The sequence below is a fragment of the Acinetobacter sp. AYS6 genome (assembly GCF_025630795.1).
Lineage (GTDB): Bacteria > Pseudomonadota > Gammaproteobacteria > Pseudomonadales > Moraxellaceae > Acinetobacter.
Genome location: NZ_JAOTNV010000004.1, coordinates 115,343 through 165,227 on the forward strand (window position 1 = coordinate 115,343; position 49,885 = coordinate 165,227).

General features: G+C 38.9%; 37 protein-coding genes and 2 pseudogenes. 17 read left to right on the forward strand and 22 right to left on the reverse strand.

The features are described 5' to 3' along the window. Positions 1-156: 156 nt before the first annotated feature. The 6 genes and pseudogenes from OD757_RS01430 to OD757_RS01455 form a co-directional block, all read right to left on the reverse strand. On the reverse strand, positions 157-2,430 hold the full coding sequence (locus OD757_RS01430) for a molybdopterin-dependent oxidoreductase (protein WP_263030615.1): 2,274 nt from the start codon (positions 2,428-2,430) through the stop codon (positions 157-159). A 149-nt stretch (positions 2,431-2,579) separates the two neighbouring features. After that, entirely contained in the window at positions 2,580-3,209 is a 630-nt protein-coding gene (locus OD757_RS01435; RefSeq protein ID WP_263030616.1) for a molybdenum cofactor guanylyltransferase, read from the reverse strand. Then, positions 3,206-5,986 (reverse strand): nitrate reductase, encoded by a 2,781-nt coding sequence (locus tag OD757_RS01440; RefSeq protein WP_263030617.1) that lies wholly within the window; start codon positions 5,984-5,986, stop codon positions 3,206-3,208. Before OD757_RS01440 ends, OD757_RS01435 begins: the two co-directional genes overlap by 4 nt. A gap of 18 nt (positions 5,987-6,004) precedes the next feature. Continuing rightward, positions 6,005-7,627 carry a nitrite reductase small subunit NirD gene (nirD, locus tag OD757_RS01445; protein ID WP_263030618.1) on the reverse strand — a complete coding sequence of 541 codons (1,623 nt, stop codon included), beginning with the start codon at positions 7,625-7,627 and terminating at the stop codon, positions 6,005-6,007. Positions 7,628-7,641: 14 nt separating this feature from the next. Continuing rightward, positions 7,642-10,188, reverse strand: a complete 2,547-nt coding sequence (gene nirB, locus OD757_RS01450) for a nitrite reductase large subunit NirB (protein WP_263030619.1) — start codon at positions 10,186-10,188, stop codon at positions 7,642-7,644. 11 nt (positions 10,189-10,199) lie between these two features. Continuing rightward, positions 10,200-10,542: pseudogene (locus tag OD757_RS01455) on the reverse strand (hypothetical protein). A 383-nt stretch (positions 10,543-10,925) separates the two neighbouring features. On the opposite strand from OD757_RS01455, the gene OD757_RS01460 reads away from it, so the two are divergent. After that, positions 10,926-11,516 carry an ANTAR domain-containing response regulator gene (locus OD757_RS01460; protein ID WP_009390226.1) on the forward strand — a complete coding sequence of 197 codons (591 nt, stop codon included), beginning with the start codon at positions 10,926-10,928 and terminating at the stop codon, positions 11,514-11,516. Further along, positions 11,517-12,539, forward strand: coding sequence for an ABC transporter substrate-binding protein (locus tag OD757_RS01465; RefSeq protein WP_263030620.1), 1,023 nt, complete (start codon positions 11,517-11,519; stop codon positions 12,537-12,539). A gap of 1 nt (position 12,540) precedes the next feature. Here OD757_RS01465 and OD757_RS01470 read toward each other — a convergent pair whose 3' ends face one another. Next, positions 12,541-12,660, reverse strand: a complete 120-nt coding sequence (locus tag OD757_RS01470; RefSeq protein ID WP_263030621.1) for a hypothetical protein — start codon at positions 12,658-12,660, stop codon at positions 12,541-12,543. 525 nt (positions 12,661-13,185) lie between these two features. On the opposite strand from OD757_RS01470, the gene sbnA reads away from it, so the two are divergent. The 11 genes from sbnA (at position 13,186) to accC (ending at position 28,930) form a co-directional block, all read left to right on the forward strand. Further along, positions 13,186-14,190 carry a 2,3-diaminopropionate biosynthesis protein SbnA gene (gene sbnA, locus OD757_RS01475; protein WP_263030622.1) on the forward strand — a complete coding sequence of 335 codons (1,005 nt, stop codon included), beginning with the start codon at positions 13,186-13,188 and terminating at the stop codon, positions 14,188-14,190. Between the two features lie 21 nt (positions 14,191-14,211). Then, the gene (gene sbnB / locus OD757_RS01480; RefSeq protein ID WP_263030623.1) at positions 14,212-15,225 is read left to right on the forward strand and encodes a 2,3-diaminopropionate biosynthesis protein SbnB; all 1,014 of its coding nucleotides are present in this window, start codon (positions 14,212-14,214) and stop codon (positions 15,223-15,225) included. A 71-nt stretch (positions 15,226-15,296) separates the two neighbouring features. Then, positions 15,297-16,937: an IucA/IucC family protein gene (locus tag OD757_RS01485; RefSeq protein ID WP_263031009.1), complete on the forward strand. Its 1,641-nt coding sequence runs from the start codon at positions 15,297-15,299 to the stop codon at positions 16,935-16,937. Positions 16,938-16,940: 3 nt separating this feature from the next. Further along, positions 16,941-18,146, forward strand: a complete 1,206-nt coding sequence (locus OD757_RS01490; protein WP_263030624.1) for an MFS transporter — start codon at positions 16,941-16,943, stop codon at positions 18,144-18,146. Next, on the forward strand, positions 18,143-21,670 hold the full coding sequence (locus tag OD757_RS01495) for an IucA/IucC family protein (protein ID WP_263030625.1): 3,528 nt from the start codon (positions 18,143-18,145) through the stop codon (positions 21,668-21,670). The genes OD757_RS01490 and OD757_RS01495 overlap by 4 nt, the downstream gene beginning before the upstream one ends. Next, a complete protein-coding gene (locus tag OD757_RS01500; protein WP_263030626.1) occupies positions 21,663-22,433 on the forward strand; it encodes an HpcH/HpaI aldolase family protein in 771 nt (256 codons plus the stop codon). The genes OD757_RS01495 and OD757_RS01500 overlap by 8 nt, the downstream gene beginning before the upstream one ends. 153 nt (positions 22,434-22,586) lie before the next feature. Beyond that, positions 22,587-24,821, forward strand: coding sequence for a TonB-dependent receptor (locus OD757_RS01505; RefSeq protein ID WP_263030627.1), 2,235 nt, complete (start codon positions 22,587-22,589; stop codon positions 24,819-24,821). Between the two features lie 267 nt (positions 24,822-25,088). After that, positions 25,089-26,414: a Y-family DNA polymerase gene (locus OD757_RS01510; protein WP_263030628.1), complete on the forward strand. Its 1,326-nt coding sequence runs from the start codon at positions 25,089-25,091 to the stop codon at positions 26,412-26,414. Between the two features lie 235 nt (positions 26,415-26,649). Continuing rightward, positions 26,650-27,105: a type II 3-dehydroquinate dehydratase gene (gene aroQ / locus OD757_RS01515; protein ID WP_252612711.1), complete on the forward strand. Its 456-nt coding sequence runs from the start codon at positions 26,650-26,652 to the stop codon at positions 27,103-27,105. A gap of 17 nt (positions 27,106-27,122) precedes the next feature. Further along, positions 27,123-27,542 carry an acetyl-CoA carboxylase biotin carboxyl carrier protein gene (locus OD757_RS01520; protein WP_009390171.1) on the forward strand — a complete coding sequence of 140 codons (420 nt, stop codon included), beginning with the start codon at positions 27,123-27,125 and terminating at the stop codon, positions 27,540-27,542. Between the two features lie 17 nt (positions 27,543-27,559). Then, on the forward strand, positions 27,560-28,930 hold the full coding sequence (gene accC, locus OD757_RS01525; protein WP_009390091.1) for an acetyl-CoA carboxylase biotin carboxylase subunit: 1,371 nt from the start codon (positions 27,560-27,562) through the stop codon (positions 28,928-28,930). A 46-nt stretch (positions 28,931-28,976) separates the two neighbouring features. Here accC and OD757_RS01530 read toward each other — a convergent pair whose 3' ends face one another. The 7 genes from OD757_RS01530 to OD757_RS01560 form a co-directional block, all read right to left on the reverse strand. After that, positions 28,977-29,480: a hypothetical protein gene (locus tag OD757_RS01530; protein WP_034678047.1), complete on the reverse strand. Its 504-nt coding sequence runs from the start codon at positions 29,478-29,480 to the stop codon at positions 28,977-28,979. A 154-nt stretch (positions 29,481-29,634) separates the two neighbouring features. After that, entirely contained in the window at positions 29,635-30,801 is a 1,167-nt protein-coding gene (locus tag OD757_RS01535) for an MFS transporter (RefSeq protein ID WP_263030629.1), read from the reverse strand. Positions 30,802-31,294: 493 nt separating this feature from the next. After that, positions 31,295-32,323: a spore coat U domain-containing protein gene (locus OD757_RS01540; RefSeq protein WP_263030630.1), complete on the reverse strand. Its 1,029-nt coding sequence runs from the start codon at positions 32,321-32,323 to the stop codon at positions 31,295-31,297. Then, positions 32,314-34,722 (reverse strand): fimbria/pilus outer membrane usher protein, encoded by a 2,409-nt coding sequence (locus OD757_RS01545; RefSeq protein ID WP_263031010.1) that lies wholly within the window; start codon positions 34,720-34,722, stop codon positions 32,314-32,316. The genes OD757_RS01540 and OD757_RS01545 overlap by 10 nt, the downstream gene beginning before the upstream one ends. 40 nt (positions 34,723-34,762) lie before the next feature. Next, positions 34,763-35,470, reverse strand: coding sequence for a molecular chaperone (locus OD757_RS01550; protein WP_263030631.1), 708 nt, complete (start codon positions 35,468-35,470; stop codon positions 34,763-34,765). A gap of 82 nt (positions 35,471-35,552) precedes the next feature. Continuing rightward, positions 35,553-36,083, reverse strand: a complete 531-nt coding sequence (locus OD757_RS01555) for a spore coat U domain-containing protein (protein ID WP_263030632.1) — start codon at positions 36,081-36,083, stop codon at positions 35,553-35,555. A 506-nt stretch (positions 36,084-36,589) separates the two neighbouring features. After that, positions 36,590-37,021 (reverse strand): hypothetical protein, encoded by a 432-nt coding sequence (locus tag OD757_RS01560; RefSeq protein WP_263030633.1) that lies wholly within the window; start codon positions 37,019-37,021, stop codon positions 36,590-36,592. 465 nt (positions 37,022-37,486) lie between these two features. Between OD757_RS01560 and OD757_RS01565 the strand changes: the two genes are divergently transcribed. Beyond that, positions 37,487-39,160: an FMN-binding glutamate synthase family protein gene (locus OD757_RS01565; protein WP_263030634.1), complete on the forward strand. Its 1,674-nt coding sequence runs from the start codon at positions 37,487-37,489 to the stop codon at positions 39,158-39,160. Positions 39,161-39,284: 124 nt separating this feature from the next. Here the strand turns inward: OD757_RS01565 and OD757_RS01570 are convergent, their stop codons facing one another. The 5 genes from OD757_RS01570 to OD757_RS01590 all read right to left on the reverse strand — a co-directional run bounded on the left by OD757_RS01570 (position 39,285) and on the right by OD757_RS01590 (position 43,592). Further along, complete coding sequence (locus OD757_RS01570; RefSeq protein ID WP_005306414.1) at positions 39,285-40,313, reverse strand: alpha/beta hydrolase; 1,029 nt, start codon at positions 40,311-40,313, stop codon at positions 39,285-39,287. Next, positions 40,313-41,434, reverse strand: coding sequence for a YdcF family protein (locus OD757_RS01575; RefSeq protein WP_263030635.1), 1,122 nt, complete (start codon positions 41,432-41,434; stop codon positions 40,313-40,315). Before OD757_RS01575 ends, OD757_RS01570 begins: the two co-directional genes overlap by 1 nt. Before the next feature lie 4 nt (positions 41,435-41,438). Then, positions 41,439-42,473, reverse strand: a complete 1,035-nt coding sequence (gene murB / locus OD757_RS01580; protein WP_263030636.1) for a UDP-N-acetylmuramate dehydrogenase — start codon at positions 42,471-42,473, stop codon at positions 41,439-41,441. A gap of 19 nt (positions 42,474-42,492) precedes the next feature. After that, positions 42,493-42,996 carry a low molecular weight protein-tyrosine-phosphatase gene (locus OD757_RS01585; protein ID WP_263030637.1) on the reverse strand — a complete coding sequence of 168 codons (504 nt, stop codon included), beginning with the start codon at positions 42,994-42,996 and terminating at the stop codon, positions 42,493-42,495. Between the two features lie 368 nt (positions 42,997-43,364). Then, positions 43,365-43,592, reverse strand: coding sequence for a tautomerase family protein (locus OD757_RS01590; RefSeq protein ID WP_263030638.1), 228 nt, complete (start codon positions 43,590-43,592; stop codon positions 43,365-43,367). A gap of 62 nt (positions 43,593-43,654) precedes the next feature. Here OD757_RS01590 and OD757_RS01595 point away from each other — a divergent pair, with 62 nt between their 5' ends. Continuing rightward, complete coding sequence (locus tag OD757_RS01595) at positions 43,655-44,128, forward strand: winged helix-turn-helix transcriptional regulator (RefSeq protein WP_263030639.1); 474 nt, start codon at positions 43,655-43,657, stop codon at positions 44,126-44,128. A gap of 66 nt (positions 44,129-44,194) precedes the next feature. On the opposite strand, the gene OD757_RS01600 is transcribed toward OD757_RS01595, so the two are convergent. Next, entirely contained in the window at positions 44,195-44,500 is a 306-nt protein-coding gene (locus OD757_RS01600; protein ID WP_009390235.1) for a YcgJ family protein, read from the reverse strand. Between the two features lie 350 nt (positions 44,501-44,850). Between OD757_RS01600 and OD757_RS01605 the strand changes: the two genes are divergently transcribed. Together OD757_RS01605 and OD757_RS01610 are read left to right on the forward strand one after the other, a co-directional pair. Then, positions 44,851-46,008: an iron-containing alcohol dehydrogenase gene (locus OD757_RS01605; protein ID WP_263030640.1), complete on the forward strand. Its 1,158-nt coding sequence runs from the start codon at positions 44,851-44,853 to the stop codon at positions 46,006-46,008. Next, complete coding sequence (locus tag OD757_RS01610) at positions 46,008-46,442, forward strand: acyl-CoA thioesterase (protein ID WP_263030641.1); 435 nt, start codon at positions 46,008-46,010, stop codon at positions 46,440-46,442. Before OD757_RS01605 ends, OD757_RS01610 begins: the two co-directional genes overlap by 1 nt. Positions 46,443-46,490: 48 nt before the next feature. Here OD757_RS01610 and OD757_RS01615 read toward each other — a convergent pair whose 3' ends face one another. Further along, entirely contained in the window at positions 46,491-48,719 is a 2,229-nt protein-coding gene (locus OD757_RS01615; RefSeq protein ID WP_263030642.1) for a phosphocholine-specific phospholipase C, read from the reverse strand. Positions 48,720-49,034: 315 nt separating this feature from the next. After that, positions 49,035-49,885, reverse strand: a pseudogene (locus OD757_RS01620) (DNA polymerase III subunit gamma/tau); the annotation flags it as partial.

A 49,885-nucleotide genomic window follows, 5' to 3' on the forward strand; every position in this document is an offset into this window, starting at 1 on the left:
ATAGTGCTCTGCTTATGCAAAATTTGTTCCAATTCTATTTATCATCCATAACTTCTCAGGTTTTTTTAATAGATTTTTACTGCACTACTTCAACTGTAATTTTAAAACTGTGTAAAGTTAGTGCAGTTTCCATCTCTCATTTGCCCTACATTATTTCTAGCACTTTTCTAAACGGATGGGTACATATTTATGGTACGGCGTTTTAGATAAAGGATCACAATGATCACCGGAAATCAGTTGATTTAATTGTGGCCCAATTGGCTCTCCACCTTGAAAGCGCATACCATAGCCGTGTGGAAGTGACACAACTCCTTTTCGCATGCCTTCATCTAAATCTATGCTGACCTGAATTTGCCCATGCTTCGAAATACAGTTGAGTCGATCACCGACACTTACACTTAAAGCTTGGGCATCCTCCGGATGAATTCGTAAAGCCCCTTCAGCATCTACTTTTCGCCAAGCAGGATCACGGTAAATTTGGTTTGCGTTATAGCTACGGCGCTCCCCCGACAAAAGTATGAAAGGAAACTCTTCAGCATTAACCTGATGATTTTTTAAACTTGCCAACTCACCTAACATTTCGGGAATAGCGAGACGTATTTTCTTGTCTTTATAAGCAACCAATTTCCAGATTTCATCATATTCGTGTTGTGATAACACTACGCCTGAACGCTGATTTAAAATTTGCTCAAATAACCGAACGCCCAATATTAAGGGATTACCTTTATAACCTGCACGGCGTACTGCTTTGGTGTGTAAAACAGCATATTGAATAGACAATGGTAATAAGAAAGCCGTTGAAGCAGCTGAGTTTTCTAAATATTTACCTAAAGTCCGATAGAGAATCGAAGCGGCAAAAGGGATATATTTTTTATGGCATGCAAAAGTAAGGCCTAATGCCGACAAGTAAGGTAAATAGGCTGTTTTTTTAGAGTCGACTGAAGCTATTTTTTCCAAAAGCGGAAAGCTTTTTGGAATTACCTGCATGGCTTCAAGTAAGCGCGTATAAATTTCTGCTTCCGGTAAAGTATTCGCTTGAGCATTTAATACCGGGTGTCTTAGGTGAAAACCGTTCTTAGGGAATTCCAAGTTAAAACCGGTAAATTCCCATTTTTCAAACTGGGTGTGAGCCGGTAAAATATAATCTGCTAGTCTCGCGGTTTCCGTCATGGCGACATCGACTACAACCAACAAATCTAATGCTTTAAATGCTTTTTCGTAGGCAGGTGTATCGGGATAAGTTAATAGCGGGTTACAACTATCCACAAAAACTGCGCGAATTCGTTTTTCCCCTGCTTTTAATATTTCATCGGGCAAAATATTAGGCGGGAAGAACCCAGAAATTGGGAACATTTTATGGTAAACACTACGTCGATATTTCGGTTTTCTTTCATCGGTGTCGCTTAAAATTGGAATAAACATGGTATGCAAATTATTGGTACCTTGCTTTCCAAAGTTTCCAGTTAGTAAGTACAGTAGTTTTTCTAAATATCCGTTTAATGTCGTATTTAAAGTATGCTGAATGCCTAAATCGATACGCACACAGCCTCTTTTAGCCTTGGCAAAATCTCGAACCACTTGGTAAACCAAATCGACCGGAATATCTGCTTTGGCAATATAGTCTTCAATCGGCACACGACCAAATGCTGTTTTTACGTCGTCAAATCCTTGCGTATGTTGCTCAATGAACGCTGCATCATAAAGCTTTTCCTTAATAATGATCGCAATCATAGCTGACATTAAAAAAGCATCTGTTCCGGGTTTTAATTGCACATGAATATCTGCTTGTTTAGCTGTTTCGGTAACACGCGGGTCAAACACCACCATGGTCCGATTCGGATCTTTCTTAATATGCTTTAGCGTATCTCGTGCATTGGGAATACCATGTGCCTGAAAAGGATTTGTCCCAATAAAAAGAACATAGTCGGCATATTCAACATCTTCTGTCGTATGGCAGGCCTGACTTCCAAACAAACGCCCATTGAGCCAGAAATCACCTGTTTTTTCTTGAGCAAGAGAGTTATAAGCATAATAACTTTTCATGGCCAGCAAAAGTTGTCGGCCATATGCTGCACCTAGATGATTTCCTTGACCACCGCCCCCAACAGAAGCAAAAGCAGTTCCCCCAAAATTATCTCTAATTTGAACCAATCGATCGGCAATTTCCTGTATGACAATATCCCAGCTCACTTCTTGAAAAGAGCCATCTGGTTGACGTTTCAAAGGTGTAGTCAAACGATCTGCATGCTGCTGATAATGCTGTAATCTTGCGGCTTTTTGACAAATGTAGCCTTGTGAAAATGGGTGTTTAGGATTGCCTTTAATTTTGACAAACTGATTATCTTTAATTTCAACACTTAAACCGCAATTTCTTGAACATAAAATACATGCGGTCACATCCGTTTCGTTTTGCTTCAGTGCTTCTACCATTCCGATTGACTCCCTTTATTTTTATGCATATAGATGGAACTAAAACATCAAGTTCCAAAATAGAACCTATATAATAAATAGTCAAGAATACATCATTTAAAATTTGTTTAGGTCATCAGTTGAATATCTAAATAGATAAAGTCTGTTTTTTAACTTGCTGTAAATATCTCTTTAAAGGCATTGATTTGTTTGTATTGCTGAAGCTCATCTAGAGAGTTGATGCTATGGAAAAATAAATTTTGTTTTTGAAATATGGCGACTTGTGCATGTAAAAGCTTAAAGCATTCTTTTAAACTTAATCGTTGTTTGTCAATTTGCTCTGTTATCGTGCTTAGGCTTTCACGCTTTAACAAGCAAAATGGATACAATGCATCTCCATTAATTGAAACATAAGCTGCTTGAGCCTGTTTATTTTTTCGAAGTGCACTGTGTAATTTCGCAACTACTTGCGTTGGCACATACGTCACATCACAAGGAATAAACAAAACATAATCTGCTTCTACATGAGACCATGCACTTTTCATCCCCATAAGCGGGCCGAAAAAACCAGAAGCATCATCTTGAAAACATTTAATATCTGGCACAATACTTTGATAGATCGAATAGTCGCGATGACTATTAACCCAAATTTTAGACACAGATGGTTTTAATTTTTGGTGAATTTTAAGAAGTTGGGGTTCACCATCAAATTGCTGCAATAACTTATTTAAACCGTTCATACGGCGGGCTTGTCCACCCGCCAGAATGACCAGATCAGTTACGGGATATCCCTTATTCACACTTCCACCTCTTGTTGGCAAGCTTTAATCAAGCCACGGATTTCAGGTAAACATGAACCACAATTTCCACCTGCTTTCAAACAAGCAGTGACTTGTTTTTCATGAGTAATATTTTGCGTTTTAATGGCTTCAATAATTTTATTCTTACCCACTTTAAAACAACTACACACTAAAGGCCCATCATTATTTGTAGCAGACATGGGCATGCCGGCCAGTAACGCTTTTCGGTGCAAGGCACTTAAACGTTCACGTTTAAACAGACTAGCAACCCAATCACGGTCTGGCAATAAATCTGGCGGCGCAATATATAGACTTGCAATTACAATGCCATCTTTCAAAATAACACTATGGCTCAGTTGTGACGAGATATCTTCGATACTTAACCATTCAAATGTTTCATCGGCAAATGGCAAAAAGTTTTTCAGATTCTTTTGAGTATCATGAAAAGTTTGGCGATCAGCAAGTTCATAACGGTTGGTTTTCACCATTTTGACCTTAGTCCACCATGCACAGTGGTGTAGTGATTCTTGGATATGGGAGTCATACCCTTCACGTACATAGAGCACACCTTGCCAAGTGGTATAGAACGGCTGAATGGTGACAGGTGTATGTTTAAACTCAGGCTCACCTGAAATAGCGTCGACCTCTGGGTTAACGACTTTACCAATACGAGCATCGGACGCAACTTGTTCAGTCCAGTGAATGGGTGCAAAAATTTGCCCACGGCGTACACCCGATGAGAATGTCACCCGTAATACACAGCTGCCCCATTTCGAACGGACTTCGACTAAGCCTTGATCACGTACACCAAATTTTAAGGCATCACTTGGGTGAATCTCACAGAATGGTTCGGCACGATGACTGGTCAAATTTGATGACAAACCCGTACGTGTCATGGTGTGCCATTGGTCACGAATACGCCCAGTGTTCAAAATGAGTGGATAGTCTTCTGAAACCGCATGGACCGGATCGATTGCGACAGTCGGAATCAATTTTGCCTTGGCATTTCTATGACTAAACTGCCCGTTGCCAAAGAGTTGTTGTACAGCTTTAGCATCTTGGTTTTTATTCCACACTGGCCATTGCACTGGTTGTAGAGCATCGTACTCAGCAATACTTAGATTCATTAACCCTTTTAGGTTGAAATAACGGAAATTATTACTTTCTTCACGCGAATCAATATCTACATTATCTTGTGCTGACAAAGCCGCATGCTCATTAAAAATGTCACTTGCACCCACAAAGTCAAAACCATTAAAGCCCAATTTTTTCGCAACTTGGCTAACAGACCACCAATCTGCTTTTGCTTCGCCTGGTGCAGGCAAGAAAGCACGTTGACGTGAAATACGGCGTTCAGAGTTAGTAACAGTTCCATCTTTTTCACCCCAACCTAAGGCTGGCAGTAATACATCGGCATAGGCTGTGGTATCGGTATCTGCACAGATATCTGATACCACCACCAGTTTGCACTTCTCTAACGCACGTTTGACTTGATCGGCATCTGGTAAACTTACCACCGGATTGGTTGCCATAATCCAGATGGCTTTAATTTTTCCAGCTTCAACGGCACGGAACAAATCAACAGCTTTTAAGCCAGCTTGGGTTGCAATAAATGGACTATCCCAAAAGGTTTGCACCACTTTTTGATGTAGTGGATTATCTAAATCCATATGCGCCGCTAGCATATTGGCTAAGCCACCCACTTCTCGGCCACCCATCGCATTGGGCTGACCTGTCATTGAAAATGGTGCAGCGCCGAGCTTTCCAATTTTGCCTGTCAGTAAATGACAGTTAATTATGCTGTTAGCTTTATTTACGCCTTGACTTGATTGATTCACACCCATTGAAAATAGAGTGATGACTTTTTCAGTTTGAGCGAATTTCTTAAAAAACTGCTGTAACTTCTCTAGTGTAATTCCTGTACGCTTTGCCACATATTCAATATCAGTTTCTTGCTGACTACTTGTTAAAACATCTTGTAAGCCTTCGGTATAGGCATCTACAAAGACCTGATCAGCATGGCCATTTCGATATAAATATTGAAATAAGCCATTAAATAAAGCCACGTCTTGGCCCGGTAAAATCGGCAAATGCAAATCCGCTTGTTCACAGGTACTGGTAAAACGTGGGTCAATTACAACCACAAACATATCGGGATTTTGGCTTTTAGCCTGCATGATCCGTTGATACAGCACAGGATGGCACCATGCGGTATTGGAACCGACCAATACCACCATGTCAGCATGCTCAAAATCTTCATAACTTGCTGGGACAATATCTTCACCGAAACTACGTTTGTGACCTGCCACCGCAGATGACATGCAAAGGCGTGAGTTGGTGTCGATATTGGCAGTGCCCAAATAGCCTTTTACAAACTTATTCACCACATAATAGTCTTCAGTCAAAAGCTGACCTGAAACATAAAATGCAATGCTGTCACGACCATATTGATCAATACAAGATTGGAATTTATCAGCGATCTTATTAATTGCCTCATCCCACGTTGTTACTGTCCGATTGGCCTTGCGCCCCATCATCGGCTGTAAAACACGTGTTTCTAACCCTAAAGTATCCGCAAGTCGGCTACCTTTAATACATAAGCGTCCAAAGTTGGAAGGATGCTCAGCATCCCCCTCAACTTGTACCAGAGGTCCTTGCGGTTTTTGTTGGACGTTTACGCTAACACCGCAACCTACCCCACAGTATGGACATGTTGTTTTAGTTGTTTTTGCAACATGATCGGAGCTATCGACTTCAACGCTTGGAATACTATTCATAACTGCTCCTTTCCCTATTTAGCCTGCATTTTTTAATGCAAAATCTCGACCAAATAGCAGTTTATTTCTGAATGAAGAAACAGGTGTTTGGTCTGCAATTAACTCTGCATACCACATACCATCTTCAGTATCACCGAACAGTACTGCGCCAATTACTCGATCGCTTTGAATGATAATGCGTTTATAAATCTGGCGTTTTTCATCATTCAAAATAATGTCTTCATAATCATCTTTCGGCTCAAAATTACCCGCTGAAAATACATCAACACCACTCACCTTTAACTGAGTCGGTACGGTGGGTGCTTTAAAAGTTAAGCTGCCGTGTTCTGCTAAATGGGTCGCGCAAATGAATGCTTGCCCCCATAATGGCTCAACCAAACCAAAGGTTTGTCCGCGGTGTTCAATACACTCACCTACGGCATAAATACTTGGGTCAAACGTTTGCATAGTGTCATTGACCAACACACCACGGTTACAACGCAAACCAGCACTTTGTGCCAAAGCAATATTTGGACGAATGCCCACTGCAAACACTACAAGATCGGCTTCTAAAACTGTGCCATCTTTCAAACGAATTTGCTTCACATGACCATTTTCGTCACCCACCAAAGCTTCTGTATTGGCTTCGGTAATGATGTGAATGCCTTTTTGCTCAATGCTATGACGCAGTAACTGGCTCGCACGACCGTCGAGTTGACGCTCCATAATACGGTCCATTAAGTGCAATACGGTCACGTTCATACCGCGTTGTTTTAAACCATACGCCGCTTCTAAACCGAGTAAACCGCCACCAATCACCACTGCATTGGTTTTTGAACCGCAGTACTCAATCATGGTGTTAACATCATAAATATCGCGGAAAGTTAACACGCCTTTTAAGTCAACACCTTGAACTGGTGGAATAAACGGTGCTGAACCTGTTGCCAAGATCAAACGATCATAATCAACTGTTTGCTCTTTTTCGGTGTAAACCACTTTACGCGGACGATCAATTTTTACTGCTTTATCACCTGCAATAAATTTGATGCCTTTGTCGCTATACCACTTTGGCGGGTGCAACATAATATCTTCAATGGTTTTTTCACCTGATAAAACCGGAGATAACATGATACGGTTATAGTTACCCCAAGGTTCCTCCCCAATCACTGTGACTTCATAACGATCTGGTGCCATATCAAGTAAATCTTCCAGGCAACGCATCCCCGCTAAACCGTTACCAATCAGTACCAATTTCAGTTTGTCTTGAGACACACCCGTATTGGTAATATAAGTTTTTTGTGGCACCTCATTGACCCAAACACGCCCATCTACAATTTTGCTTGGGTAAACTAAAAGCTTTTGGTCTTTATCTTCTAAACAACGGCCCGTTGCTAAGCTGAAATGTTGTTTATAGATTGGCGATGCTATGACACGTTCGCCTTGTAAATCACCGATAATTCCACGGCTCATGACGTTGGCTTGGCTAAACGGATCTTTATTGCTCAGCACATAAACACGTTTTTCATGTCCAACACGGAAGATTGCCACTGCTTGCCCGCCCACTAACGCACCCGCGCCAGTGTTTGGGGTTAAATCATCGAGTGCACACACATCAATCCATTGATCATCAGGAAGCATATTTTTGTCTTGTACGATATTCATAGAAATTCTCCTGCTTATGCCTCAACCATTGGAATACGGTCTTCTGAGCGCTCAACATCTGATAATGGGCGGATTTGACCACGTTCAGTTGTAAATTGAATGTGTGGATCGGCCTGTTCACTTGCGCCAGCATTGATATAAGTCTGGAAGCGTTTACGGACTTCAGGATTTTCCACCGCCGTACGCCATTCATCTTGGTATGTTCCAATAATGTGTTCCATACGGCGCTCAAGCTCGGCAGCCAAACCAAGAGAATCATCAACAACCACAGATTTCAGGTAATCTAGTCCACCTTCCATGTTGTCGCGCCATACACTGGTACGTTGTAAACGGTCTGCGGTTTGGATGTAGAACATATAGAAACGATCGATATAACGGATGAGCGTTGCTTTATCGAGGTCAGAGGCAAGTAACTCTGCATGACGTGGTTTCATACCGCCGTTCCCACATACATAAAGGTTCCAACCTTTTTCGGTCGCGATAATCCCTACGTCTTTGCCTTGCGCTTCTGCACACTCACGTGTACAGCCAGACACCGCCATTTTTAATTTATGTGGTGAACGCAAACCCTTGTAGCGGTTTTCCAGTTCAATGGCTAAGCCAACCGAGTTATCTACACCGTAACGGCACCATGTGCTACCCACACAAGATTTCACGGTACGTAAAGACTTACCGTAGGCATGCCCCGACTCGAATCCCGCAGCATTTAACTCTTCCCAAATGAATGGAAGCTCGTGGACTTGTGCGCCAAACATGTCAACGCGTTGACCGCCAGTAATTTTGGTATATAAGTTATATTTTTTCGCGATTTGACCAATGGCAATCAAACCATCCGGAGTCACTTCACCGCCAGCCATACGGGGTACAACTGAGTAAGAACCATCTTTTTGAATGTTCCCCAAGTAGTAGTCATTACTGTCTTGTAGACCTGCATGACTTGGCTCAAGTACGAAATCGTTCCAGCAAGAAGCCAAAATGTTTGCCGCAGTCGGTTTACAGATGTCACAACCCAAACCATGACCGTGTTGGTGAATCAAGTCATCAAAAGTTTTGATTTCATTGACACGAACCAAGTGATGCAACTCTTGACGCGAGTACGGGAAGTGTTCGCAAATGTGATTGTTTACAGTTACACCTTGACGCTGTAACTCTGACTTCAACACTTGAGTTACTAATGGTGCACAACCACCACATGCTGTTGCTGCTTTGGTGCATTTCTTTAATGCCCCTAAAGAAGTCGAACCATCGCTAATTGCTTGGCAGATGTCCGCTTTTGATACGTTGTTACATGAACAAATTGTTGCGCTGTCAGGCAGCAAATCTACACCGCTACCACCAGATTTGCCCGCCGACTGCTCAAAGCCCGGCATGATCAAGCTTTCCGGAACTTCCGGTAAAGCCAAACCATTGAGCATCATTTGTAAAAGGTCGTTGTATTCTTTGGCATCACCCACCAAAACCGCGCCAAGCAATTTAGTTTTGTCCGCATTTACAACAATCTTTTTATAAACCAACGCGTGCTCATCTGCATAGAAGTAGCTTAATGCACCCGGTGTCATAGCATGTGCATCACCAACAGAGGCAACATCTACACCCATCAATTTCAACTTGGTGCTCATGTCCGCGCCTGCGAAGCAGTTACATTCTTCATCTACAATGTGTTTTGCTGCAATACGCGCCATGTCATAACCGGGTGCAACTAAACCATAAATTTTGTTTTGCCAAAGTGCACATTCACCAATGGCATAAATGTTTGCGTCTGAAGTTTGGCAGTAATCATTAATTACGATACCGCCACGCTCACCAACCGCGAGACCACTGTTGCGCGCAAGCTCATCACGCGGACGAATCCCCGCAGAGAATAAAATCACATCTGCTTCAAGCTCACTACCATCAGCAAATTTCATTACATGCGTTGTGCTGTCACCACACTCAATAGATTGAGTCGCTTTTTGTGTATGAACTTTTACGCCAAGATCTTCAATTTTGCGACGTAAAACTTTACCACCCAAGTCATCAATTTGAACAGCCATTAAACGTGGTGCAAATTCAACAACATGTGTTTCCAAATCTAGATCACGTAAAGCTTTAGCAGCTTCAAGCCCAAGTAAACCACCACCAATCACCACACCTGTTTTTGCATTTAAACTCGCTGCACGAATGGCGTCTAGGTCTTCAATGGTCCGGTAAACAAAACAGTTCTCACGGTCATTACCCGGAATCGGTGGAACGAATGCATACGAACCTGTTGCCAACACCAATTTGTCATAGCTAATCACATCGCCATGGTTGGTTGTGACCGTTTGTGCCGCTATATCAATTGCCGTTGCTTTAGTGTTTAAACGTAAATCAATGCCATGAGCATCGGCAAAGTCAAAACGTGCTAAAGATAAATCTTTTGCTGTTTTCCCTGAGAAATATTCAGTCAAATGTACGCGGTCATACGCGATACGAGGCTCTTCCGCGAGAATCGTAATTTCTAGTTCATCATCTGCTTTTTCTAAAATGGCTTCGATGAATTTGTGGCCCACCATACCATGACCAATCATTACCAATTTCATAGTGTTTCTCCTCAAATCACGTTGCTTTTAAGCTGCGTTATTGCGTTCTCAAATAGACGTTGTTCTTTTGCCTTGTGCTCTACCGAGAAGCGAATCGAGCTCACAACGCATGTAGCTGTTTGAAACCAATTTTTTTTTACTCGTTGACGACACCCAATGCACAGCAAAGTCATAAAAAGAAATAAAAAAAGCGAGCCCCCTCATAGAGAAGGCTCGCATCGCTGGAACTGAAAATTCAAATAATTCAGATGTAACTTTTTTATGCAATAAAAATAAAGACATGACCTTCACTCCGACTGAACGTAACTTCTTTGTGTGTACGGTTGCACTCACAAACTCGATCAGAACGGACATCGTTGGCCGTCTTTAAAACTCATGGTCGTCTTCGACCTGTAATTAACTAAGCATTTTGCATGCCAATATTTAAAAAACTTAAAGCAATAATATTTTTTATTTTTAATTTCATATAGATAATAATTTTTAATAGTAAGCAAACAATCAGGCCTTATTTTGCTTGCTCTATCACTGCACACTTATAGGATTTAAATAAAAAGATGCCTTGCTACAAAATGAGACGTATTTTTGCACCAATATTGACCAGCCCTATGCTTTGGCTTACTAAAGTGCCACTAATTCTTGATTTTTTCTTTAATTTTCGATGGCACTAATCTTGCTTAAAAACTCATAACAAAAACGCGTCGTATTGGCGCATTTTCTTAGCCTGATTTTCTGAACTTATGCCAAAACTCAAAATAGCCCTTATTGATGATGATCATGCGCGAGCCGACTATATAAGAAAAAGTTTGCTTGAAAATGATTTTGAAGTGGTTGCTTGCCTTACTTTGGACCACTTGAATATCTTTCGTCTCGAACATTTACAAGCCGATGTGATCTTGCTTGATATGGATCATCCTCACCGTGACATTATTGAAAGCTGTGTCAGTAGCTATGATCTACCTACAGTCCTATTCACCAAAAATTCAGATAAAGACACCATCAAACAAGCCATAGATGCTGGAGTAACGGCTTATATTGTAGATGGCATTGATCCTGCTCGCTTACATACCATTTTAGAAATCTCAATTGAGCAATATAAAAAACACAAAAAACTCGAAGGTGACTTAAAAGAAGCTCAAACCAAACTCGCTGACCGCAAAGATGTTGAAAAAGCCAAAGTTTTACTGATGCAACTCCATGGCCTGCCTGAAGATACAGCGTTCCAGCTTCTCAGAAAAAATGCGATGAGCCACCGTATAACAATTGGAGAAATGGCACGGCGTTTACTTGACGCCCAAAAATTACTTGGCAATCACTTAAAGGATGAATAAATGAGCACACTAGAAAAGACTCAATTACAACTCGGCTATATTCCTTTGCTTGATTGTCTTGCTTTACTTTGGGCTAAACAAAGAGGATTTTTTGAAGAAGTAGGTCTAGAGGTTACTTTAGTTAAAGAAGCATCTTGGGCAAGTCTTCGCGATCGCCTGGCTTTTGGCTTACTAGATGCAGCGCACTGCTTATCTGCAATGTTACCTGCGGCCGCAGTAGGATCAGATCAAATTGGTACAGCCCTTCAAACATCACTGGTTTTAAGTGAAAACCGTGCTTTCATTAGCTTAAGTCAAAAACTTACGCATCAATTTGCAATTCAAGAAAATGATACGGCTCAAGTAACCGCTCAAAAAGTGGCGAGCTATCTTGAACAAGACCATTCTCTTTCTTTAGCACATGTGTTTAAACACTCCATTCACCATTATTGTTTAAGAGAATGGTTAGCTTTAGCAAATCCAGAACTTGCGCAGTCTATTCAGCTCAAAACCTTACCACCACCTTATATGGTCGAAGCACTCGATAAACATGTGATTGATGGTTTTTGTGTGGGTGAACCTTGGAATACCCAAGGTGAGCTACTAGGTTTAAGTAAAATGATTTGCTCAAGCCAGAACATTATTCCCACTGTGGCTGACAAAGTTTTAGCTGTAACCCAAGAATGGGCTGAGCAGCATCCACAAACGTTAGTTGCACTTACCGCTGCAATTATGAAAGCTCAGCAAGAACTTAGCGAACTAGAAGACTTTGCGCCAATTTTAAAATTATTGGTCGAATTTGGAATTGTTCGTTTTCATTGCTCAGAAGAAGTGCATGTCGACAAATACTATATGATTCAAGATATTGTCCGTCATTTGGTAAAAGAAAGCGCTCTTCCAAAAGTAGAAGACTTTTACTGGCTTCTTAAGCAAATGCAAAAGTGGGATGACCTTCAGCTAGACCAAGCACAAATCACCGCACTGGGCCATCAATGCATCAACCTTCAAGCTTATGAACAAGCCAAACAGCGATATTCTTCATAAGCTATCTACGGTTCAAATCAGCATAAAAAAAGCTGTCTTTTTTGACAAAGACAGCTTGAAAGACCCATAAGACAAAATGCGAAACACGCATTACTATATTTTTTGGACTCAACTGATCCATTGAAAATATAGCGCTTATGGTGTTGATCATATCAATCTAAACGTATCATTTTCAGACATTTTCATATCAATAACTGCCACTTGAGCAACTTCAGTCCATCACTCGTAGCAATTTAAGCAAACCTTCCCATATTTCTTTTTTTGTAAGCGTTAAATAAGGTCATAAAATCTACAAAATGATGCTGCATAAAATATGTTAATCAAAATACATTTCCTCAACTTAATTTTTAAAGAAATTTAAAACGGGCATTTTAATTTGCAAAACCGTTAGCTTATTAAATTATTTTTTATAGGTGAAAAGTAATTTCTTGCCTATCTAGTTATATTTAAAACATTTATTAATTTATCCCTCTCTAAAATATAAATATTACGATTCAAATAATTACGCAAAAAAATTTAGTGAAAATTCCTCTAAGTCATCCCTATTTTGCGTTACAAAGCGCAACAATCATGTCACAATTGGTAATAATAATTAAATTAATAATCATTATCATTCACATTACATAAAAACCTGAGAAGATCTACCATGATCCATGAAAATATTCTCGACTGCATAGGTAAAACGCCACTATTACAATTATCAAGGCTATTCACGCATCAATCGATCTCAGTGATTGCGAAAATGGAATTGTTAAACCCAGGAGGAAGTATTAAAGACCGTCCAGCATTATTCATGCTACAGGAAGGTCTGAAATCGGGAGTGATTAATAAAAATAGTCATATTGTTGAAAGCTCTTCAGGAAACTTAGCAATTGCACTTGCAATGGCTTGCAAAATATATGGATTAAAGTTTACTGCCGTTATTGACCCAAAGATTGCTTCAGCAAACTTACAAATGTTGAAGCTTTACAAAGCCAATATCGAGATGGTCTCTGAAAAAGACCAAAACGGCGGTTACTTAAAAACCAGAATTGACACTGTAAAACGACTCTGCCAACAACTGCCAAATGCTGTCTGGATTAATCAGTATGCAAATCCAAACAACTGGAAAAGCCACTATTTTGGTGAAGCAGAAGAAATTCTAAATCAAATTGACCGCAAGATTGATTACCTCGTGATCGGAGCAAGTACCTCCGGCACGATTATGGGCGTGTCCCGTCGTCTTAAAGAAAGATTTCCAGAATTAAAAGTCATCGCTGTCGATATTGTCGGCTCTGTGCTGTTCGGTGGCACATCTGGTCCACGCGAAATTCCCGGTATTGGTGCAAGCACTGTCCCAGCTCTACTCTCCCCCGATGAAATTGATGATGTCATTTATGTAGATGACTATGAATCGGCACTCGGTTGTAGAGAACTTCTTGAACATGAAGGCATCTTTGCAGGCGGTTCGAGCGGCTCATCTATTTCAGCCATAAAAAAACTGATTCCAACCATTCCTGAAGGTTCATGCGTCTTAACGCTACTGCCCGATCGCGGTGACCGTTATCTCGATCTGGTTTATGAAGATGAATGGTTCGAAATGATCAAGAAGCGTCACTTCAATCGAAATGTACGACGCCAAGAAAACCTTACTTTACAAAATGTTGTTTAACCTTCTCTTTAGGACATATTCATGAGCAATTTGGCTACCCTTCGCTATTTAAGTCAATCAGATTTATTAAATCTTGGTGCAAATCATAGTAATTCATTTATTGAAGCGATTACTGAAGGTTTAACCCTGCATGCAAATAAACAGTTTGTACAACCTTTAAAACCTTATCTTCGCTGGCAAGGTGCAGACCATATTGCTGACCGTATTATCGCAATGCCTTGTTATTTAGGCGGCAACAACCCGATTGCTGGAATCAAATGGATTGGATCAAGACAACATAACCCTAAAAAATTCAATATTCCGCGTGCGAGCGCACTGATTGTTTTAAATGACTCAGAAACAAACTATCCGGTTGCAGTAATGGAAGGCAGCCTAATCAGTGCAATGCGAACCGCGGCAATTACGGGTGTTTCAATTAAATATTTAGCGAAAAAAGACTTTTCTGACATTACCGTGATTGGCTGCGGTCCAATTGCACAAATGCAGATTAAGACTGTACTTGAACAATACGCTCAAGTGAAAAAAATACATTTATTTGATGTAAACCCTGAAGCGGCTGAAAAACTCAAAGCATTGTTCCTTTCCGAATATCCACATTTAGAAATTGAAATTCATGACAGTGCTAAGTCTGCAATTCAACAAGCTGATGTCCTTATTACCTGTACCGTTTCAGATAAACCTTACATTCCGTTTGAGTGGCTTAAAAAAGGCTGCTTTGTTTCAAATATTTCAATTATGGATATTGAGCCTGAAGTCTTCTTAAAAGTGGACAAAGTGATTGTAGATGACTGGGACCAATCAAACCGAGAGAAGAAAGTCATCAATGTGCTGGTTGAAGATGGCTTATTCAGCCGTGAAAAACTACATGCTGAACTTGGCGACATCATTATTGGTCATAAAAACGGCCGCGAACACGAAGATGAAATCATTTTGCTCAACCCAATGGGCATGGCGATTGACGACATTGTTTGCGCTAAGTGGTTCTTCAATGCCGCACAAGAACAAAACGTTGGCACGGTTCTACCACTTTTATAAGAATAGGAATAACTAAAATGTTAGATCGGATTTACACCGCACAACTACAAAAAACGATAGATGCACTCTACATGGAGAATTATGGAGATTTTAGAGATCATATTTCCTATAAAAAGCCTTATCTGGCAATTACTCTCAATGATGAGTTGGAGCTGTATTTCAACTGTTTAAAAGTTGATGGTGTAAATCCGTTCTATGTTACTCACCCCGAAGTTTCACTTCATAACCTCTTGAGCAATACGACTTCTAAAATTTCGATTTCTGAAGTTTTTAACTATTTAACAAAAGCGTCTTGGTGGCCTTCACCGCATCATCAAAAAGCGGTTGATTACTGGCTCGACAACTTAGTAACGGCTGAAAAAATTCCTCAAATTTTACAGTCAGCACTTTCATTTTCATCGCCTTTAGTTACTAGCGAATTGCTCTCACTGGTGGCTGATCGTCCATTTCATCCGTTCGCTCACTCAAAAGGTGAACTTGCCCCCCTTACGACTCAAAAAGAAATTGAGGTGTATTGGTGGGCCTTTAAGAAAGATGATGTGATCAATAATATGGAGTCGATTCCTCACAAAGAGCTTTTGTTATCAGAAGCTGAGGACAAGCATATTACTGAAAAAATGGCTCAGCTTTCAGATGACTACTTAGCCCTGCCTTTGTTAGAGACGCAACATCACTATTTAAAGTTTGATGAAAATAAGTACGGCGGTATTGATCTGAATCATGTTACGACAATTGGTTTACCGACTTCTTCTTTAAGAACCCTTATTCACAACGCAAACCCTACTCTGCATTTAAAACTCTCGACCAATGCTAAAACATTAGGCGCAATCCGCTCTATGCCAGGCCGTTATTTAATGAATGGGCATACGGCTTATGATTTTTTAAGTGACGTCATTAATGAAACTTCTTTATTAAAAAATCGCCTCTTTTTGAGTAATGAAACGCATTGGTGGGTACTCGGTAAACAAGAGCCGATTGTAAAAAATTTAGGTGTAATCGGTTGCCAAGTCAGACATTTACCAGACTTTTGCCAAGATAAAAACGTTACCCCAATCACCATGTCAGCTTTAAGTTGTACGTATGTTGACCCTTGGGAAACTTTAGGTGTTGAAGGTGACAAGTGGACATTATTAAAAGACTTAAGTGTTCATTTTATTCAAACATTCTTAACGCTTTGGGCAAAAGGAATCATGCCTGAATGTCACGGGCAAAACACCATAGTGTGTTATGAAAATAATAAGTTTAAATGCTTTATTTTGCGTGACCACGATACCTTAAGAATATGTACCACAGCCATTGAAGAAAGTGGTTATACACCTCCGACCTATACCATTGATACGAGCACACCGAACAATCTTATCTTTACTAAAAATGAAGACTTATTTAACTACTTCATTACCTTAGGGATTCAAATTAACCTTTATCCAATTGCTTTAGCGACTTTGAAATATACAGATCGTACAGAAAACGATTTTTGGGAAATGGTTCAAGACATTATTCAAGATTTTGTAGAAACCCAACCTATTTCAGAGCAAACAAAATCGCAAATTCGAACCTATCTTTTTGACAATAACACTTGGCCATTCAAACAGCTCCTTACGCCTTTACTTGCGCAAGAAAGCGACTCAACAGGCATGCCAAGTAAAATTGGAACTACGCCAAACCCCTATCACAGCTTATCTGTTTCTAGCTATGAGACCATGGATATCTAAATCATGCGCTCATCTCGCCTAGATCATTTCATTATTTTGCTCTGTCAGTTTTTTTCCACTTTTGGGCTTATGGTGCTGATTCCGATCATGCCGCTCTATATGGAAAAACTGACGGCGCATATGAGTGCTCCCACTATCTGGGCAGGTTTGGCACTCGCGGCTCCGGCTATTGGCAGTTTATTTACCGCACCGATTGTGGGTCATCTATCCGACACATTCGGCCATAAAAAAGCCTTGTTACTTTCCCTGGCTGGGTTCTGTATTTCAATACTGCTCATGGCGAGCGCCCAGCATTTATATCTGTTTATTTTCGCGCGAATTTTACTCGGTTTTTGCGGTCTTTCCGTGATTTTAAATGCCTATGTTTCCTATCTTTCTAATGAGCAACAACGAGGTGCCGCTTTTGGGCAACTACAAAGTAGTGTAGCGCTAGCTTGCCTATGTGGTCCCGTACTCGGCGGAATATTTATGGATCAATGGCGGGTTGAAGTATTACTCAACGCGACAGCATTCGTTGTGATGACACTCATTGTGATTGCGTCATTTGTATTAACCAATCCCGTTAAAGCCGAGGCTTCAAAAACTAAAGAGAAATCTAAGCTTCCAGCTTTTTTTGATAGAACGATTTTTTCATGGTTAAGCGCTGGTATTTTGGTTCAAGCGGGCGGCTTTGGTTTAGTGTCCTGCTTCGTTTTATACATTAGCGAAATAAGTCAAAGCACTCATTCATCGTTATCTGCTGCGAGTTTAACAGGAACCATACATGCGCTTTCATGGGGAGCAGCCTTTATTGCTGCAACTTATTGGGGAAAACGAAATGATGATAAAGGAGATTCTTTTAATAACTTCATTTACGCATCTTTAATTTGCGGTATCACGATTTTCGCATTGATCTGGGTTTCGAATATTTGGCTAGTTCTTATATTACGACTCATACAAGGCTTTTGCTTTGCAGCCCTTATTCCTTCGATCTTACACACTATTTCTCTAAAAGCTGGCGCTCAAAGCCAAGGAAAAGTGATTGGTATTTCTAACAGTGCCTTTGTCTTAGGACAGCTGATTGGCCCAATCACTATCACGCTCACCTACTCATTTTTCAATATTACCGCTGCATTAATCTGCACTTCACTATTTTTTATCGGTGCGGGTTTAGTGGTGATTTTGAACAGATTCTTAATGGATACAATTTTAAAAGAGGCACAAGAATGAACTCAATTATTACAACAGATGCATGGTCTTATAAACTTTTCGAACAGTACCTGAATACTTTCTTTCGTGAACTCAAAGTAAATCTTGAAGAACGCATTATCCCAGCTCAAGATTCTCCTTTATTCATCCTATATGCGGAGCAACCAAACACCCTGTATTTTGCTTATACATTTAATGCATCTAACACGATTATTTATGGCGCAGTTCAGCACCTTTCAACTACAGGTTATCACAGATATCAACGTGGTTTTGTTCTGCAAAACTTAAATGACAATACCTTTGACTCACTCACCGATCCTAAAAATTTAGTGAAGCTGATTACAGATGAGTTGAATAGTCTATTTAAAGACAAGAACCAAAATAAAAACCTGTATTCCGATATTGCCAATAGTATCGAGAACACAAAATTCTTTTTAGAAAATAAGCCATCTCAATCAGCAACTAAAGCGTTAAGCGGTTTTCAGTCAACCGAACAAGGCATGTTATATGGGCACCCTTTTCATGTGACCTCTAAAGCCAACTTAGGTTTTTCTAAAGAAGACATGAAAAAGTATAGCCCTGAGCTAGGCGCAAGTTTCCAACTCCACTATTTTGCAATTCATTCTTCTTTAATCCAAAAGCTTGTCAGTGAAGACCAGCCTTCTCACCATATTGAAATTGAAGTTTTAGAAGCAGCAAAAGATCGTTTGCAAGAAAACTTAGCAAATTATGAGCTCATGCCAACCCACCCTTGGCAAGCCAATTTCTTACTTCAACATCCTTCTTTAAAGAAATATTTAGACAGCCAAGACGTGATCTATCTGGGTGCATTAGGTCAAACCGTATGGCCAACTTCATCCGTTCGTACAGTGTGGTTACCTCAATCGAACCTATTTTTAAAGCTCTCCATTGATGTGCGAATTACCAGTTTCATTCGTAATAACCCAATGGATGAAATGGAACGTGCCATTGATGCAAGCAAAATTATTATCAATCACAAGATTAATGAGCAATATCCAGACCTTGTGATTCTGCCGGAGTTAGAGGCGAAAACAGTCAAAATTCCAGAGCTTGAAAGTTCATTTGGCATTATTTATCGAGCTGGACTTACACCTGAAGTATTAGAAAATACTCGAATGCTCGGTGGCTTGGTTGAAGAAAACGAAAAGCATGAAATTCCTCTCTTAAGTTTTATTCAACAAGCAGCACCGAATCAAAATCTACAATCAAAAGATGCGAAAGACTTCATTACTTTCTGGTGGAAACAGTACGTTAAAGTTTCGCTTATTCCATTAGTTGAGTTGTTTGCGAATAAAGGCATTAGCGTAGAAGCGCACATGCAAAACAGTTTAATGGAATTTAAAAACGGCTATCCACATCGCCTTATTCTTCGAGACATGGAAGGCATTAGCATAGTTCCAGAAATGATAGAAGACGACTCATCTATTTCTGAAGATAGTACCGTTTGGTTCTCTCAAAAAGATGCTTGGACCTTTTTAAAATATTACCTCGTGATCAATCACATTGCTCATCTCATCAGTGCAATTGCACGCGTTACGGCCATTGAAGAATCTGAACTTTGGCAAGCCACCCGTCTTACGCTCACACAAGAAAACTTTAGCGCCAAAGGTCAGCAGTACCGCGATTTATTAATTAATTCACTCACACTACCAATCAAGGCAAATATGTTAAATACGCTCTACCACAGTGGTGGCAATCCAATCTGGATTGAAGTTGAAAACCCTATTTATAAATATCGCGGCGCAGAAGCGCTTTGCCCTCTTCAACCAACACAACAAACCAATTATAAAACCCTCGCGGAAAATCGCGTGATGGGCCAATTATTAGAAGCACTTATTTTTGAAAATACCTTTAAATACGATTTTTCTAAAGGTCAGATCAAGTTTTATATTTCCGATACCGTTTTTTATACTTGCGCGGCTAAACGACATTTCAGTTTTAAACGAATTAAGTTAGATCCTTCAAGCTTAGTCCGTTCTGATATTACTTTAGGTGCTGAAACTCACCCTAGCTTAAAACTGCTACTTGCCGACCTAAAAAATATTATTGAAGCAGACCCGGTTAAATGGCAAAACTTTAATGATGAACTCAATTTAACTTACGTTAAACATGCGCAAACTTTAAGCCAAGCACCTGCTCAACCTTTAAGAACTTTGCCTTACCTAGAACAAGAAGCACGAATTACCAATGCGCATTTATATCATCCAAGTTTTAAATCTCGTATCGGCTTCGATTTAAAAGAAAATCAAAAATATGCACCAGAGCTTTCTGAAGGTTTTACGGTTCAATGGGGGGCGACTCATAACAGTTTATGCAAACTGGTTTTAAGTGAAACCATTAACTTAGAACAGCTTTATAAACAGCATTTTTCAGAGAAAGATCTACAAACTATTAATGATCAATTGAAAGAGCAAAATGTAGATTTTAAAGATTATATCCTCATTCCAATTCACCCATGGCAGTGGGATAAAATTATTGAATTATATTATCAAGATGCGATTAGCAACCAACTGATCATCCCGTTAGATATTGAAGGTCCGACTTATTTACCACAGCAGTCGATTCGGACCTTATCGAACATCAGTGATATCTCTGCGCTTTCTCTCAAGTTGGCAATGAACTTGGTCAATACTTCTACCTCTCGTGTGTTGGCACCGCATACCGTTCAAAATGCGGCAAAAATGAGTGACTGGCTTTATAACATTGTTGAACAAGATCATATTTTAGAAAAACAGCACAAGCCTGTTATTTTAAGAGAGATTGGCGGTCTTTCGGTTAACCAGCAGATTACGCTACCTGTTCAATACGGCGCACTCGCCTGCATTTGGCGCGAAAGTATTTACAGCTACTTAAAAGAAGGTGAATCAGCAACGCCTGTAACAGGTCTAATGCAACTCGATACAGACCAAAAACCTCTTATTGATGAGTGGGTTCAAGAGTACGGTATTGAGTTCTGGTTAGAAAAATTACTCAGCAATGCTTATTTACCAATCATGCATATTTTATGGTGCCACGGCCTCGCTTTAGAGTCACATGCGCAAAACATGGTACTGATTCATAAAAATGGCTTACCTGTTAAAGCAGCCTTGAAAGATTTCCACGATGGCATTCGCTTTAGTCGCCATCTTTTACGTGAGCCGGAGCTTTTACCCAACTTGCAAGATGCGCCAAAAGAACACGCCAAAATTAACCCGAACTCTTTCTTGGAAACCCACTCTCCAAATGAGCTCAGAGACTTTACCCAAGATGCGCTTTGGTTTGTAAATCTGGCTGAGTTAGCGATTTTCTTAAATGAACATTATGACTTCGATGAAATTAAATTCTGGACCATGTTAAGAACCATCATTAATCAGCATAAAGAAGCTCACCCAGAGTTTAGTGAGCGATATGAATTGTTTAACTTTACAGATGACACCATCGATATTGAACAGCTCGCAAGCCGCCGTTTCCTTCCGGAAATTCGTTTAAGAGTACAAACTACACCGAACCCGCTCAGCCTTATTAAGGAAATTGAATATGAATAAGCATTCGATTTCTTTTAAGAAACGAATAGCACATGGTGAGACGCTCTACGGAATATTTTGTTCCGTAGCCTCTCCAATTAATGTCGAGCAACTGGCACTTGCGGGCTACGACTTTATTATTATCGACTTGGAACATACTTTATTTAGTACATCTCAAGTCGAGACCATGATTTTAGCTGCTAGAGCTATGTCTCTTGATGTGTTTGTAAGAGTACCTTTAAACGCTAACCACCTAGTTCTACCTCTGCTCGATGCAGGGGTAACGGGCATTGTTTTCCCGCGTATTGAAAATGCTAAACAGGCACAAGAGGCTGTGAACTATTGCCACTATATGCCGTTTGGGCAAAGAGGACTCAACTCAACAAGATTAAATCGATACGGCATGGATGATTTAGCGAGTTTTGTTCAACAGGCAGCAAACGAGACGATTGTGGTTGCCATGATTGAAAGCTTAGAAGGATTAGAACAACTAGATGAAATATTAAAAATCGAAGGCATCGATATTATTCTTGAGGGTGCTGCCGACCTTTCTCAATCGATGGGAATGCCGTGGCAATCTAGTCATCCAAAGGTGAAAGAAAAAGTTCAAGAGATGTATGTAAAGACTAAAAATAGTCAGAAACATTTCTGTGCTATTCCCCGAAAACCTGAAGATATTGAAGCGTGGAAACAACAGTCTGTTCAGATTTTTGTGCTCGGTGATGACCGAAGCATTATTCGTCGCGCCCATCAAAATCACCTAAATGCTTTTAAAGGAATCTAATCGCTGTTCAATTTTGGGGGAATAGACACCTACTCCCCTAATTCATTGAATAAATTTCAAATATATTATTTTTTAAGCAATTAATAATATTGTTAATTACAATGATTCTCATTTATAATCCGTTCAATTTAAAATCACTCTCAGGGCGAGATAATGGCAAATAAGAAAAGTAATAAACTTTTTACAAGAAAGTCTGAAGTTAAAAATATCATTCCACTTCTTTCACTTGGTGGGGCCATTTTTCTTTCAAACTCAGCTTTTGCAGCCTCAGCCTCTGACTCAACAGAAACAGAAAAGAAACCTGAAGCGCTTCCTACAATTACAATCACTGCTTCACGTGCAGATGAACTCTCTACTTCTGCCAAGCAAGTTACCAAGTTAGATGAAAAACAAATTGAACTTTTAAGAAATGGTTCATCTGGAAGTATTGCGACTGTTTTAGCGAAAGCTGTACCGGGCCTGTCGGATTCAAGCCGAACTATTACCGATTATGGTCAAACTTTACGTGGCCGTAATGCCCTCATCTTGGTCGATGGCGTGCCAATGAACCTTACACGCGACACATCACGCGGACTTTCAGCAATTGACCCTGAAAGCATTGCGAACATTGAAGTAATTCGCGGCAGTAACGCAATTTATGGTGGTGGTGCTGCGGGTGGTATTATTTCAATTACCACAAAAGCTGCGGGTGGTGAACCTACGGCTAAAACCGTGGTTGGACTTCAAACACCTTTAACAAATTTCCGTTCTAATGCTTTGGGCGGAGACATTCACCAATATTTCACAGGCAGCTTTAACGCCTTTGATTATGCGCTCGACTTTGGTTACCAACGTATTGGTAGTCCGTACGATGCAAGTGGTGACCGTGTTGCACCGGAACCAAGTCAGGGTGACCTTTATGATGCCGATGCTTACAGCGTAGGCGGTAAGCTGAGTTACCATATTGATGACAATCAATATCTACAATTTGCTGCAAACTACTATAATGCAGAGCAAGACTCAGATTATGCATCTGACCCAAGTGTTAAAAAAGCTCCTGCTGGAACTGTGCCAGCTAAAGCCATTAAAGGCTTAAAGCTCAAAGACCAAAATAAAAATGAAAACCAGATCTACAATTTGACCTATACCAATAAAGACTTATTAGGTAATAAGGTTGATGCTCAAATTTATTACCGCGACTTCTTTACCCGTTTTTCACCATTTGATGCTCGTGGAAATGCAAACCGCGGCAAACAAGTCGACCAGATTTATCAAGAAAATAATGTACTCGGTAGCCGCTTAACGGTTACGACACCACTTGAGTTTCTAGGTGACACCTCATTGGTTTGGGGTGGTGACTTCAGCCGTGAAAAAAGCGAAATGCCTTTAGATATTTTCGACCAAAAAATTTATGATCAATCTGGTGGCTTAGAGTTTGTAAAAACTGGCAAGCTTATTTATTTGCCTGAGCTCACCACACAAAGTGTGGGTGGTTTTGTACAGCTAAAGCACCGCTTTAATGATCAATGGTCAGCAGAAGCTGGTACACGCTATGAAGATAGCTACGCCCAAATTGATAGTTTTGTTCCATTATCACAATTAGGCAAGACTAACCCTTACACAGTTCCAGGCGGAAAAGTGAAAGCCGATGCATGGTTATACAATGCCAATTTGACTTTCTCACCGAATGATCAACACTCGATTTATGCATCATTCAACCAAGGTTTCCAATTACCTGATGTAGGTTTGATTATCCGTAATGCTGGCGAAGGTTTTAACCTTGGCTCATCATTTTTAGAGCCTGTAAAAGTAGATAACTACGAGTTGGGCTGGAAAGGAAACTTCAATAACGTCTCATCAAGCTTAGCAGTGTTCCACTCTACTTCTGACCTTGGTGCTGTCCAGTCTTTTAACAATGGTCTAGTACTTGCTAGAACCAAAGAAAAAGTCACTGGTGTAGAAGCAACTTTTGACTATCTTGACGATGTAAATGTTTGGGGAACTGGTGGTAGCGTTACTTGGATGAAAGGCCGTGAAAAACCGCAAAACGGTGCTGAACAAGACATGACAGGCTTCCGTATTCCACCATTAAAACTCACAGCTTACATTTCTTATAGCCCAACTGAAACTTGGACGAATCGTTTACAAGCTACTTACTTCGGTTCAGAAGACTACCGTTTAAATGGTGTAAATGGTTTTGGTCGCTACGATGTAAAATCTTATACAACAGCAGATTTAATCAGTAGTTTTGCACTTAACAAAAAAGATACTATGACGATTGGTCTAGAAAACATGTTTAATCGCAAGTACTATCCTCTTTATAGCCAGTTATTAAGAACTAGCGATAACACAAGCCATTTAGTCGCAAATGGCGCAACGCTGAAAGTAACTTATAGTCATAAGTGGTAAGCAAAACTAACTTAGAAAGTTTCACCAAAAAGGAGATTATATTGATCTCCTTTTTTCTTAAAAAATATTAAAGCATTATCTATTTTTTCCATCGTTAACTTGAGATAAACCCACAGAACTACCCTAGCATTCTTCCAGAAACTTTGTTAACTTGATTTTGTTACATATTCAAAATGCAATTTTTTCAGCTCACACTCGACATCACTGTGTTCATGAAAACAATATCAATATGTAGTTTTACCAATATTTTTAATGGGGCAAATCATAATGGAAATCTCACACCGCGAAATTTACGCGCTTGTAGACATTAATAACTGTTATGTCAGTTGTGAGCGACTATTTAACCCTAAACTTATTGGCCTGCCAGTCGTAGTACTTTCTAATAACGATGGATGTGTTGTATCGCGCAGTGAAGAAGCAAAGAAATTGGGTATAAAAATGGGTATCCCATGGTATCAAATCGAAGAAGAAGCTCTCCAAGCGGGTGTACACGTCTATTCAAGTAACTACACTTTATATGCCGAGATGTCACGTCGTTTTTTTTCAGTTTTAGGCGAATTCTTCTCGCCTGATGATTTAGAAGCTTACTCTATTGATGAATGCTTTATTCGCCTTACCCCTTACCTTCAATCTCTAGATATCCATTCATATTGTGACAATGTCGTAGAAACCTTAGAAGAATGGTTGAGCTTACCTTGCTGTATTGGCATCGGATATTCAAAAACTCAAGCCAAATTAGCCAATCACTATGCTAAAAAAATTAAAAGCTTTAAGGGAATTTGTAATTTCACTAGTTTAGATCCGCTATTGCTTGAAGACCTCATGCAACAAACTTCAGTCAAAGAAGTATGGGGAATTGGCTATCAATTGGTCAAACAATTACGAAGCTATGAAATTTATACATGCTTAGACTTAACTTTTGCCAATGAGCATCATCTAGCAAAAGCTTTTTCTGTGGTTATGGCACGTACCATTCGTGAGCTAAAAGGCCAATCCTGTATTCAACTCGACGATCCTGCCATCTTAACAAAACGAATTTTAGCATCACGAAGTTTCGCTCAAGCTTTATCCAGCATTGAGATTATTAAACAAGCGCTTATCTTTCATCTCAATCGTGCTCACCGACGCTTAATGAAACAAGAACAGCTGTGTGCCTGCATTCAAGTCATGCTTTATGAAAAAACAGATAAACCACCTTATAAAAAAGCGTCATCTCAAGCAATAGGCTTAAATTATGCAACAGATGATCTATGTATATTAACAAAAGCAGCAATGCAACAAATTGATGTTTTATATAAAGAAAATAAAAAATATATTAAGATTGGAGTTTTATTTTGTGGTTTACACGCCCGTCAACATCACATTGATGATTTGTGGCAACCTCTTGAGCTGATTCAACAAAGACAACAACTCATGAAAACCCTAAGTACAGTTCGTAATCGATTCGGTAGCCACTATTTACAAGTCGGCTATCACTCTCGTAGTCCATCTTGGCATATGAAACAATGTCACCGCTCAAAAAACTATCTAACGAGGTGGAATGAGCTACTCGTGATTGAAGAGAATTCTACAGCCGTTACACAAAATACATGAACTGTTTTTGTCAATTCAGTTTAAAATAAGCTTTATTAAATTACTTGAAATTTTGTCATTTTTTAACATTGCTAAATCATCGCAAAATTTACAATATATAAGCCGAATTTGGCGTACCCTTTCTGCGACAATTAAAACAAATTATAAAAAAATTGTAGAAACATATGCCATAATAAGCAAACTTTGCAGACATCTTGCAAAGAGTATTTGCAACTTTAGAGCTGGAGCAATCTGAATGAGTTCGACCATTTTGGTGATTCATGGACCGAATTTGAATTTGCTGGGAAAACGCGAACCAGAAGTATATGGTCATCTTACCTTAGGTGATATTAACCAACAACTTGTTACCCAAGCTCAAAACGCTTCAATTACATTAGATACTTTTCAAAGCAATTGGGAAGGTGCCATTGTTGACCGTATTCATCAGGCACAAACCGAAGGCGTAAAACTTATTATTATTAATCCTGCCGCCCTCACCCATACTTCAGTTGCTCTACGTGATGCCCTACTTGGCGTTGCCATTCCATTTATTGAAGTACATTTGTCGAATGTCCATGCAAGAGAGGCATTCAGACATCATTCATATTTATCCGATAAAGCAATTGGCGTGATTTGTGGTCTTGGTGCAAAAGGCTATAGCTTTGCACTCGATTACGCTATTGAAAAAATTCAACCATCTAACCCAAACTAGTTTAGGAATAGTCGCCCATGGATATCCGCAAAATTAAGAAACTCATCGATTTAATGATTGAGTCTGACTTGCAAGCGATTGAAGTTAAAGAAGGTGATCAATCAATCGCTTTAACTCGTCGTAATCCAGTCGTTGCTGCGGCTGGTGTAGCACTTCCGGCAGCTGCTGTTGCAGAAGCACCGGTTGCAAAAACACCACGTGGAGCAGTTGAACCTTCTCCAATGGTTGGCGTGTTCTACGCTGCGCCAAGCCCAGGCGAAGCACCATTTGTTAAAGTAGGTCAAACTGTATCTGCTGGTGAAACTTTGGGTATTATTGAAGCTATGAAAATCATGAACCCAATTGAAGCAACTCAAAGTGGCGTGATTGAAGAAATTTTAGTGAAAAATGGTGATGTTATCCAATTCGGTCAACCTTTATTCCGTTATCGCGCGTAATTACCTCGGGGACGTCTATGTTGCAAAAAGTTTTAATTGCAAACCGTGGTGAAATCGCTTTACGAATTACCCGGGCTTGCAAAACATTAGGAATCAAGACTGTGGGTATCTATTCAGATGCCGATAAGGATTTGATGCATTTACGTTTTGTTGATGAAGCAGTATGTATTGGTCCGGGTGCAAGTAGTGATAGCTATTTAAATATCCCGGCAATTATTACTGCTGCAGAAATTACCGGTGCCGATGCTATCCATCCCGGCTACGGTTTTCTTTCAGAAAATGCTGAATTTGCTGAAATTGTAGAAAGTTCAGGTTTCACTTTTATTGGCCCTCGTCCAGAACATATTCGCCTTATGGGGAACAAAGTTTCTGCGATTGTTGCCATGAAAAAAGCTGGCGTACCTACTGTACCGGGTTGCGACCATGCTGTAACCATCCACAATGCCTTGGCAGAAGCGAAAGAAATCGGCTTCCCGCTTATTGTTAAAGCGGCATCTGGTGGTGGTGGACGTGGTATGCGTATTGTTGAGCGTGTAGATACCCTACTTGAATCAGTTCAAGCAGCACAGCGCGATGCAGAAATGTGGTTCGGTGATGATACCGTTTACATGGAACGCTTTTTACAAAAACCTCGCCATGTCGAAGTTCAAATTCTTGGTGACGGTAATGGTCATGCGATTCATTTATATGATCGCGACTGTTCATTACAACGTCGTCACCAAAAAGTACTAGAAGAAGCGCCCGCACCAAATCTACCAGAGCAAGCACGAGCTGATATTTTAGAAGCATGTGTTCATGCATGTCAGTTAATGCAATATCGTGGTGCTGGTACGTTTGAATTTTTATTTGAAGACGGTGAATTCTTCTTTATCGAAATGAATACTCGTGTTCAGGTAGAGCACCCTGTTACTGAAATGGTTACTGGTGTTGATATTATTGAACAACAGTTACGTATTGCAGGCGGCCTAGGACTAGAACTTCAACAAGAAGACATCAAAGTTAATGGTCATGCAATCGAATGTCGTATCAATGCTGAAGATCCAACAACGTTCTTACCTTCACCAGGTAAAATCGAAAGTTTCTATGCACCAGGCGGTGCTGGTATTCGTTTAGACTCTCATATCTATCCAGGATACAGCATTCCACCTTACTATGACTCTATGATTGCTAAACTGATTTCTCATGGTAAAGACCGTGAAACTTCACTTGCTCGTATGCGTCAAGCGTTAGACGAAATGATCCTTACAGGAATTAAAACTAATATTCCTCTGCATAAAGATCTTATTTTGCAAGATAAGAGCTTCTGTTCTCAAGCAATGGACATCCATTACCTTGAAAAGCACTTGTTAAAGCAATTGGAAGAAAAGAAAAAAGCTGAAACTGCATAATAAAAAAGCCTCTTGTAAATAAGAGGCTTTTTTTATATCTACTATTTTAAGGAAGAACTCTACGTAAAGTCGCAAAACACTTCTCACCCTTAGCGGTTGAACAGAAGTTAATAGTATGATCATTTTTCCATTGGACAAAATATTGAGAAACATCACCTGTTTGATCTTGTTTCTGACCAGAACAATCCACTTTATTATTATCAAATTTAATTTGCATCACTAAAGCAGCTAATTGCTCTTTAGGATCATCGGATGGTTGATATTCATATAGACCATATGACCATTCTTGACCACTTTTGATCACTACATCATTACTACTACGGAAGTTATAATATTCCACACATTTCTTATTATTTGGAATTTCCATTCCCCATAATCCCATAATTTCAGGGCGCGTAACAATACGTATAGCATTAGGATTACTGGCAGTCCGAACGGGTTGTTCAGCTGGCTGCTGAGTCGCCGTTTCTGCCACAGCTAAACCAGAACAAGCCCACAATAATCCAATAATATAAATATTTTTCATAGATTTATTAATCATTAAACGCATGAAGTTAAGTTAGCATATTTTTTGACAAATTCACTGGTTCATAACCATATAAAAACAATATTTTTCAACTGTAACGTGCTACAACAAGTCATCAAACAATTTTATATTTACTTGCTTTTTTCAATATAAATGACTTTTTTACATTATCTCAAGCTTATGCAGTTGAAGAATCAATTTGTTTCGGCAGCCACATTACAAAGCATAAGCCTAAAAGTACCACCAAGCTGGCACACATGAAGATGAGCTCACCAGAAAGAATTTTCCAAAAATGTCCGGCCAGAACACTACCAGAAGCCACCCCCAACCCCCACATGGTGCTGTAAAGAGCTTGCCCACGCCCTTGTTGTCCGGCCGAGAAGTTTTGAAAAATAACTCGCATCGCAATTAAGTGAAATAGACCAAAACTAAAAGCATGCAAGCATTGTGCAAAAAGTTGACCAACAAAGTAATGTGAAAATAGTGCAACTAACATCCAACGTATGCTCGTCACTAGCAAACACACAATCACTAAACTACGCCACGAAAAACGTTGAAAAATCTTTGAAGCAATTGAAAACATAAAAATTTCTGCAAAAACACCCATAGCCCATAAAAATCCAATTTCAGTCGTACTAAAATTCAAAGAATTCAGAAAATTACTATAAAAACTATAAAAAGGCGCATGTGAAAAAAGTAAAATAAATTCAATTGTGAAAAATGCAGCTACTGCTGGCCGTTTAAGCACCGGAAGTAAAGGTTCTAACTGCTTTTGCGACGCAGGTGCACCATCTGGTTCTCGGATAGTGAAAGACCAAATAAATGCCAATGAAGCAATAATTAATAATAAAATCGGAAGCATCGAAATAGGCACTATTTCTAGAAGTGCACCAATAACAAAAACACCCACAATGAATCCAACAGATCCCCATTTACGGATTTTGCCGTAAAGTTTAGCTTTTTGATCACCCAACCAAAATAAAGTGACCCCTTCAAATTGAGCTAAAATAGCATTTTGGAAGAAGCTAAAAATAAGCATGAGTAAAGCAATCGATTGAAATGTATTGGGAACTATAAAAATAGCCAACCATATACATGATTCCATCCAAGTCGCCAACCGGACAAGTAGCATTCGCTTACCAGATTTGTCAGCAATCCATCCCCATACCAAAGGTGCAAAAAAACGCGTTACAATGGCAATTGATGATAAGATGCCAATTTCTTGATAGTTAAATCCTTGATCTTGAAGATATAAATTCCAATAAGGCATGAATGTACCAACAATGGAATAGTAAAAGAAGTAGAATCCGCCGAGTCTAGTTTGGATTGTAAGTGGTTGGAACAAGTTGTAAACCTTAGTATTTTCAATAGGTTAAAATTCGAGATAGTTGCATATATCAAAACATCCCAACCCTACAATTTTAACACTTTGTTTTCCAATACAAATGATTAATTTATTAATAAACAGCATTGGCTCTAAAAGCATTTTTTATTGATAAGAAAGAATAAATAAAGACAAGAGAACTGTAATTTAATTTGTACAATCTGTTAACTTGTGTAAAAATACATTTAATATTCATAAGGTATTTATTCATCAGATGTTTTTTCTTATTTTTTTAATTTGTCTTTTTCTGTTTTTGCTTATTCTAAAACAACATTACCGTTAATCATTTTTTACATCTAGCTTTTCTGTAAAAGCTTTTCTACGTATCTCAAATTAGAACAATTAAAAATCAAATTTATAGATAGCACTGTTTAGAAATAAATATCAAATCTAAAACTCACGGCTATTCAAATTGCCCCCCCAGAAACACTCAATATAAAATTCAAAAAGATTCTTAATAAGTTACTGTAACAACTATCGTATCTGAGTAGTTACCAGGAGTCGTGGAAATAGCTGTACCCTGCGGAATTTTTCCATAGACATTTGTACTTTGAGGATTGCCCGAGCCCGTTTTGGAAATGCCACCAGAGCCTCCAACCGAAGTTATCCCCCCTGTAGTGTCCCATACCGTACTATAAGTCGAGTTCTGATATAGCTGATAAGGAATATATTGACTACTACCATTTGTCATACGCCGAAAACCGCCAGCAATACGGTTATTACCATCACCTAAGTAAATACTGTATAGCGTTCCATTATTACAAGTTGTACTCACTGCCCCTTGAGCGGTGTAATCACGAGTGGCGGTGCCAATATCATTAATATTGCCAAAGTCGACATTTGATGTTGAATCTAATTGGCACAAACTCGGTACAACATAGTTAGCAGTTATAGTGGTATTACCCGAATCCCAACCGCCTCCGCTATCGCCCTCACAGACTGTGCTAGAGCTTGCTTGCATGTCCCAAAAAAGCTGAACCGTACCCGTATATGTCCCTTTAGGGTATGCAATAAGCGAACCTGTGCGGGCTGGGACTTTTACATTGACTGAGTAACTAATAATATTATTTGAAGCAACCGTTCTTACGGGACCATACCAGACGTTTGAGGACTGATTCGTGGTAGAAGACCCAGCCCCACCTACAGTTGCGGTGACCGTATAAGGTAATAACACGCTATTAATGGTGTTTGTGGTTCCCGTAAATACCGTTTTCATACACATATAAGCTGAAATTTCAGGAGTAGTACGCCCCCCTAAACAGCTAATCGTGCCGGAAAAGTTAATATTTGCATCACTATTAATAGTGGCAGCCGTATAGGTATACGTACTATTAGTGGTTCCAGTTACTGTACAAGCCGCATGTGCGGAGCTAAAAAATGCATATAATATAAAAAACAGCACAATTGCTAAAATATACTTTATGGCCAATGAAAACTTTTTACTCTTCATCCAAAAACTATGACTCGCAGTAGTTATCGACATACATAAGGCCCCAATTTTTTAGCACTGTATTGCTTATTTTCATACGCAAAACTAACTTGGCATGAGCCATGATCCAGAAGATCGACTTCAAGCTTGTTTTGCTTTAATAGGTTTTGAATAAATACTTCACCGTCGTAGCCAACTACACCATTTTGTTGCCCATTAATTCGAACCGTATAACCCGGTAATAAAGCTGAGTCGTTCGCATCAACAAGTTTCACTAATCCAGAAATGACCTGATGAGCGCCAAAGTCAATTAAGGCTCCTTGGCGATAACCTACGAATGCTGTTTGGTTAGTGGATTTAACATCCCACTCTAAAGGTAAATATGATGGATCTAGATAGATATGATGAAGCTGATAAGGTCTTAAATTTGCAATTAAGAATCGACCGGTTCCATCAGTTGCTCCTAAATTCACCCCGCCATTTAAAATTTGGCTTTGTGGCCCAGCATTGGTTACAACAGCGTAACCATCTCCAATTTCATTGGCCGCAAAGATTCGTCCTGCTGCCGCAACCAATGATCCTGTCGCTGAAAGTGCAACTTGGTCATTATCCCCAAAATGGTTATATCGGCCGGTCAGGTAAGCTGCACGGGCACGGTAAGAAGCATAGATCGAGGCATTGTTGTCATTCGCATCTTGATCACGCTCAACATAACCCCCCCAGCCAAATGCACCGATTTGTGGGTCGCTAAATCCATTTATTTCTTGTCTATATGTTGTTTTACCACTTTCATTAGAAATACTCGTAATCGCATTAAGTTTGGTAGACGGTGTATAACGCAGCGCAAAGTAAATGCCATAGTCTTTGTGGTTTTCATAATCTTTATACGCTGAGCTATAAAATCCCCAGTTCTTGTTAATACTTCCGCTTAAATTGGCAGACAGTAATTTATAAGAGTTGTCGCTAAATTTAATCTGGTTATAGCCCAGATACGCACCATACCCCTCATAAAAATTATAGTTAATTCCCGCCCTAAAAATCTCATCTGCCAATGCACTGTAGCTCAGATAGTTCTGCGGCTCAGAAGTCATCTGGTTATCTTTTAAATATCGAATCTGAGACACACGGGCAAGGTCAAAGTAGTTCTCAAATACCTTGCGGTAACTGGTGTTAAACGAAATATTCTTGCTAATCCGCCCTTCTAAGCCAAGCAAAGCAGAATAACCGTTTTCATCTTTATACTGGCTCGCGGCAATGTCGGCATTGATCACCCCAAAACCAAACAGGTTCTTGGCGAAACCAGTGCCCAGATTTGATAAACCATCTGTTGAAGCCTCTGCACCACCACTTAAGGTGAGTGAGTTGCTATAGCCATATCGAATCGCACCCGAAGCAAAAGTCGCGTCATCATAATCGTTTGAGTACAACCCATAGTTATAGCGTGGAACCCCAACGTCTACTGAAAACTCATTAATGCCTTTGGCTAAAATCTTAGATGAAAAATAATAAGCCTGTTTGGTCACACTCTGCTGTCCCGTTGCATCGGTAGTCACAAGTGTGACTTCATTGCCTGAAATAAACGGTAACTGCTTAATATCAAACGGACCTGATGGCACAAGCCCTGAATAAATCTTTTGCTGGTTAACATATAAATCTAAAGTTGAAGGGAGTGCAGCCGAGCCGGAAAATTGTGGTAATGCTGAGGTAACAATATCACCTCGTTGAGTGTAAGCACTCGACCACTGGAAACCTGCCAGCCGCACGCTACTGCCCCAATCCGAACTATTAGAAATAAAGTCCCCTAAGGTATAGATCCTGATCTTTTCAGGGTCTACATACTGCCATTTACTTTCTAAGCGCACCCACTTTTCATGGCTATAACTATTTTCATTACTGCCGTTGTATAAAACCCCGGAAGAGAAGTTACCGATTGCGCTGTTAAAGATCCCTTCTGCCGAGCCCGAGAAAACATTCTCGTCATTGGTCAGGGTGTTATATAGGCTATAGTTCAGAATGGCAGCATTTAACGGCTTCATTTTGAGCAAATGAGGACTGGTGATCTGCTGACCATTTAAGTCAACTGAATAATCCGTCAACATGTTCGAAGGAACTTGTAAGTTTAGAGACTGTTCCTTCTCAATATATTTAAACTGGATTCCTTTTAGTTCATCAATACAAACCCATTGGCTATCAGCCATATGCTCATCCATTTTCACTCTTAAAGCTTTCAAGTCACGAGTGCGGATATATAACTTTCTATCTTGATCTTGGCGTACCGAGATTAAATCTGTTGAAATATTCGAGTTAATAGAAATCTTTAAAAAAAGCTGTGTGTACGCCTTATCAGAAATGAGTAACTGATGAGAAGAGCTGGTAACTTCCGGAATACTTGGTAAAGCAGCATTGGTGTTATCTTGTAATGATTCAGCAAACGCATGAATCGGCAAGTACATAACACATAAGGCACTTACGAGATATTTCATATGTGCCTCTTTAAAGAGATGTTTGCTTACCATTAATATTTAATGAAATATTATATTTATGATCAGTTTGAAATTTAAAATCAGGGCTAATATTAAAATTTCTTGATTTCCCAGCAAGAATATAACCATTCACGGTATTTACTTTGATGGTATAGCTTTTATTTGCTGTTGTATCAACAAGTGTTAAATTACTTAAAAGTGCATGTCGGTTGCCAACATTATGAATTGTAATATAAGAATTAGTTTGTTCTTGTTGTATTGACCAATTAATTTTAGTGATTGCATCTTTATTTACTACAAATACAGGCAATGACGAACGCAGTAATACGTTAACCCCTTGATCCACTTTACGGCTATCTACAGGCTTTGGTAATTCATCAATAATAATACGGTATGTTTGCTCACCAGAAACGGGTCCGGGATTAATTCTAACTACACGTAAGTTATAAGAATCATTGGGTTGTAATTTTAAAAATGGTGGGCTAATCGCGATCTCATCTGTAGGTATTAATTGATCTTGCCCAGCATTTTGGCGCCATTCAAATACACGTACCTGTAAATCAGTACTTTCATTTGACTGGTTATATAAACTAATTGAGGAAGCCGCTTGATCGTTTAATATTTCAACACTTACAGGCGAAAGACGAATTGAGGCAGCGTTCAGCATACTAGGCAAAAATAACAATAAACTTGTAGTAACAAAGATATTTTTTCTCATGATTTGCCCAGAACTACTTTTCTCAAATTAGGCTAGCTCTCTAAAATAAGAGCTAGCAATGACACATAAAACTTATTAAAAATTAATAAGTCACTGTTACGGTTACAGTGTCAACATAGCTACCAGCGCTTGGCAAAGTTGAGCCAGCAGGGATACGACCGTAGACGTTAACTGTTTGTGCTGCACCAGTACCAGTACCGCTATATGCAGAGGTGGCAATGCCAATTGCTGTTGCACGGTTAGTGTCAGAGAAAAGGTTGTAAGGAATATATTCGTTGCTTGTTGCACCACCAATCATACGACGTTGAGTCGTTTGAGCATTTTTTCCGGCATCAAAAGCCAAAGTCCATGGCACAGTGTTGTTACATAAAACTTTGATCGCAGTACCGCCTGTCGTAGTGGTATCTGCATCGACGTTGCTCGCAAGAGAACTTAAAGTACCAAAGTCCAAGACTGCATTCGCAGTTGTACCTGTAGCAGAAGTATTCAATACACAACTATTTGTAATTGTTGCTTTAACAGTCAATGTGCCTGTTGCTGTGGCAGCGTTTGCGGCATTGATAGACATTAAACCCATAGTAATTACTGATAAACTAATGAGAGACTTTTTCATGGTTAAAAACCTTTTTTTTACATTACGCCAATAAAATTAATAGATGTAAAAACTAGCCTTCCCCATCACAATCACTCGCATTTCTGATTGTTTTTTCAAAGTGTTATTTTTTTACTCTACTAAGCGCGCATAATACAAAAAAACAACAAAAACACTAACATAAGTTTCATTCTAAATATCAATTAATAATTTAAATTTTGATGGATTTCTCAATTATAAAATTTTTTATGGTTTACCATACTTTTTATATTAATTTTCGATACTTCCATTAATCTTTTATTAGTTTTACTAAAAAAACAATAGTTTTTCATTAGTTAATATTTACCATCATTTTTAATATTTTATAATTTTTTAACATTTGGTTAAAAAATTAAGTTCAAAAATTAAGCTATTGATTATTCTATATATTTTAAATGAATAAGAAAATAATATTTTATAAATAAGAAATCTAAAGAATTTATCCTAAAGACACAAGGTTCTACCTACCAGAAGAAAGCGACGTAAGCTTAATTATTTCTAAAAATTAAATGAAAAAACAAGCCGAGAAAACCACCCACCATAGCAAAACCTAGCTGTATATATGCTTTGCCATACCAAGCTAGTTTCCTAAATTGGTAGTCTGCACTGTGAGAGTTAATCATCCACATATTCCGAATATCCCAACTATGAAATCCTTTAGGTCTTTCAGCAAAAAAATCTAAAATAGGTGTAAATCCTAAAACAAATAAAATACCAAGTAATGGATAAACGATACATCCCGGAAAAATAGGAGTATTTTTTCGCTCCCTATAATCAAATATTATAGCCATAGCAACCAACAAACTTTGTATGAAGGCGACCCTTTTGAAAGTATCTAGATCAAAACCTAGGTAAAACATTAGAGTTAAGAAAAAGATTCCTGTTAGAAAAATAGAGCATATTAATAGTTTCCAATTCATTTCAGTCCTTAAATAATTTTTAGAATCTTATATAGTTGTAATAATGTCTATTGAAAATATTATTTCAATTTATCTATATTAGCAAAAAACGTTTAAATAGCACAGTATTCATCACTATTAATAATGTACAAATAATACTCAAATAATTTTTTATTATTAACCAGAACTAAATACATATTTAACTTCTATATATATTTTATAAATTACTTTAATAAAATATAATTTTTATTATAGCTACTTATTTATACAATCTACTAATTTATACAATCTACTAATTTTACGACTCATCTCAATCCTAAAAGCTTTAGATTAAATATTATTTTGCAGTCAAAATATAAACTATTTAAAAATAATTCTAAATCGTGCATGCCTTTACTCCCCCTAAAACTAACAATTCCATACTTGTAGTTTTACTAGCTTCTTGGCAAGGTATGTACCAGTAAAACATTAGGAATTTGTTCCAATATGGCGAGTCCAGCACAAATCATTCGACATAAATTTCTCAATACATTCTTTTCACGCCATTCTCTCTGGTTTTTATGTATTTTTACTGCACTTAGCATTACATGGTTTCGCACCGTATATACCCCTCATAGTATCTATTATTTTGTTTCAGATACTCTACTTAACGGTTTATGGGTACTTACGGGTGCACTAAGTTTATTAGGTCTTTATGATGTTTTGCAGAATAAACATTCAATTTTAAGAAATTACCCAATTATGGGGCATTTTCGTTTTTTGTTTGAAGATATACGTCCAGAAATTCGCCAATACTTTATTGAAGCGGATCAGGATGCACTACCTTTTTCGCGTATGCAAAGAAGTCTAGTTTATCAACGCGCTAAAAATGAAAATGCAGATAAGCCTTTTGGTTCGATCATTGACGTTTACCAAGAAAATTATCGCTTCATTGTCCACTCAATAAGCCCTTGCCCACCAGCAGACCCGAAGAGTTTCCGTATTCAGGTGGGTAATGCACAATGCCTTCAACCCTATAGTGCCTCTATTATGAACATTTCTGCCATGAGCTTTGGTAGTTTGAGCGCGAATGCAATTCGAGCATTAAATAAAGGCGCACAATTAGGCGGGTTCTATCATGATACTGGCGAAGGTAGTTTAAGCCCTTACCATCTAGAAAATGGCGGTGATATTGTTTGGCAAATTGCCAGTGGTTATTTTGGCTGCCGCACACTCGATGGGAAGTTTGACGAGCAAAAGTTTGCCAAGCAATCTCAATTACCACAGATCAAGATGATTGAACTGAAGCTTTCACAAGGTGCAAAACCTGGTCATGGCGGTATTTTACCTAAACATAAAATTACCGAAGAAATTGCTCAAATACGTGGTGTTTCTCGCGATCATGACTGTATTTCTCCCGCAAAGCATTCTAGTTTTTCTACCCCAATTGAAATGATGCATTTTTTGCAGAAATTGCGCACATTATCGGGTGGAAAACCTGTTGGTTTTAAACTGTGTATTGGTCAGCCTTGGCAATTTATGAGTATTGTTAAAGCAATGCTAGAAACAAAAATTGTTCCTGACTTTATTGTGGTTGATGGTTCTGAAGGTGGTACAGGCGCAGCGCCAATTGAGTTTAGCGACAATATTGGTACACCATTACGTGAAGGCTTACGCTTTGTCCATAACACACTTGTCGGTGCGGGACTAAGAGATCAAGTTAAAATTGGTGCGAGTGGTAAAATCATTAGTGCATTTGATATTGCCAGTACTTTTGCGTTAGGTGCAGATTGGGTTAACTCAGCACGTGGTTTCATGTTTGCGGTTGGGTGTATTCAGGCGCAAAGCTGTCACACTAACCAGTGCCCTGTAGGTGTTGCAACCCAAGATAAAGACCGTCAAAAAGCAATTGATGTACCAACCAAATCAGAACGTGTATTTAATTTTCATAAAAACACTTTGCATGCTTTGTCTGAAATGATTGCTGCCGCTGGTTTACGTCACCCTTCTGATATTAAGGCTCACCACTTGGCTCAGCGAGTAAATGACCGTGAAATTAAGAACTATGCTCAATTGCATTTTTTCTTAAAAGAAGGCGAGCTTTTACAAGCGGAACTAAATAGTGATGATGATAATTTCTATTATCGAATGTGGAATATGGCTGATGCCAACCATTTTTAAATAGTTAAAATTGGAGCTACCCATAAGGGAGCTCCATTAACAATAATTAAAAATATAATTATTTAATTTATTAAGCTAACTTTCTCTTAAACAAACTAAGTAATTAACATGAACATCAGTAACTTTAATAATAAAAATGTTTTGGTTTCGCATGTAAAAATGCTGGAATCAACCCTGTTAAAGCCGCACGTATATCCGCACGTTCATTAATTAATTGATGAGAACCTTCTTCAAGCATTAATAATGTTTGAAGCCTAAATTTACGACGAATAAATTCAATGTTGTAACGCCAATCAACCGTCTGGTCGAGAGCGCCTTGTGCAAGCCAGACAGGGATACGGCAAGCGGGCCGCTCTTCCATTTCTTGCATCCATTTTGACATTGCCAAAATCCAGTCCATACCCATCATTCGAGGCTGCAATGGATCTTTTAAACGAATGAAACGTAAAAATTCAGGATTATGATTATTACGTCTAAAGTGTCTTGGAACTTGACGCTTAATACGGCGAATAATGCCCAATCCAACCGGATTATGCCACCATGCTGTTTTTGCAGGGCGAATTAAAGGTGAAAGTAACAAGACTCTATCAACAATCGGATCTTGGCGTTTTTCAGCATATTCTAACAAGTGATGCATCCAGATTGCGCCACCCGTACTTTGCCCAATTCCCACCCAAGGTTTAGGCAACTGATCCGCATGTTTCACATATTGATAAACAGCCATCAAAACTTGTTGATAGTGATCAAAATTTTGAATGCTTGCTGGTGAACCATTGCTTAAACCATGTCCTGGCAAGTCGTAGGTAATAACACTAAAGCCTTGTTCAAGAATTTCACGAATGATGGGCTGATAAATACCGCTATGTTCAAGATAGCCATGTAATAAACAGACAGTACCTTGTATTTTTTCTATTTTAGGTTTGAAAACTTGCACATGTAAGCGAAACAAAGGCATTTGAACATAGCCTTGCCAATGGTCACATTCAAGTAAATGCAAACCATACAATTTGCGGTAGGCCAACAAATCTCGCGATGGCTCTTCTAATGTATTCAAATTAAGTGGGCTTAAAACCTGTGGCGTAAGATCACGGTTGGGAACCGGCAAATCTAATTGTTTTAATACGGCAGGATTGAGAAACGGGATATCTGACATTAAGGTACCTCTCGACAATCACTTGAGCCAAACAACATGTCGCGAATTGTCGCAAGTAATTCATAATTCGCACGACGGCTATGATCGTAATTTTGCACACTTGGTTGCCAGCGTGTCAGTGGTGTTGGCATTGGAGCCACAACAGGAATTGTTTCTATACCATTTAAAGCAAATAGTCGGCGTGTACGCGGCATATGGTATTCATCTGTAACCAACATCACCGTCGGCGCTCCACCTTTTTTCTGAAGCAATAAAGAACTAAATCGTGTATTTTCACAAGTGTTCATACTCCGATTTTCTAGTAATTTTGCATCAACACCCCGCTTTTTTAACCAAGTTTGCATATATGGTGCTTCAACACCGCTAAGTACAATAGGAAGCTGATTCTGTTTTTCAACTTCTAAGGTTTTTTCCAGTCTCAAGCGTGTATAGCCATTAACTACAATATCTTTTCCATTTTTATCGAGTGTCAAACCACCACCCAATACAACAATTGCATAAGGTTCTGACAACTTTTTAGAGGGAACTGGTAAGGGATTTTTACGAACATACTCAATCTTCTGTTCAGGTTCACTCACAGCTTGTCGATGTTCTGGCTGCACAGGTTTTCTTGCTAAAAACTCAGTATATTGCTCTGTAAGTGCTTTGTTTTCTGAACTATTAATAAAGAGAGCCTCATCAATAGGACCACTTGCTTCATCAGCAGCATCAATTTCTGATTTTTTAACGACTAAAGGAACCGTTACTGAAGCAGCTGCTTCTGAATCCTGTTCCTTTTCTTCTAAGAGAATAATTTGCTGCAAAGCCTTATAGTTTTCTTGAAGATAGGTCAGATCTGTTGTCTTTTTTTCACGTAATGCTTTTTCAGTCAGCTTTAAATAGGCTTGACGAGCAATCCATAGATTTGAACCGGGCTCTAAATTATCATGCTCGCTTAATGCTGCCTGTCTCTGGCTTTCAGCAGCGACCTGATTAACATCAACAGGTACAAAATAATTAAGTCCAGCTACAATTAATTTTGAATAAAAAGGCGAATATAAAAAAACCACGAAACAGCCTAATAGTAAAAATAGCGCAGTGACTATTTGTACTAAACGTACCATTAAGTGTACTTTTGGCATAAAACTATTCCGTATGATTTTCAATTAAACCTAAACTGTTATAAAGCACAGGCTCTGGTTCTAACATAATATGGAAACGCTGATCAACATCATGTTGTACAGCCTGATAAGTTTTCTTTACATCAGTAAGAGATGCATTGGCATAATTCACCAAAACCAATGCCTGTTTATGGAACATCCCTACCATATCAAGTTTTTTACCTTTCCACCCCACCTGATCAATTAACCAACCTGCTGCAATTTTAACGTTTCCACTGGCTTGAGGATAATGCGGAATTGTTGAGAATTGTGTGACTAAACGTTCAAATTCTTGAGGGTTAACAATCGGATTTTTAAAGAAACTGCCCACATTCGGATATTCTTTTGGATTAGGAAGTTTACTTTGGCGAATATGGATAACTTGATTTTGTAAGTTCTCGGCAGTCTGGTTGTCTCCAACAGCTTGCTTCAAATCACCATAGTTAAGTTTTAAATGTGGTTGTTTAAGTAATTTAAAAGTGACATGCGTGATAATGTAACGGTTGGGATCATCTTTAAAAATACTATGTCGATAGGCGAAATGGCAGTCTGCCGCTAAAATTGTCTGAGTTTGTTTTAATTTACGGTCATAGACCTGTACTGACTCAATAAACTCACCCACTTCTACCCCATAAGCACCAATGTTTTGTACGGGTGAAGCGCCCACTAACCCTGGAATAAGAGCGAGATTTTGCAAGCCAAACCAGTTTTGCTGTGTGCTATATAAAACGAACTCATGCCAGACTTGACCCGCACCAACTTTAACTCGAACAAAATCATCATCGTTCGATAAAACGCCAATTCCTTGAATATCAAGATGAATGACCAAAGCATTGACTTGCTGCGGCAACAACATATTACTACCGCCTGATAACACAAGTACATTTAGATTATGCTGCTCGGCAAAATCCAAAGCTTCCTCAATATCTTGAATAGTTTGGACTTTTGTGTAGTGAGAAGCTGTTGCGTCTAAACTTAAAGTATTGAATGGCTTAAGCTGTACCAGATTTTGAATTTGCATTGTCTTGAAAAACCTATTCTTAAACATTCAATTGTTTTTTTAAAATATTAATCCACGCCAAACTACTGGACTCGCATTGGTTGAGTACACGTTCAAAACCTTCAGCACCACCATAATAAGGATCAGGCAAGGCTTGTTGTGGATATTCAGGATCATGCTCACTCATTAAAGCTACCTTCGCACGAATTTGATGAGTGCCAAACTGAGCAACTGCGCTTTGTAGCAACTCATGAATATCATCAAAGTTTTGATGATCCATGGCCAAAATCAAATCAAACTCTAAGAAGTCTTGAGTTGAAAGCTGTCTTGCACGTAATGACGATAAGTCATAACCTCTTTTTTTAGCGTGTAGCTGACTACGCTGATCTGGTGCTTTGTTTGGATGATAATTACTCGTTCCAGCAGAATCGACTAGTACGTTGAGTTGATGCATATCACAATAATGTCTAAAAACCACTTCAGCCGTGGGAGAACGGCAAATATTTCCTAAACAGACACATAACACCTTATATTGTGTTTCCATTAGAAATTACTTCCAAACATTTGAATTAAATAGAAATAAATATGGTGCATGCAAAATCCCGACTAAACTACAAATTATTGTCAGAATTGAATTGACCATTGTGACGTGTTGCATTTTGTCAAAACTCACATGGCTTGAAAAGGAAAATAATGTTTATCAATAGATTAAAAGTTGATAAATCAGTCGCCACAGTATCTGATCTTCTAATTTTTAAAAAAATAATAAAGCCCTCCTCAGAGAGCTTTCACACCAATACCCATGCTCATATATTATGAATCATATGAGCTGGATATTCTAAAAACAGGTTGGTGTAACACTTAACTTGTAACTTATACAGTTATCCAAGGAATGTGAAATAACTGAAATCGTCACTTAGCTGTAGTCATTAACTTAATCATTTCTTTCGTTGGCCTTAAGCTGCCTAATTGCCACTGTTCAGGTGGATATTCATCAATTCTTATCCAGACATGCTCTTGAAAAGCTGGATTTCCCTTTCCTTCTATTTCTACAAATAAATCCGTTATCCGTTTGAAAAGCTCAGCTTTACTATCTTTATCTAGTAAACCTTCTATGGTTTGTATATTTATAAATGGCATAATGCTATCTGAATTAAGTCTAGGTCTAAATTAAAGACTCATGTTAATTGGAGCTGCCTCTAATGTCAAAACTCATTACGCCAGATCATAAATTTTCAGTAGATGTATGTGGAATTTTCAAAATTGCTGAAATATTAAATGATAATTGGACGATCCTATTGTTGAGGGAAGCTTTTTATGGCGTAACAAAATTTAATGATTTTCTAGAAAATACAGGTATCTCAAAGCAAATTTTATCTAATCGTCTAAAGCACCTCATCCAATTAGAAATATTTGAACTATCAATTTATAAAGAAGTTGGAGTTCGAGAGCGCAAAGAATACTTACTCACTAAAAAAGGCAAAAATCTAAATATTGTTTTACTTGCCATGCTTGAGTCTGGGGGTAATTTTATTGAAGCTGGTAAAGATGTTGTGAAAGTTTTTAATAAGAATACAGATGACGAACTTAGATTAAAACTTGTTGACTCATCTAATCAAGTTATAGATTTCAAAAACTTAGAGCTGAAACTCACTCATCGCAGAAATAAGGAATAACTTTTTATTTAGCTGTAAAAAAAGCCCAACTATTTTGGGCTTTTAGCTAAGTCTAGAAAAAATCATTTATTTAAAAAGTTTATCCGTCATTTTTCTATCAATTTTGCTACGATGCCCATTCTCAAAATATCGATCGACATGACATAGTTTCGTCTTGGTATCACAGAACACACCATTTGAGAGTGTAAATGCTGAGGTATCAAAATCACCTTGAGAGAACGCTTTGTTCGCTTTGTAAGTTCCTAAGTATTTGGCTGTAAGTTTTTTAGATACGCCTTTCTTGTCAGCACAGATATATTTGTCACAAATTACACCCTTTTTAGGTGAATAGACGCTAGAGCTGGTTTTCGCCATTGCTGTGGAGCTCAGCATTAAACAGGTGCATCCAATGAGGCTTAGTAAATTTTTAGAAATTTTCATTTTTAAGAACCGAATAAAATTATAAATTGTTAGAACATTATATGAATTAGTCGCTTTTTGGAAAATCTATAGCGGTATATAAATAACAAAAAGCCCACCTTTCAATAGGCTTGAATAACTTGCATAACCTCTATCTCTAGCACTCTCCTCCAACGACGTAAAAATGTTAGTTAGCTCATCCTACACTTAACATAATCGCCTCAGAACTACTTTATTTTAAAGTTTCTTATGCTAAGTTATTTGAAGATTGAATTTTATAGAACTGTTCAGCAATAATTTTCAAAAATAAGGAAATAACGTATATGAGCCATTTTCAATTTCAAACTGTTCCCAATATCATCTCAGGCTTAGGCTCTATACAAGAATTACAGAATGTTTTGTCATCAAAAGCTTACCGTAAGTTGTTACTGGTGACCGATGCAGGCTTGATCAAAAATCACTTACATCTTCCCATTCTTCAAATTTTAAATACGCTTAATCTTGAATATGTCATTTATGCTGATGTGCAGGCCGATCCGCCAGAACAAGTGGTATTAGATGCAGCCAATTATGCAAAACAGCAAAATGTAGATGCCATTATTGGTTTTGGTGGCGGTAGTTCTTTAGATGTTGCGAAAGTAATTGCCTTACTCGCACACCCTAACCAAACACAAAGTCTTCAAGACATGTATGGTGTAAACCAAGTCACCACAGCTCGTCTACCACTTATTTTAATTCCTACTACGGCTGGTACTGGTTCAGAAGTAACGCCTATTTCAATTGTGACCACAGGCAAAACAACAAAAATGGGGATTGTCTCTCCAGTACTCTATGCAGATACAGCAATTCTTGACGCTACTTTTACTCAAAACCTGCCAGCACATATTACTGCTGCGACTGGTATTGATGCGATGGTGCATGCTATTGAGGCATATACCTCCAAACATAAAAAGAATATTTATACCGATATTTTAGCCAAACATGCATTGAAGTTGCTAAACCATAACCTGCCGAAAGTTCTTAAAAATGGAAATGACTTAGAAGCACGACAAAATATGTTGTTCGGTTCAATGCTCGCAGGTCAGGCATTTGCAAACTCGCCCGTTGCTGCGGTACATGCTCTAGCTTATCCACTTGGCGGACATTTTCATTTGTCGCATGGACATACCAATGCGCTAGTGTTAGTTGAAGTATTAAAATTTAATACACCAAATGCTAAACAATATTATGCAGAACTTATGCAATGGCTAGATCCATATAGTAATGGCAGCACCGATGGTTTGTGTGATCTGTTTATTGACCATATGCAAAACCATTTAGATCGTAGTGGTTTGACTTTAAAACTTAGAGATTTGGGTATTGAAGAGTCTAGTCTACCTAGACTTGCTCAAGATGCCATGTTGCAAACTCGCTTACTACAAAATAATCCACGTGACATGACAGAAGCCGCTGCTTTAGCAATTTATCAGGCGATTCATTAATGACTAAACCCGCTTTAAAAACCAGAGATCAATTTAAGTTCTTTTTAGACATTCAAACGCGTTGGGCAGATAACGACATCTATGGTCATGTGAATAATGTGTCTTACTATAGCTACTTTGATACAGCAGCCAATGCTTTGCTCATTCAAAAAACAGGTTTTGATATTCATAAAGCACCATCCATTGGATTAGTGGTAGATTCTGCGTGTAGTTTTTTCCAAGAGTTGTCATTTCCCGAAATTATTCAAGTAGGTGTTGCGATTGGTAAAATCGGTACGACTTCACTACGTTATGAATTAGCAATCTTTAAACAAGATCAAGAGCAAGCCTCAGCTCAAGGGCATTTTGTGCATGTGTTTGTAGATCGCGAAACACGTAAGACTGTGCCAATTTCTGAGTCAGTTCGTGAGGTTTTAGAGAATTTTTTATTATAAAAAAAGAGGCAAAAAGAAAATAAGCAGTTCTTTTTGCCTCGTTCAAACTTACATCATAGCAGGATCACTAAAGGAGTCTTCACCCGTTTCAACTCGACCAGCAAAACGTCGGTAATAATATGGATCACTCTGACTCGTAACTTCAAAATCATACCAATGCCCGACATCAGCCAAAGCCCAATGTTGCTTAACGACTTGTCCTGCTTTTACGGTCAGTTGTAATGGCGCATCTTGTCGATATGCACAAGATTTTACCGTCAATATTGTATCCTTGGTTCCTTCATTCATAAGTTCGACATAAACATCACCATTCGCGATGTCATAGCACACTCGAATTTCAGGTTTAACGCCACTATCGGTAATACGTTGTGTATCCCCTTTAAAATGACGATGGTAACCATTTGGACCAAGTACCCATAAGTCATAACGGCCTAGATTATCTTTTAAAGCGTTCCATTCATCGTCTAAGGTTTTATTCGGCTCGACAATATAACGCTTAGGAATTCGGTCTAAGTTGAGCTTGTCATAAACATGGAAAACCGCAGCCTGTTTGCCTGTGTTAGAAAATATTAATTGCACTTTTCCATCCGCTTTATAACGTGCACTAGTATGCAACTCGTAAGGCAATGCCCGTGACAAGCGTATGCCACTTTGCTGAATCGGCAATTTAATATCCGTTGGTACAGGCACAGCTGGTAAAGATTCTTGATTTTCTCTTAACTCATCTGCCTGCACACGTGTTTGTTTACCATTCAACTGCGGTAAAACATCTGCATTTGGTGTTTTAAAGTTAAAAGCACTGGTTAAATCACCACACACTGCACGGCGGTATGGACTGATATTCGGCTCTTTTACACCAAAACGTTTTTCTAAAAACATGAGTACAGAAGTATGGTCAAACACTTGTGAATTCACCCAACCACCACGGCTCCATGGAGAAATCACATATAACGGAACACGAGGACCCGGACCATAAACTCGTCCATCAGGTGTAGGCTGTGAATGGCTCCCCTCAGGTGCAGCATGATCAAAATATTCATCTTGCATATCAGCACTGCTTAGTGTCGATTTACCTGCGTACTGGCCATTTTTGAGACGAGATGGCGCTGATGGTGACGGTACATGGTCAAAGTAACCATCATTTTCATCGAAATTAATAATGAGTGCTGTTTTACTCCAAACCTCTGGCACAGCAGTTAAAGCATCAATAATTTCTTGAATAAACCATGCCCCTTGGACAGGACTTGAAGGGTCTGGATGTTCACAATAAATCGATGGTGCATTAATCCAAGAGACTTGAGGTAATTTACCTTCACGAATGTCTCGTTTAAAAGCATCGAGATACTCTTCTGGCTTATTGCCCGGCAGCGTATTTGCAATGCCTTTATATAATGGATTTTTAGCATTATCAGTCGTAGCATCATAGGCTTTATACGGTAGCTTTTGACCAGTATCGGCATACGGTTTATTCGGTTCGCCACCGCTTGAAACTGGATAACCAGATGCAATGTTCGCCTTTCTAAAAGAACGGAATGCACCAAGCATGTTATCGCCCCATTCATCGGGCATATTTTGATAACAAATCCAGTTTACCCCTGCTTCTTCCAAACGTTCGGCATAGGTCTTCCATGTATAACCACGATCTGCCGTAGCGGGGTTACCATCAATCCAGTCCCACTCATTGTTTACAAATGAGCGCTTAATCGGTGTTGCACCATTTGTCCCCGTTAAATGAAAAGATCGGTTTGCATCTGTTCCCGTGTGCATAGAACAATGGTAGGCATCACAGATCGTAAAGGCATTAGCAAGGGCAAACTGATATGGAATTTCTTTTTCTTTAAAATAACCCATGGATATATCAGTTTTATGTGCTGGCCAATTTGCCATCCGTCCATTGTCCCAAGCCAGCTGACTGTCATTCCATGTATGTGGCGTACCATCTGCACGCTGTGCATTATTGGCTGTACCATCTAAGTGAAAAGGCGTTAGAACTTGCCCATTACTTCTAAGTTGCTCCCAAACACGTCGGCCACTTGGCAGAGGAATCGTAAAACGATCGGCAAAACCTCGAACACCTTTTAGTGTTCCAAAGTAATGGTCAAAGGATCGGTTTTCCTGCATTAAAATAATAACGTGTTCGACATCTTGAATAGTGCCAGTTTTATTGTTTGCAGGAATAGCTAAAGCTTTTTGGATACTAGATGGGAAAGTTGCCAATGCCGCAGCACCAAAGCCCATATTTAAAGAATAATTTAAAAATTTACGGCGTGTAATCATGATCAGGTTCTTTTTATTATTTAAGTTATGGAGCACAGCGCATTACAGGCTTTTTACCTGTGTCTGGGGCATTTGAATTATCATTTGATGAGTCGTTACAACCACTCAGCAGAATCGCGCCAATCAATAAAAAATACGAATATTTAAAAGAGGTTATTCCTGTGTATTGCCTTTTCATCGCTATATACAATCCATTTAAAATCTAAAATGGCTAACATAGAAAAGTACAATGACAGTGACGTGACCTGAATGTTTCAATCCCGTGAAAAAGCGTGGAATTTTATAATTTCCAAGCTCTTCACAGGACTAAAAAAGTTAAGGCTTTAATTGAATATTTTGTAATTCGCCATCAAAAGTCTCTATGAGACTCTTAATAACAGGCTGTTGCTGTAATAACTCAGCTGCTCTTTGAAAGGCTTTTTCTTTACGTGCACTTTGAATGGTATAGGGTGTAGATGTATTTAAAACACCATATTCAACTGTAAATTGAGTATTTGGCCATTGCTCATTTAAGGCGTCAATAAGGCCCTGCTGTAATTGGGTCAGCATATTTTCATATTCTTGAGGAATATGGAAAATAGTATTACCGCCAATTTCTCCAGTCATCACCCCATGCTGAGCAAGTTCTTGAACAGCTGGCGAAAGCTGACTATTTCTAAACCAATACTCCCATTTTTCAAGTGTCCACTCGCCTTCTAAGGTTTGCGTAGTGAGTTTCAAAATATCCTGAGGCATAAGCTGCCCAGCATCGTTTGTGCTCGATTGCTTTTCAACAACAACCGTTTCTACGACCTCTACAGCTTGCCCCACTGACTGCTGTTCAACAACAGATTCAGAGATTAAGTCATGAGCCTTTGATGTCTCTTGAGTAAGTGAAACATCAGCGTTAGGTGTTTCAAATAATCCCATAGGCTCAGCAGCCAATGCTGGTTCAGGTTCAATATTTCTGGCTTGGGTTTCTGCCTGAATTTGCACTAACTTTTGTTCTGGTACTGGAATGAAATCTTCCTCCAAAACATTACTTGTTTCTTGAACAGAAGCTGACTCAAACCCAATCAGCTCATGATGATTTGGGTCAAATACCATTAAATCCTGATTAGACTTTGGTTCAGGTTCAGGTTCAGGTTCAGGTTCAGGTTCAGGTTCAGGTTCAGGTTCAGGTTCAG

What these genes read in the sequence shown, in the direction of transcription:
- OD757_RS01430 (WP_263030615.1), bottom strand. Translation starts at nt 2,430, where the DNA reads ATGGTAGAAGCACTGAAGCAAAACGAAACGGATGTGACCGCATGTATT.
- OD757_RS01440 (WP_263030617.1), bottom strand. Translation starts at nt 5,986, where the DNA reads ATGAATAGTATTCCAAGCGTTGAAGTCGATAGCTCCGATCATGTTGCA.
- nirD (WP_263030618.1), bottom strand. Translation starts at nt 7,627, where the DNA reads ATGAATATCGTACAAGACAAAAATATGCTTCCTGATGATCAATGGATT.
- nirB (WP_263030619.1), bottom strand. Translation starts at nt 10,188, where the DNA reads ATGAAATTGGTAATGATTGGTCATGGTATGGTGGGCCACAAATTCATC.
- OD757_RS01460 (WP_009390226.1), top strand. Translation starts at nt 10,926, where the DNA reads ATGCCAAAACTCAAAATAGCCCTTATTGATGATGATCATGCGCGAGCC.
- OD757_RS01465 (WP_263030620.1), top strand. Translation starts at nt 11,517, where the DNA reads ATGAGCACACTAGAAAAGACTCAATTACAACTCGGCTATATTCCTTTG.
- OD757_RS01470 (WP_263030621.1), bottom strand. Translation starts at nt 12,660, where the DNA reads ATGGATCAGTTGAGTCCAAAAAATATAGTAATGCGTGTTTCGCATTTT.
- sbnA (WP_263030622.1), top strand. Translation starts at nt 13,186, where the DNA reads ATGATCCATGAAAATATTCTCGACTGCATAGGTAAAACGCCACTATTA.
- sbnB (WP_263030623.1), top strand. Translation starts at nt 14,212, where the DNA reads ATGAGCAATTTGGCTACCCTTCGCTATTTAAGTCAATCAGATTTATTA.
- OD757_RS01485 (WP_263031009.1), top strand. Translation starts at nt 15,297, where the DNA reads ATGGAGAATTATGGAGATTTTAGAGATCATATTTCCTATAAAAAGCCT.
- OD757_RS01490 (WP_263030624.1), top strand. Translation starts at nt 16,941, where the DNA reads ATGCGCTCATCTCGCCTAGATCATTTCATTATTTTGCTCTGTCAGTTT.
- OD757_RS01495 (WP_263030625.1), top strand. Translation starts at nt 18,143, where the DNA reads ATGAACTCAATTATTACAACAGATGCATGGTCTTATAAACTTTTCGAA.
- OD757_RS01500 (WP_263030626.1), top strand. Translation starts at nt 21,663, where the DNA reads ATGAATAAGCATTCGATTTCTTTTAAGAAACGAATAGCACATGGTGAG.
- OD757_RS01505 (WP_263030627.1), top strand. Translation starts at nt 22,587, where the DNA reads ATGGCAAATAAGAAAAGTAATAAACTTTTTACAAGAAAGTCTGAAGTT.
- OD757_RS01510 (WP_263030628.1), top strand. Translation starts at nt 25,089, where the DNA reads ATGGAAATCTCACACCGCGAAATTTACGCGCTTGTAGACATTAATAAC.
- aroQ (WP_252612711.1), top strand. Translation starts at nt 26,650, where the DNA reads ATGAGTTCGACCATTTTGGTGATTCATGGACCGAATTTGAATTTGCTG.
- OD757_RS01520 (WP_009390171.1), top strand. Translation starts at nt 27,123, where the DNA reads ATGGATATCCGCAAAATTAAGAAACTCATCGATTTAATGATTGAGTCT.
- accC (WP_009390091.1), top strand. Translation starts at nt 27,560, where the DNA reads ATGTTGCAAAAAGTTTTAATTGCAAACCGTGGTGAAATCGCTTTACGA.
- OD757_RS01530 (WP_034678047.1), bottom strand. Translation starts at nt 29,480, where the DNA reads ATGCGTTTAATGATTAATAAATCTATGAAAAATATTTATATTATTGGA.
- OD757_RS01540 (WP_263030630.1), bottom strand. Translation starts at nt 32,323, where the DNA reads ATGTCGATAACTACTGCGAGTCATAGTTTTTGGATGAAGAGTAAAAAG.
- OD757_RS01545 (WP_263031010.1), bottom strand. Translation starts at nt 34,722, where the DNA reads ATGTACTTGCCGATTCATGCGTTTGCTGAATCATTACAAGATAACACC.
- OD757_RS01550 (WP_263030631.1), bottom strand. Translation starts at nt 35,470, where the DNA reads ATGAGAAAAAATATCTTTGTTACTACAAGTTTATTGTTATTTTTGCCT.
- OD757_RS01555 (WP_263030632.1), bottom strand. Translation starts at nt 36,083, where the DNA reads ATGAAAAAGTCTCTCATTAGTTTATCAGTAATTACTATGGGTTTAATG.
- OD757_RS01560 (WP_263030633.1), bottom strand. Translation starts at nt 37,021, where the DNA reads ATGAATTGGAAACTATTAATATGCTCTATTTTTCTAACAGGAATCTTT.
- OD757_RS01565 (WP_263030634.1), top strand. Translation starts at nt 37,487, where the DNA reads ATGGCGAGTCCAGCACAAATCATTCGACATAAATTTCTCAATACATTC.
- OD757_RS01570 (WP_005306414.1), bottom strand. Translation starts at nt 40,313, where the DNA reads ATGTCAGATATCCCGTTTCTCAATCCTGCCGTATTAAAACAATTAGAT.
- OD757_RS01575 (WP_263030635.1), bottom strand. Translation starts at nt 41,434, where the DNA reads ATGCCAAAAGTACACTTAATGGTACGTTTAGTACAAATAGTCACTGCG.
- murB (WP_263030636.1), bottom strand. Translation starts at nt 42,473, where the DNA reads ATGCAAATTCAAAATCTGGTACAGCTTAAGCCATTCAATACTTTAAGT.
- OD757_RS01585 (WP_263030637.1), bottom strand. Translation starts at nt 42,996, where the DNA reads ATGGAAACACAATATAAGGTGTTATGTGTCTGTTTAGGAAATATTTGC.
- OD757_RS01590 (WP_263030638.1), bottom strand. Translation starts at nt 43,592, where the DNA reads ATGCCATTTATAAATATACAAACCATAGAAGGTTTACTAGATAAAGAT.
- OD757_RS01595 (WP_263030639.1), top strand. Translation starts at nt 43,655, where the DNA reads ATGTCAAAACTCATTACGCCAGATCATAAATTTTCAGTAGATGTATGT.
- OD757_RS01600 (WP_009390235.1), bottom strand. Translation starts at nt 44,500, where the DNA reads ATGCTGAGCTCCACAGCAATGGCGAAAACCAGCTCTAGCGTCTATTCA.
- OD757_RS01605 (WP_263030640.1), top strand. Translation starts at nt 44,851, where the DNA reads ATGAGCCATTTTCAATTTCAAACTGTTCCCAATATCATCTCAGGCTTA.
- OD757_RS01610 (WP_263030641.1), top strand. Translation starts at nt 46,008, where the DNA reads ATGACTAAACCCGCTTTAAAAACCAGAGATCAATTTAAGTTCTTTTTA.
- OD757_RS01615 (WP_263030642.1), bottom strand. Translation starts at nt 48,719, where the DNA reads ATGATTACACGCCGTAAATTTTTAAATTATTCTTTAAATATGGGCTTT.